A 54,864-nucleotide genomic window follows, 5' to 3' on the forward strand; every position below is an offset into this window, starting at 1 on the left:
TTTCAGGTACTAGCGAGTAACATCGTGGAGGTTCGAGTCCTCTCCTGGGCACCAAACACATAAAAAGCCGTTGCATTCGCAACGGCTTTTTTGTTTTCCAGGCCCGCGCACGCACACCCAAAAGAAAAAACGAGACCGCGCGCGATCTCGTTTTTCTGTCTGATGCCGTGGCGGCATGCGCACCGCAGTGCGCACACTCCCTGCGTTTCGTTTATTTGCGCAACAGCGTCTTGAGGACGTTCTGCAAACGGCGTGCGCTGGCCGCATCGCTGGGGCCTGCCAACACGCGCGCCACATCCTGCCCCCACGTCTGGGCTGGTGCGGGATCGTTGCGGCGTGTCAGCAGTTGCAGCTGCAGCATGCGCCGCGCAGCAATGTGCTCCGCCGGCGTTGGCGCCTCTGCCGCCATCTCCAGCCGCAACATGGCTTCTGCAGCATCACCCTTGGGCGCCGCAGACAACGCCTGGGTCCAGGCGCTGCGCACCGACGCAGTCACACCCGAGCCCAGTTCTTGCGCACCGGGCACCAGCGCTGCGTCGCGCTTTTCCCAGGCGGTCAGCAACTGGGTCAGCGCTTCCCCATGGGCCTGGGCCGCTAGTTTCTTCAGCGCCAGCTGCGCATGCTCCATCGCCTCGCGCTGGGCACGGAATGCCGTGTCGCCCAGGCGCGGACCACGATCCTCGAACGCAGGGCGATCACCAAAGCGGCCTCCCCGGTCACCACGATCCCCCATACGGCCATCCGCACGCGGGCCGCGGGCACCCTCACGGTCGCCCGGACGGCCATCGCGGCGATCACCGGGTCGAGCACTCCGGCCAGGAGCCGCCGGAGCGTCCTTCTTCATGCCGGGGCGGTCATCCCCGCGCACCGCCACCACGGGCCGCGCGGCAGGCTTGGGAGCTGCAGGCGTTGCGGGGGCCGCAGCCGCTGCATCGCCACCTTCTACCGCCTCCGTACCACCCTCGGCCGCGGCTGGCGCCGCAACCGACTGCGCTTCAGCCTGCGACTGAGCGTCCTTGTTGGCCGTGGCAACGGCTTCCGCCGCCTGGGCCTGGCCGCGCAACGCGGCTTCCAGCGCCTGCATGGCAGCGCGAATCTGCTGCGCATCACCGGTGGCATTGGCGGCCTCCAGGGCCTTGGACGCGTCCAGCACCACGCGGTCCCGCGCACTCAGTTCAGTGACAGCGCGCTCGCGGTCCGCGGACTTGCGGTTGAACGCCTCATCAATGGGCTTGCGGAAGGCATCCCACAACTTCTGTTCGTGCTTGCGATCCAGAGGCACCGTCTGGGCTTCTGCCTGCCAGCGCTGCTGCAGCGCCTTGACGGCATCGATGCGCAGCGAAGGCGCAGCGCCCAGTGCCGTGGCTTCTTCGATCATTGCGTGGCGACGTGCCAGGCTTTCTTTCTGCGCAGCCTCCAGCGGCGCTGCGGCCAGAGCGATCGCCTGCTTCCACAGGGGCTGGAGCTCGGCAAAGATTTTTTCACCCACATGGCCGCCTTCGCGCCAGCGGTCGCCGAACTGATACAGCGCGCGGTTGATGGCCTTCCAGTCGCCCGACGCAGCATGCTCCTGCGCCCAGGCCTTGACCTCTTCGATCAGCGCGAGGCGCTGGGCCTTGTGCTCAGCCGCTTCAGCACGGATCTTGTCCAGCCAGGCCTCGACCACCTTGTGCGCAGCATTGCAGGCCTCGTCAAATTTCTTCCACAGCGCGTGGTTGGGCGCACCGCCCTGGTCCGCCTGCTTCCATTGCTCACGGAGGCTGCGCAGAGTCTCCTGCATCTTGCGGCCACCCAAGGCCTGGCCTTCGGGGCGGTTGAGCAGCGCTTCGGCCTTGGCCACCAGCTCTTCACGCACCTGGTCGGCACTCCAGCGTTGCCAGCCTTCCAGCTCACCGGCAGCCACCAGAGCCGTGTGCACCTGTTGCTCCAGCGCGTTGTCAATGTGCTTGCCATGTACCTTGAGCACGGCGCGCAGCGCAGCGGCAGCGCCGGCACTGGCCTTGCCGTGGCCTTCGGCCGTTTCTTTCTCCAGCGTCGCCAAGGCATCGCGCACCAGTTGGTGGGCTTTTTCAATCACCTCCGGCGCCACCTTTGGCTTGGCAGCACGCGCGGGCTTGCCGGCAGCGGCAGAAGCGGCGGCCGCCTCAGAAGCCGCAGTGGGCAAGCCACGCGCAGTGCGCAGTTCGTCCGCCCACACCGGCACAGGTGGCAGGGGTGCAGCAGCATCCTCTGCGGCAGCGGCCGCTTGCGCCACGGCAGGCTGGAAAGCTTCCCACACCACCAGCAGCTGAGTGCGCGAGGCATCGAGCAACGGCGGAAACCGGGCCTCCACACTCGCCCAGCTGGCATCACCCGTAAGCTCCTGGGCCTGCTCCTGCCAGCGCGCGACATCGGCGCGCAGCAGTTCGAGCGCAGCCTGCGCATCGCGCCAGGGCTTGGTCGAGAGCACTTCGATGCGCTGCGCCAGCAGCACAGCCGCCTCGCGCTGCACCTGGACACGGTGCTGCAGGTCTTCGATGACCTTCACGCGGTCGGCCAGCTGTACCTTGAGCAGGGACAACGGCTCACGCGACAACGGGGCACCAGCCTTGGCGGCATCCCGCTGCCAAGCCAGGGCATCTGCAATATTGAGCTTGGGGGCCGCCAGCAGGGCCTGGGCTTTTTCAGCCCATTCGGCCGCAATGGCCTCCTGCCCCTTGGCGCGACGGATTTCGTCCAGGCGTTCGCGCACGGCGCGGGCCGCGCCCTTGTCACGTCCGCTCAACTCCTTGAACACCTCTTGCAGTTGCTCTGGCGATGGCTGAGTGGCCAGCCAGTCGCGGATGCGAGAGGCGCGCTCGCCCGATGTGGCGGCAGAAAAAGCGCCACCAGTCAGCGCATCGAGCGGATGCGGCTCATGGGTTTTGGCCGGGGCCGGATTCACTTCAGGTGCGTCGGACATTTTGCTGCGGGAAAAAAATGGAAACATGGATCCAATGGATTACGAAGGCATCCCGGGCGCAGAGCCCGGAGCCGTGCCCGAACGACCGCGCCAAGCGCGCGCCAGGGCAACAAAAGGGCTATTTTCACCGGATTGGGCCAGAGGCCGTAGCGGCTTGCCTCCTCCACACCTGCAGGGTGATCTGGAGCAAGGCCCGGCGAGGATGTCGCCCGGCAATCCGGGCGAAGGGTCGCCGCTCTAGGGAACAGCCCCCATTATCTATATATAAGACTGTGCCGCCCACCCACAAGGCGACACACCAATAAGAAAGCCCGACGAGCAGTGCCTGAAGGGCCTGCCCGCCGGGCTTGACGGCTGACACAACGGTCTTTGCCATCGGTCGCGATGCGGAGAGAAAGGTCCGCATGGCGCGGAGGCAAGGTATTGCCTCCAGGGGTTGCCATGGAAGCGGCATCTGCTGCACCTTGGCACTGAATGTCCTCGGAGGGAGACTTCGCTTCGTCTGGCGATGCCTGAAATCTACAGGCGCCTCCACCATATCAAACTCGCTTCGCCAACTCAAATCGGATTCTCAATGGCGGCGAAAAGCCCGATTGAATTTGACATGCGGATGTCAGCTGCAGCACGGCGGCTCCCAAAGAAAAACAGCGCTTGGCTCAGAAAAACTGTGATTTTTTACAGATTTTTCATAATTTTTATGTCTTAAATAGTTAATTGTTAGTATTGACTATGCATTTAGTGAGCTTCTAGAATCCGCCAGCCCCAAAAACGGGGCTAGTACAAACCCCAATCGCTGCCGAACCCGGCTAAGTCAATCCAGGGCGCCAAGCACTCCACAGACGTGCAGCCCGGACTTGATGGCGTACCAATCCAGGCGATCTGCCAGCAAAGCACCGTCCACCGCGACTGCCCCGCTCCGCCGGCCCGCCTCAGAAAGGAAGAGCTATGACAGCGTCAGGAAAAATAGTCTCCGGCGTGCGAACTTTCGCAGCCGACGTGACCGAAGGTTTTCTTGAAATCACCCACAACAGCTTTGCCCTCATCGGCCTGGCCGTTGCCTTTGTCGTCATTGCACTCACAGCACGGCCCGATCTGCGCCAGGCAGGTGAAGAGCAACTGATGAACTGGCTGCAAGCCCGCCAGGTAGAAATGCTGGGCATGCCCATCGAGCCCGAAGCCAGCGAGCGCGCTACGGCAGTGAACCCCAAAGACCTGCCCAAAGAGCAGGCTGCCGTGGCCTTCTGGCTCAGCAAGAAGTACCGTGTGGCGCCAGAGCCCCTCAGCGCCCTGGTCGCCGAGGCCTACGAGATTGGCACCCGCGCCAAGATCGACCCCACGCTGATCCTGGCCATCATGGCCATCGAATCGAGCTTCAACCCGTTTGCCGAAAGCGCTGTGGGCGCCCAAGGACTGATGCAGGTGATGACCCGCGTGCACACCGACAAGTACCAGAACTTTGGCGGCCACTTTGCTGCCTTTGACCCGGTGAGCAACCTGCGGGTCGGTGTGAAGGTGCTGCAAGAGTGCATCGCCCGCGCAGGATCGCTCGAAGGTGGCCTGCGCTTTTATGTGGGCGCGGGCAACATGGCCGACGACGGTGGCTACGCCGCCAAGGTGATGGCGGAACATTTCCGCCTGCGCCAGGTGGCCGGTGGTCGCGCAGTGCCCTTCAATCCCCCTCCCTCCCTGTCTACCCAGGCTCCTGTGCAGAGCATCCCTGCAGCAGCACCTCGCACCCCAGCACCGGCTGCGGTCAGCGACAAGGTGGCGTTGCTGACACCGGGCCTGTAACAGGCAGGCTCCCGGCGCCCAGGCAACGACCTTGGCCTCCGGCGGTTTCGGCGGTGTAGCAGCAGTGCCGTGTCGGCTACACTAACGGGGTACGCGACTGGCGATAGGCGCTGCATTCCGCCACTGGATGCAGCCGCTGACGTGGAAACCAGCAAGAACCTACTTCTTGTGAACCACTGGGAAGCGTGCCGCAGGGGCCCTACCCCATGCGTTCAGCCGTTCGCCTGGGCAGCCCTTGTTTCAAGGGACACAAGTTCATAGGACTGCCAATCATGTACGACCGCAAAATTCTTGTCGAACAAACCGACCCCGAGCTGTTTGCCGCCATCCAGGCCGAAAACGCCCGCCAAGAACACCACATCGAGCTGATCGCCAGCGAGAACTACGCCTCCCCCGCCGTGATGTGGGCGCAAGGCACCCAGCTCACCAACAAATACGCCGAAGGCTACCCCGGCAAGCGCTACTACGGTGGCTGCGAGCATGTGGACGTGGCCGAGCAGCTGGCCATCGACCGCGTGAAGAAGATCTTCGGCGCCGATGCTGCCAACGTGCAGCCCCACTGCGGCGCGTCGGCCAACGAGGCCGTGTTCCTAGCCTTCCTCAAGCCCGGCGACACCATCATGGGCATGAGCCTGGCCGAAGGCGGTCACCTGACCCATGGCATGCCGCTGAACATGTCGGGCAAGTGGTTCAATGTGGTCAGCTACGGTCTGGACAAGAACGAAGCCATCGACTACGACGCGATGGAAGCCAAGGCCCGCGAACACAAGCCCAAGCTGATCGTGGCCGGAGCCTCTGCCTACAGCCTGCACATCGATTTCGCCCGCTTTGCGAAGGTCGCCAAGGAAATCGGCGCGATCTTCATGGTGGACATGGCCCACTACGCCGGCCTGATCGCTGCGGGCGTGTACCCCAACCCCGTGCCCCATGCTGACGTGGTGACATCGACCACGCACAAGAGCCTGCGCGGCCCCCGTGGCGGCATCATCCTGATGAAGGCCGAACACGAGAAAGCCATCAACAGCGCCATCTTCCCCGGCCTGCAAGGCGGCCCGCTGATGCACGTGATCGCAGCCAAGGCCGTGGCCTTCAAGGAAGCGATGCAGCCCGAGTTCAAGGCCTACCAGGAGCAAGTGGCCAAGAACGCCAAGGTGGTGGCCGAGACGCTGACCGCACGCGGCCTGCGAATCGTGTCCGGCGGCACCCAAAGCCACGTGATGCTGGTGGACCTGCGCGCCAAGGGCATCACCGGCAAGGAGGCCGAGGCCGTGCTGGGCGCCGCCCACATGACCATCAACAAGAACGCCATCCCCAACGACCCTGAAAAGCCGATGGTGACCAGCGGCGTGCGCATTGGGACCCCCGCCATGACCACGCGCGGCTTCAAGGAAGAAGAAGCCCGCATCACGGCCAACCTGATCGCCGACGTGCTGGACAACCCCCGCGACGAAGCCAACATCGCCGCCGTGCGCGCCAAGGTCAACGCACTGACCGCACGTTTCCCGGTCTACCGCTAAACAAGCCGGTTCTCTGCGCCCATGAAGTGCCCCTTCTGCAGCCACCTCGAAACGCAAGTCGTTGAAACGCGGGTGTCTGAGGATGGAGTCTTCATCCGCCGCCGCCGCCAGTGCGGCGCGTGCGACAAGCGCTTCACCACCTACGAGCGGCCGGAAGTGAACTTCCCGGCCATCGTCAAGAAGGACGGCCGGCGCATTGAATACGACCGCAGCAAGCTGCTGGGCTCGTTCAACCTGGCATTGCGCAAGCGGCCCGTGAGCACCGACCAGATCGACAGCGCCATCGAACGCATCGAAGAAAAGCTGCTCAACCTGGGCCAGCGCGAGGTGATCTCCAGCCGCATCGGCGAGCTGGTGATGCGCGAGCTCAAGAAGCTCGACAAGGTGGCCTACATCCGCTTTGCCAGCGTGTACCGCAGCTTTGAAGACATCGACGACTTCCGCGCCATGGTCGATGAAGTGCGCAAGTAGCGCGCGCACGTTGGGCCAGCCCCTGCTGTAACGCCCGCCCTTTCCCGTCATGAGCCCCACGCGGCTAATTGGTCTGTGCGATGCGGTTCTGCAGCCACCGGTCCGCTGTGCATCCTCACCGCTTCGGCCGTAGCCTCTGCACAAGTCGCACAAGCTACTTTGTGAAAGCTATTAATTTCATAGCTATTACGGCATGATGCACTGGCGCTTCAGGCGATTTTTGCATCAAAACGGCTCTACCACACGCCAGCAAGCACCACGAAGCTACCTGACAATACGCGCGGTGAAAACCCGCCATTTCCTGCAGCTGGTGCTGCTGTCTGCCCTGTGGGGCGCTTCCTTTCTTTTCATTCGCGTCGCCAGTCCGGTGCTGGGCCCCAATGTGATGGCCGCCCTGCGCATTGGCCTGGCCACGCTCACGCTGATGGGCATCATGCGCTGGGCGGGTGAGCCCTGGCCCTGGCGCCACTGGCGAGAGCTGCTGGGGCTGGGCACGCTGACGGTGGCAGCGCCTTTTCTGCTGTACGCCTGGGCGGCCCTGCACCTGCCAGCGGGCTACAGCTCGCTGCTCAACACCATGGCCGTGCCGTTTGGAGTGATCGCTGCGGCGTGGATGAAGGAAGACACGCTGAGCGCACGCAAATGGGCCGGCTGCCTCTGCGGCTTTGCCGGGGTGGCGCTGATCGTGCAGTTGGGTCCCGTCGAGCCCAACTCAGCGGTACTGCTTGCGGCAGGCGCATGCGTGACCGCGGCAGCGTGCTACGGCCTGTCTCTCACCTGGATGAAGCGTGCGACGAAACGCATGTCGCCGTTGTCCATCGCAGCAGGCATCCACGCAGCGGCCCTGGTGCTGCTGCTGCCCGGTGCGGCGTGGACCTTGCCCACCGCACGCTTCACTCCAGAAGCGCTGGCCGCCGTGGCCGTGATGGGCATCGTGACCTCGGGCCTGGCGTATTGGCTCAACCTGCGGGTGCTGAAGCATGTCTCGCCCGTGGCCGCCATGAGTTCCGCTTTCATGATCCCGCTGTTTGGTGTGGCCTGGGGCCATATCTTTCTGGGTGAGGCCCTGGGGCCCGGCATGCTCTGGGGCGGCGCGCTGGTGCTGGTGGCGACCGGGCTGGTCACCGGCTTCAACCCGCTGCAATGGCTGGGCGCGCTGCGACGCACAGCCGACTAGTGTGGTGTTGCGCGCTGGATGGCACATTGAAAACCGATGGATTTTTGGTCAGGGCAAGGCGCAAACCGCAGCGATACCCGAAGGTATCGCGAGGATTTGCAACGCAGCCCTGGCCGAAAAGACGCGGTTTTTAAGTGCCAGATAGCGTGCAACACCACACTAGGCCCCTCCGGGCGATGGTGCCCGGTGGACACGGCTCAGCGCGCAGCGGGCGCAACACGGGTGATGCGGTTGGTAGCAGGCGGTGCCACCGGACTCTGCAGCCGGAAGTAGGCCTCCAGCGCATCCAGGTCCAGTTCGCCCACGCGCCGGTCCTGGCCCTGCGTCAGCACCGTGAAGTTGTCACCACCGCTGTCCAGAAAACTGCTCATGACCACGCGCACTGACTGCGTATCGGTCACCGGCGCACCATTCAGCACCATGTGGCTGATGCGCCCCCCGGCGGGCTGGCTCAGGTCGTAGCGGTAGCTGAAGCCGCTGGACACCGACAGCACCCGGGGCCGCTGCACCGTATTGCCGCCGCTGGCAAACTGCTGCTCCAGCACAGCGCGGATCTGCGCGCCCGTGAAGGTCTTGATCACCAGCTGGTTGCCAAAAGGTTGCACGGCATACAGCTGGCCGTAACGCACCAGCCCTTGTTCATCCGGCACCAGGTCCGCACGCAGGCCGCCCGGGTTCATGAACGACAACTGCGCGCCACCATCTTCGGGCGCCCGCGTGGCCAGCAGCTGTGCGTCTGCCACCAGATTGCCCAACACGCTCTCCAAAGCCGCATTGGGCTGGCGGCGCATGGCCCCCTGGGCCTGGCCCACCGGGCGCTGGGCCAGCGGAATGGCGGCGGCGCGGTAGGTATCGATGATCTTCTGCACGCCAGGGTCCGCAGGAAACGTCGGCACGGCAGTGGTCAGCGGCACAGGCCCCTGGGCGCCCGTGAAGGCCTCGCCTTGCACCACCACATTGCGCGCCGTTTTACGGACCACGCGGCGGGTCTGCGTGTCCACGCGCAGCTGAATGTCGGTGAGCAGCGTGCCGTACTGGCCTGCGCTGGTCAGCAAGAAGGGTTTGGCCGGGTTCACGCGGCTGTAGTCGCACACATAGGCCTGGTGCGTGTGGCCGGAGACCACCACATCTACGGCCGGGTCCAGGCGCTCCAGGATGGGCACGATGTCGCCCGACAGGCCTGCGCAGCTGGTCTCCTGCACGCCCGCTGTGGTGCCACCACCTTCATGGATGGCCACCACGATCACATCGGCGCCCTGGGCCTTGAGCTGCGGAATCAGCGCATTGGCCGTGGCCGCTTCGTCCTCAAACCGCAGCCCGGCCACGCCCGACGGGCTGACCATGGTGGGTGTGGCCTGCAGCGTGAGACCGATAAACCCCATGGTGACGGTGACACCGCCTTCTGTGAACCGCTTGAGCCCCGTGGCGGGCAACAGGGTACGGCCGTCCTCGCGCAGCGTGTTGGCGGCCAGCAGGCCGAACTTTGCACCCTCGAACGGTTTGCTGATGCGGCAGGGCTCGCGCGAGGTGAATTTTTCGCAGCCGCCGTTCTGCAGGCGCAACAGCTCACGCCAGCCCCGGTCAAACTCGTGGTTGCCGACCGCATTGAAGTCGATCTGCATGCGGTTGACCGCCTCGATGGTGGGTTCGTCCAGGAACAACGACGACACCAGCGGCGAGGCGCCCACCATGTCACCCGCAGACACGACCGCATGGTGCGGCGACTGGGCCTTGAGGGCGGCCATGGCGCTGGCAAAGTAGGCCATGCCCCCAGCAGGCGCCAGCACCGGGCCTTCCGGCCCTTGCACCCGGTGCGCCATGTGGGGCGGCTCCAGGTTGCCGTGGAGGTCGTTGAAGCCGATGAGGGTGATGTCGATGTGGGCCGGCGCGCTGCCCGCCGCAGGGGCGGTGGGCGAAATGGGTGTCATGCCACCACAGCCAGCCAGCCACAGCGGTACAACCAAGGCGGCCAACGCCCGGCAACGGAAGGCCCGGAACAAGCGGTTGCTCATACAGACGCACCGCCCCTGGGACGGTGGGAGTTGGTGTTACAGAAACGAGGCCTGGATCGGCGGCACAGGGGGCACCACGTCGCCACACTGGGCGCGGTGGCGCAGCGCGTGCTCCATCACCACCAGCGCCAGAAGCGCTTCGGCAATCGGCGCGGCCCGGATGCCCACACAGGGGTCGTGGCGGCCCTTGGTGATCACTTCGGTGCTCTTGCCATGGATGTCGATGGACTCGCGCGGGCTGATGATGGAGCTGGTGGGCTTGATGGCGATGCTCACCTCCAGGTCCTGGCCCGTGCTGATACCGCCGAGCACGCCACCGGCGTTGTTGGTGCGGAAGCCCTGTGGCGTCATGGAGTCGCCGTGCATGGTGCCCCGGTGGGCCACGCTGGCAAAGCCTGCACCAATCTCCACGCCCTTCACGGCATTCAAACCCATCATGGCGTGGGCAATGTCGGCGTCGAGCTTGTCGTACAGCGGCTCGCCCAGGCCCACCGGCACGCCCGTGGCCTGCACCCGGATACGCGCGCCGCACGAGTCACCGGCCTTGCGCAGGGCGTCCATGTAATCCTCGTACTGCTGCACGTCGGCCACGGGGGCGAAGAAGGGGTTGCTGCGCACATGGTCCCAGCTCTCGAACGGGATGGGCAATTCGCCCAGCTGGGTCATGCAGGCGCGGAACTCGGCGCCATATTGCTGCGCCAGCCACTTCTTGGCCACGGCGCCTGCGGCCACCGTGGGCGCCGTCAGGCGGGCGGAAGACCGGCCGCCGCCGCGCGGGTCGCGGATGCCGTACTTGTGCCAGTAGGTGTAATCAGCATGGCCCGGACGGAAGCTCTCGGCGATGTTGCTGTAGTCCTTGCTGCGCTGATCGGTGTTGCGGATCAGCAGGGCAATGGGGGTGCCGGTGGTCTTGCCCTCGTACACGCCCGACAGGATCTCCACCGCATCGGGCTCGTTGCGCTGCGTGACGTGGCGGCTGGTGCCAGGGCGGCGCCGGTCCAGGTCGGTCTGGATGTCGGCCTCGGTGAGGGGCATGCCGGGCGGGCAGCCGTCAATCACGCAGCCAATGGCCGGGCCGTGGGATTCACCAAAGTTGGTGACTGCGAATAGGGTACCGATGGTGTTGCCGCTCATGGGGCGGGATTATCCCAGAGCTCCCGGGGAGCCCCGAGCAGCAACACCGGTTTGCTGCGGCGCACCACCACGCACCACAGGCATATTCCGCTGCGCCAAGGTACGCAGGGGCCGAATATCGGGGGCGTGGCGCCGAGGCACGGGCATGACATATCTCGCTTGGCAGGCCCCTGAGCGCTTGTTAGCATGTAACCATCGATTTCTGGGATCTACATGCCCGCCCTCGCGCCCCCCTCTCCGGGTCCAACATCTCCGTCCCGCACCCTTTTGACTGCCACCCTGGCAGACGCGCCCCTTCGCCGGGCGCTGGATGCCAGCGACAACGCCGTGGTGATGACCAACAGTTCCAAGCGTGTGGTGTATGTCAACGAAGGGTTTACACGCCTGTTTGGCTACCAGCCCGCGGAGGTGCTGGGCAAGCTGTTGAGCGAGGTCTTGCTGGGCCCCCACTCTGACCCGGACCTGCTCGAAAGCATCCGGGGCAATGTGCTGGCGCAGGGCAGTTTTCATGGAGACACCCTGCTGTACAGCAAGGCGGGGCAACCCCGCTGGGTGTCGCTGGTCATCAATGCGTCCGACGAAAGCTCGGGCGGACCGGGGGGCAGCATCTCGATCCTGACCGACATCACGCTCACCAAAATGCACGAGGTGCTGCAGACGCATGTGCTGGAGGGCATGGTCAACGAGTTGCCCCTGCACGAGCTGATGGCCCTGGTCTGCCGCGAGGTGGAGCGCATTGCGCCCGAGGTCACCGCCACCATCCTGGCGGTGGATGCCCAGGGCCGACTGCACCCACTGGCAGCCCCCAGCCTGCCCGCCAGCATCAGCCGTGCGCTGGACGGACTGGCCATTGGCCCTACCGCAGGGTCATGTGGCACCGCAGCTTTCCGCAACGAGCCCGTAGTGGTCACCGACATGGCGACGGACCCGCTCTGGGACGACTACCGGGAACTGTTTGCCCCGAGCGGAATGCGCGCCTGCTGGTCCAGCCCGATCCGCGACCACCGGGGCCAGCCGATTGGCACCTTTGCGTTCTACTTCCGCGAGCCACGCGCGCCCGACGCGTTGCACCAGCGCCTGGTCGATGTGTGCCTGCACCTGTGCGCATTGGCCATTGAGCGCGACAGCACGCACCAGCGCATCCACCAGCTGGCGTTTTTTGATGTACTCACGGGCTTGCCCAACCGCGCCCTGTTTCGCACCAGCGCAGAGCGCGCGTTGGGTGACCTGCGCCGGGGCAACCACACAGGTGCCCTGCTGTTCCTGGACCTCGACCGGTTCAAACAGGTCAACGACACCCAGGGGCATGCCGCTGGCGATGCGCTGCTGAGCGAGGTGGCCCAGCGCCTCACGCAAGGCCTGCGCGCCCGCGACCTGATCGCCCGCCTGTCAGGCGACGAATTCGTGCTGCTGCTCTCCGAATGCACCACCGAACAGGCCGTGCAAAGTGCCCACCGTCTGCTGCACGACATTGCCCAGCCGCTGGACATTTTTGGGCAGACGCATGTGCCACACGCGAGCCTCGGCATTGCGATGTTTCCCAACGATGGGGACACCATCGACACCCTGCTGCGCCATGCCGACCAGGCCATGCACCAGGCGAAGAGCGACCACCGCCACAGCCTGCAGTTGTTCAGCGCCGAGATGAACCGCCGAGCCCAGGAGCGCGCCTCGCTGGAGCGCGCGCTGCAACAGGCGCTGTCAGACCGCAGCCTCATGCTGCACTACCAGCCGCAGGTGCTCAGCAGTTCTCCCGGCACGTTGCACGGGGTGGAGGCGTTGGCGCGCTGGAACCACCCGCAGTGGGGCATGGTGCCGCCGTCGCAGTTCATCCCTGTGGCGGAGGACGCCGGGCTGATCCATGAGCTGACCCTGTGGCTGCTGGACGAAGCCTGCCGCCAGCTGGCGGCCTGGCGCGCTGCGGGCCACGATGTGCCTTGTGTCGCCGTCAACCTCTCGGGCCGCAGCTTTCACCGGCCGGAGTTTGCGCAGGAGATCAGCGGCGCACTGCAACGCCACGGCCTGCGCGCCAGCGATGTGCTGCTGGAGATCACGGAGAGCGTGATGATGGATGCGCGGCCCGTCACGCTGCAGAACATCGAGGCCCTGCACCACCAGGGCTTCAAGCTGTCGCTCGATGACTTTGGCACCGGCTACTCCAGCCTGAGCTACCTGCACCGCCTGCCCATCAGCGAACTCAAGCTCGACATGGCTTTCGTTCAGGACCTCACCACCAGCGCCACCGCGCGCGCCCTCACGGTGTCGGTACTGAGCATCGCCCACAGCCTGGGCATGGTGGTGGTGGCCGAAGGGGTGGAGACCACCGGCCAGCAGCAGTGGCTGCAGGCGCACGGCTGCCCGGTGATGCAGGGTTACCTGTTTGGCAAACCGCTACCACCCGATGAGATCGAAGCCTGGCTCTGCGCACAGGCGCCGCGCCCCTATCGCTGATGTGGCTCGGAGCACATCGGTGGTGCCCCGTCAGGGCCTGGGCCTTGAGCATCAGGCCCTGGCCATGATCTCAGAAACTCAGGTGCGGGGTTCTTCTTCCGGCCAGTCGCGGATGTAGGCCTTGAGCATCTTGTTCTCAAAGTTCTGGCTGTCCACCACGGCCTTGGCCACGTCATAGAAGCTGATCACGCCCATCAACATGCGGCGGTCCATCACGGGCATGTAGCGCGCGTGGCGGTCCAGCATCATGCGGCGCACTTCGTCCATGTCGGTTTCGAGCGTGCAGGTCAGGGGCGCATCGTCCATGGCCGTGCGCACCAGCATCGTGCCCACGCTGCCGCCGTTCTTGACCAGCGCCTGGATCACTTCGCGGAAGGTGAGCATGCCCACCAAGTCACCATGCTCCATCACCACCAGCGAGCCGATGTCGCGCTCGGCCATCAAGCTCACGGCACCCGCCAGCGGCTCGTCCGGCGATGCGGTGTACAGGGTGTTGCCTTTGACGCGAAGGATGTCGCTGACTTTCATGGTGCGGAGTCTCCGGGGGATCGGGAAGAATCGGAAAGAGTAGGTGTGGGCCCGCAGCGACCAGCACACCGACTGGGGCTGCCCAGGTGCTGCAGGCTGTTTGTCAGCAAATATAGCCCACAATGCCCGCCTGCATTGACAACATGGGAGACACACAGATGCCCGGTTACTCCGACCCCGGCTTTGACACGCTGGCACTGCACGCAGGCGCCAGCCCCGACCCCGCCACCGGCGCGCGCGCCGTGCCGATCCACCTGACCACCTCGTTCGTCTTCGAGTCGAGCGACCACGCAGCGTCCCTCTTCAACCTGGAGCGCGGCGGCCATGTGTACAGCCGCATCAGCAACCCGACCAACGCGGTGCTGGAGCAGCGCGTGGCTGCCCTGGAAGGTGGCGTGGGCGCCATTGCCACCGCCAGCGGCCAGGCCGCACTGCACCTGGCGATTGCCACGCTGATGGGCGCGGGCAGCCACATCGTGGCGAGCACGGCGCTGTATGGCGGATCGCAGAATCTGCTGCACTACACGCTGTCGCGCTTCGGCATTGAGACCACCTTCGTCAAGCCCGGCGACATCGACGGCTGGCGCGCTGCGGTGCGCCCCAACACCAAGCTGTTCTTTGGCGAGACCGTGGGCAACCCCGGCCTGGATGTGCTGGACATCCCCACCGTCTCCGCCATCGCGCACGAGGCGGGCGTACCGCTGCTAGTGGACTCCACCCTCACCTCGCCCTGGCTCATCAAGCCGTTTGAACACGGCGCCGATCTGGTCTACCACTCGGCCACCAAGTTCCTCTCGGGCCACGGCACCGTCGTGGGCGGCATCGTGGTGGATGGCGGCAGCTTTGACTGGGACGGCCCCAAATCCGCCGGCAAGTTTGCCGAGCTGACCCAGCCCTACGATGGCTTTCACAACATGGTGTTCACTGAAGAGAGCACCGTGGGCGCCTTTCTGCTGCGCGCGCGGCGCGAGGGCCTACGCGACTTTGGCGCCTGCATGAGCCCGCACACCGCCTGGCTCATTCTGCAAGGCATCGAGACCCTGCCGCTGCGCATGGCGCAGCACATGCGCAACACCGAGAAGGTGGTGGATTTTCTGGCCGCGCAGCCCTTTGTATCGCGCGTAGGCCACCCCTTGCTCGACTCGCACCCCAGCCATGCACTAGCGCAAAAGCTGCTGCCACGCGGCGCGGGCTCGGTGTTCAGCTTTGACCTCAAGGGCAACCGCGAGCAGGGCAAGAAGTTCATCGAAACCCTCAAAGTCTTCAGCCACTTGGCCAATGTGGGCGACTGCCGCAGCCTGGTGATCCACCCGGCCAGCACCACGCACTTCCGCATGAGTGACGAAGCGCTGGCGGGCGCTGGCATCAGCCAGGGCACGATCCGCCTGTCCATCGGTCTGGAAGATGCCGACGACCTCATCGACGACCTCAAGCGCGCGCTGAAAGCGGCCGAGAAAGCGGGGGCCTGACCATGCATATCAACGTCAACGGTGCCGCCATCTACGCCTACACCGGCGGCAAGGCCTTCGATGCCGCCAAGCCTACCGTGGTGTTCATCCACGGCGTGCTCAACGACCACAGCGTGTGGGCCCTGCAAAGCCGCTACATGGCCAACCACGGCTGGAACGTGCTGGCCATCGACCTCCCCGGCCACTGCCGCAGTGGCGGCGATGCCCCTGCTACGGTGGAGCAAGGCGCGGACTTCATCGGCGCGCTGCTCGATGCTGCGGGCGTGCAGCGCGCGGCACTGGTGGGCCACAGCTGGGGTTCGCTCATTGCCATGGAAGCCGCCGCGCGCCTGAAGGACCGAATCAGCCACCTGGTGCTGGTGGGCACGGCGTTCCCCATGAAAGTGTCGCCCGCACTCATCGAGGCCTCGCAGGCCGACCCGGAGAAGGCGATGCGCATGGTCAACGTGTTCTCGCGCAGCACCCTGTCCGCGCCCCCCTCGGCCCTGGGCCCGGGCACCTGGGTGTTTGGTGCGGGCATGGCGCTGGGGCGCAAGGTGCTGCGCAGCAATACGGCAGTCAACGTGTTCCACCGGGGGTTTGTGGCCTGTGACAGCTATGCCGGTGGCGAAGCTGCCATGGCGCAACTGACCTGCCCCGTGCTGTTTGCGCTGGGCAGCCAGGACCAGATGACGGCGCCCAAGGCGGCACAAGGTCTCGTCAAGGCCGCCCAGGCGGCGGGCAAGCAGGTGCAGATCGCCCACCTGCCCGTGGGCCACAACCAGATGACCGAGGCGCCCGAAGAAACACTGGCCGCCATCCGCGACTTCCTGGCCAGTTGAGACCCCACACCCCGGCGCGCTGACAGTCCGCCGGGGTTTCAATCGCCGGTCCAGGGTGGCAGACCCGTTGGCGACAGCACACCCGCACTGCCCCGCTGGTGCGCGCTGGCGCTGCGGCGTATAACGCGGGCAGAGCCCCAACGCCGCCCGGAGACAACGCCATGACCACCCAGACTGCCGCCTCGCAACCCGCGCCCGCCACCGACCCTCGGGCCTTCAAAAGCTTTGCGGACTTCTACCCGTTCTACCTGAGCGAGCACAGCAACCGCACGTGCCGCCGCCTGCACTTTGTGGGTTCCACGCTCACCCTGGTCTGCCTGGCCATGCTGGTAGCCACAGGCAAGCCCCAGTATCTGCTGTACGGCCTGCTCTGCGGTTACGGCTTTGCCTGGGTGGGGCACTTCGGCTTTGAGAAGAACAAGCCCGCCAGCTTCAAGCGCCCGCTGTACAGCTTCATGGGCGACTGGGTGATGTACAAGGACATCTGGACGGGCAAAGTGCCCCTGTGAGCTGATTTGAAGACCCAGAGGCCGGAAGCGTTAGTGCAGCATGCCTAACTAGCTATTACTTATATAGCAAACGACTGCTGTTTGAAGGCGCCCACCCGCTCCGCTCAACGCGCCTGCAGCACATCCGCCATGCGCAAGGTTTCCAGCTTCGCGTTGGCCCACAGCGGGCCCAGGCTGTCCACCCGCTGCAGCAGCAAGCGCTGCACCAGGGGTGCCAGCAAGGTGCTTTCAGGGTCTGCCAGCAACACGTAGCGGGACTCGGGCACGTCGGCCGCACTCACGGCGGCATCGCTCACCTGCCCCACCCAGTCCAGCGCGGTCAGGGCTTCCAGCACCGGCTGCAGTTGCAATCCATCCACCCGCAACAGCTGGGCCAGCTGGCTGGGGCGCAGGCCTTTGGCGGGCTGCTGGCGCGCGCGGTGCAGCGCCTGCAGCACCTCCACCGCCAGCTGAAACGTCCAGCCCGCCACCGTACCGCGCCGCGCCACCCCAGCCAGCAGGCTGGGCAGGTAGGCAGTGACCACAGCCCCCAGCAGCACAATGACCCAGGCCACATAGATCCACACCAGCAAGATGGGCAGCGTGGCAAACGCGCCGTACACCACCGAATAGGTGGGCACCTTGCCCAGGTACACCGCCAGCACCTTCTTGGCCAGCTCAATGCACACCGCCACAAAAAAACCGCCCGTCCAGGCGTGCCGCCATTTCACCGGCGTGTTGGGCACATAGTGGTACAGCGACGCCATGCCGCCCGCCAGCACCACAAACTGGATCGAGTCGAACAGCAGCTGCACGCCATCCGGCAGGCGCTTGACCAGCCCGCCCGAGGCCGACATCACATACGAGGTAAGCGCCAGGCTCGCCCCCATCAGCAGCGGGCCCAGCGTGATGGCGGCCCAGTAGATCAGCACCCGCTGGCCCAGCGGGCGCAGGCGCTGCACGCGCCAGATGTCGTTGAGCGTGCGGTCGATGGTCAGGATCAACGCCAGCGCCGTGGCCAGCAGGATGCTGAACCCCGCCACCCCCAGGCTGCTGGCCTTGGCCGCAAACTGCGTGAGGTAGCCCAGCACCTGCCGCGAGATGCTGTCGGGCACCAGGCTGCTGACCAGCCAGCCCTGCAGCGCATCCTGCAGCTTGCCGAAGATGGGGAACGCAGTGAACACCGCCAGCGCCACGGTGAAAAACGGCACCAGCGCCAGGATGGTGGTGAAGGTCAGGCTGCTGGCCGTGAGGCCAAGGTGGTCCTCGCGGAAGCGCTCACGCAGCGTCTGGGCCGTGGTCTTCCAGGGGAAGTGCGACAGTTCATTGATCAGCGCCTCGGTGCGCGAGCCGACTGTCTGTAGGGAAAGAGGCATGGCCGATATGATGCCACCCCAATGACTGCCTCCCCCGCCATCCCTCTCCCGCCGTCCGACAGCGGCGTTGCCGCCACGCGCTGGCTTGCCACCGGCAGCCTGCTCGCCCTGATTGTTCTGTGCCTCGCCTGGGAGCTGGTGCTGGCCCCGGTCAGGCCGGGCGGCTCGTGGTTGGCCATCAAGGCGCTGCCGCTGTGCATCCCGCTGGCGGGCATCCTGAAGAACCGCATGTACACCTACCGCTGGGTCAGCCTGGTGATCTGGCTGTATTTCACCGAAGGCGTGGTGCGCGGCTGGGGCGACAAGCCACCATCGCAGTGGCTGGCCTGGGGCGAAGTGGCCCTGTGCCTCGTGCTGTTCACTGCCTGCACCCTGCATGTGCGCGTGCGCCAGCGCAACGCCAAGGCCGCCGCGGCGGCGGCAGAAGCCAGCTCGGCTGCACCCGCCCCCTGATACCACTGGCACAGTCCCCCGCAACCCGATCCACCCACTGAACACGCCGATTCACCCATGACCACCTTGCTCGACACCCTGCGCACCATCGTCGGCCCCGCCCATGTGCTCCACGAAGGCGACCTGACCGCCTGGGAACAGGACTGGCGCCGCCGCGTGCGCGGCAAAGCCCTGGCCGTGGTGCGCCCCGCCAACACGCAAGAAGTGGCCGCCGTGGTCAAGGCCTGTGCGGCAGCGGGCACCGCCATCGTTCCGCAGGGCGGCAACACCGGCCTGGCTGTGGGCTCGACGCCCGACGACAGCGGCACGCAGATCGTGCTGAGCCTCACGCGCATGAACGCGGTGCGCAGCGTGGACACCGACAACCTGACCATGACCGTGGAAGCGGGCTGCATCCTGCAGAACCTGCAGGATGAGGCGGAAAAAGCCGGCGTGCTCTTCCCCCTGAGCCTCGCGGCAGAAGGCAGTTGCACCATTGGCGGCAACCTGGGCACCAACGCAGGCGGCACGCAGGTGGTGCGCTACGGCAATGCGCGCGACCTGTGCCTGGGCCTCGAAGTGGTCACGCCGCAGGGCGAGGTGTGGGACGGCCTCAAGGGCCTGCGCAAGGACAACACCGGCTACGACCTGCGCGACCTGTTCATCGGCAGCGAAGGCACGCTGGGCATCATCACCGCCGCGACGATGAAGCTCTACCCCGAGCCCGCCGCACGCCTCACCGCCTGGGCCGCCGTGCCATCCATGGAGCACGCCGTGGCGCTGCTGGGCCTGGCACACAAGCAGCTGGGCGCAGGCCTCACGGGCTTTGAGGTGATGGGCCAGTTTGCGCTGAGCCTGGTGGGCAAACACATGCCGCAGCTGCGCGTGCCGTTTTTGGGCGACGACAACGCACCCTGGTGCGTGCTGCTCGAAAACTCCGACAGCGAATCCGAAGAACATGCGCGCGCACGGTTTGAATCGCTGCTGGAGACCGCGTTTGAAATGGGCTGCGTGACCGACGCCGTGGTGGCCGAGAACCTCACCCAGGCGCACCAGCTGTGGCACATCCGCGAGAGCATTCCGCTCGCCCAGGCCGAAGAGGGCCTGAACATCAAGCACGACATCTCGGTGCAGATATCGCGCATCCCCGCCTTTGTGGCCCACACCGACGCGGTGCTGCAGCGCGAGATCCCGGGCGTGCGCCTGGTCAACTTCGGCCACCTGGGCGACGGCAACCTGCACTACAACGTGCAGGCACCGGCAGAAGGCGACCCCAAGGCCTTCCTGCGCGAGCACGAGGCGCATGTGAACCACCTGGTGTACGAGGCCGTGGCCGAGTTTGGCGGCTCGTTCTCGGCCGAGCATGGCATCGGCGAACTCAAGGCCGACAAGCTCGCCAAGTACCAGTCGCCCGTGGCGCTTGGCATGATGCGCGCCATCAAGCAGGCGCTGGACCCGCAGGGCATCATGAACCCGAAGCGCGTGCTGCAGTAACCCCACAGAAAGCTGACCCATGACCGCTGCCGTGACTGTGCGCCCGGTTCAACCCGAAGACTACGCCGCCTGGCGACCGCTCTGGGATGGCTACAACGCGTTCTATGGCCGCTTTGGGGCCACCGCGCTGCCGGAGCACATCACGCAAGCCACCTGGCAGCGGTTTCATGACGCGGCAGAGCCCATGTTCTGCCTGGTGGCGCAAGACGATGCCAGCGGCGAGCTGCTGGGCCTCACGCACTATGTGTTTCATCGCAGCATGACGCGCATCGAACCCGTGTGCTACCTGAGCGACCTGTTCACCCGCGAGGCCGCGCGCGGCCGGGGTGTAGGGCGGGCGCTGATCGAAGCGGTGTACGACTCAGCGCGCGCCGCAAAGTCGTCGCGCGTGTACTGGCAAACCCATGAGAGCAACACCGCCGGGCGCCAGCTGTACGACAAGCTGGCCAAGCACCACGGCTTCATCGTGTACGCCCAAGAACTCTGACCGCTGCCCCAAGGACCTGCGATGACCCTGCCCGACCTGCACCGCGCCATTGCCGAACACACCGGCACCTTCCTCTGCGAGCGCATCAACAAGCCGCAAGAAACCAAAACGGTGAACTTCCAGCACCACATCCAGCCGCCTGCAGCGCTGGATGCGCCACTGCCCGACGTGGGCCAGTTGCCAGCGTTCTACGCCACGATGGGCGGCGTTTTGCTGTACCACGACGCCAACACCGGCGATGCGGCCCGCTACATCGCCCCGCCCGCTGAATGGCCCACATTGCAGGAGGCGTTTGAGGGCTGGACGGAACACCTGAGTGACGAAGAACGTGAAGAGATCCTGCCCGACTGGATTGCGCACTGCCTGGTGATTGGCGAAACGCCCCACTCGGGCAACTACATCCTGATGGCGACCGATGGCGAGTGCGCCGGCCAGGTGTTCGAGTTTGACCACGACGGTTTTGAGTTCACCCAGGTGGCCGACGACGTGGTGGACTATGTGCAGCGCCTGCTCCGCCTTGACAGCCCGACGCTCGCCAATATCGCCTCGCACATGCGCTTCATCGACAGGAACACAGGGGCTCAGTGGTGGATTCTGGAAATGAACGACAACCAGGGCCACCGGGTGCGTACCGACGTGTGAGGTGCGTCAGGGGCGCGTGCACCAATTGCTATTAAATTGAGAGCTACTAGCGCATACAGATTGAGCGCCAGAGGCTCTTTTCGCTATAAAAATCGCTAACTCGCCTGTGACCCGAGGGTTGACGCCACCGCAGACAAGGTGACGTCACAATCGCTTGCGCATGGGCTGCGCCTGCAGCCCGGCCCACGTTTGCACCACGCCATGCGGCACATAGCCGTGGCGACGGTAAAAAGGCTCTGCCGTGCGCGTGCTCTCCAGGTCCAGCGTGGTGAGCCCCACATAGCGGGCGTGGGCCTCAACGTGCTGCAGCAACGCACGCCCTACCCCCCGATGCAATGCCTCCGGCACCACGTAGCACAGCGCCAGCGTGGCCTGCGCCCGAAGCGCAAAGCCCACCATCGTTTCGCCCCGGTATGCGCCCCACGCCGCAGCACCCGGCGCGGCCATCCACGCGGCCAAGTTCTCGGGCGTCTTGTTGGCCAGCCACGCTTTCAGGATGGCGGCGTCATTGGCATGGTCGGGCACGCAGCAGTGGGTGATGGACTGGCGGGTGACCGCACAGGCAGCCTCGGCCGCATCTGCCCCCACAGGCATGACGCAAAGGGTTTCGGCGGCAGCGTCGGCGGGCGTCATGCCGATGCGGCCCGCGACAGACCAACCAGCAACACCGCCACCACGGCATAAAACGCTGATCCGGCCATGTACAACCCGGTCGCAGTCACCACGCGTTGACCATCGCGCCGAAACGACAACGCCCCGGCCGGAGCAAACATGCGGGCTTCCTTGTTGCGCGCATCTTCCGTGCGCCAGCGCCCCAGGCTGAGCGCACGCACCAGCAGTGCGCCGGTGGCTATCAGCAGCACATCCACTGCCGACCACAACACCGCAACCACAAGATCAGTCATGGGCATCCCCAGCGAATTGGCGATGTTTGATCGTAGACATGCCGCTCCCAGGGGTGCGGACACAAGCCCCATGTCAGTGCGGGTCTTGGGCTGCGGGATGTTGCTCGCTCCATGCGCGTGCAGCCGCCCAGCCCGGCGGCACGCAGCCCTGCTCCATCACACAAAGGCTGGCGCTGGCCAGCGCATGGCGTAGCGCCTGCCGGTAGGCATCGGCCGTCAGCCCGCCCACGAACTGCGCAAAACTGGCAACCCCGGCAGCCTGCGACTGCCGCAGCAAATGCGCCAGCAGCCCGGCCAGAAAGCTGTCGCCCGCGCCCACGGTGTCCACCACTAGCAGCGGCTGGGCCTCTTTGGCTAAACACTGCGCGCCGTTGCGGTGCAGCAGCCCGGCGCCTTCCGCGCCCAGCGTCAGTGCGAGCAGGTGGGCCTGCGGGTTGGCGGCGAGCAGGTGCTGGGCGCGGGCCAAGGCATCCACACCCGGCACGGCCAGGTGCTCCAGGTCTTCATCACTGGCTTTGATGATGTGGGCATGGGCCAGCGCTGCGTGCACCGTGGTGCGGTAGGCAGCAAGGTCGGGCATGACAGAGGGGCGCAGATTGGCATCGACCACCACGCAGCGGCCTGCAGCGCGCTGGGCGGCCAGCCACGGCAGGTAGATGGCCGTGTCGCGCGCGTCGAGTGCCAGCGCGCCGGTGCAGACCAGCTGCAGCGCGGGCAAGGCGGCGCAGCTACCGCCCAGGCCTGCGGCGGACACGGCACGGTCTGCCACGCCTTCACGGTAGAAGGCGTAGTCGGGGTGCCCATGTGCATCGAGGTTGACCACGGCCAGGGACGTGACCTGCTGCACAGGCTCGGGCTGGGCCAACACCACGCCGTCGGCCACCAACTGCGCCGCCAGCTCACGTCCAAAGCGGTCGCGCGACAAGGGGTTGAGGTACTGCGTGCCCACACCCTGCCGGGCCAGCGCGCGGCACAGGTTGTAGAGCGCGCCGCCCAGGCATGGCAGGTAGCTGCCATCAGGGCGGCGGATGAGGTCGATGAGGGCCTCGCCGGCGATGGCGGCGTGGATGGGCGTCGCAGCGGTAGAGGTGTTGGGTGCAGAAGTCATGGTGGCTTGTTAGGCAGCAGATCAGAACTGCGATTGCAGCGCGGGGTACAGCGCGACAAAGCGGGCATAGCGTTCGGCCAGCAGGGCTTGCTGCGCAGGCTGTGGCACGAAGGTGGCATCAGCGGGCAGGGGTTGGCACCAGTGGGCTTCATCACCACCGCAGGCCATCGCCGCCAGGCGCGCGGCGCCCAAGGCGGCGGCTGCGTGTGCACCCTGCGGGCGTTGCAGTGGAGTGCCCAGCGCACTGGCCAGCAGCTGTGCCCAGGGGTTGCTGCGGGCACCGCCACCAACCAGTGCCAGGGCTGCGCCAACATCACCCGATGCACTGCCCTGCCTGACCCCGGCGGCACGCATGGCATTGAGGCCATCCAGCAGGCCAAAGCCCACGCCCTCCATCACCCCATAGGCCAGGTCGGTAGCTTCGTGCTCAGCGCGCAGGCCCATGAAGACACCGGTAGCAGCCGCGTTGTTGTGCGGGGTGCGCTCGCCGCTCAGGTAGGGCAAAAACAGCGGCGCCTGCGCCTGGCGGGCGGTGCTGAGGGCGCCCACAGCGTCCGACAGTTGCGCCTCGCCGCTGCGCCCCGTGAGCCGCGTGACCCAGCCAAACGCACTGGCTGCGCTGAGCATGACCGACATGTGGTGCCAGCGCTGCGGCAGCGCATGGGCAAAGGCGTGCACGGCACGCTCGGTGGCGGGCGCAAAGGCATCCGTCACGCGAAAGACCACACCCGAGGTGCCCAGCGATACAAAGCCCTGCCCGGCGGTGCGGGCACCCACGCCCACGGCACTGGCGGCGTTGTCGCCCGCGCCAGCAGCCACGACGATATTGCCACCAAGCCCCCAGCGGCCTGCCACATCGCTGCGCAGCGTGCCCGTGGGAGCACTGCCCTCGGCCAGCGCGGGCATGTGCGATGTATCCAGCCCGCAGGCCTGCAGCATTGCCGGGCTCCAGGCGCGAGCCTGCACGTCCAGCCACAGCGTGCCCGATGCGTCAGACATGTCACTCACGGCATCACCGGTGAGCTGCAGGCGCAGCCAGTCCTTGGGTAGCAGCACGGTGCGGATCTGCGCAAACACGGCAGGCTCGTGGGTGCGCAGCCAGAGCAGCTTGGGCGCGGTGAAGCCGGGCATGGCGAGGTTGCCGGTGATCTGGCGTGATGTGGGCACGGCGCCTTCCAGCTGCGCACATTCGGCACTGGCGCGGCCGTCGTTCCACAGGATGGCCGCGCGCAGCACTTGACCCTGCGCGCCCAGCACCACGGCGCCATGCATGTGGCCCGAGAGGCCGATGCCCCGCACCTGCGCCCACGCAGCAGGCACCTGTACGCGCAGCTGCGCCACGGCAAACTCCACTGCCGCCCACCAGTCGGACGGGTGCTGCTCGCTCCAAGTGGGCTGGGGGCGGTGCTGGGGCACGGCCGCATCGGCCGTGGCGACCACGGCTTGCGCGTCGTCCAGCAGCAGGAGCTTGACACCCGAGGTGCCCAAATCGATTCCGAGGTACATGGAGGATGGACCGATGTCAGTGATTCACAGTGAAAGCGCAAGCCCTGCGCAGTGCGTCTGACGGGCTGCAGGCCGGGAGTCCACAAGCAGGGATGCCGCATCCATGAGGCCATCCCTGCTGGACTCAGGAGGTCTTGCCAAACCTTCCGGCGCCCTGCTTGCGGTACTCGCTGGGCGTCATGCCCTTGATGTCCAGAAAGCGGCGGTTGAAGTTGGCCATGTTGTTGAAGCCCACGTCGTACGCGATGTGCGTGATGTAGCGCTCGGTCTCCATCAGTAGCTGGCACGCGCGGTTCACGCGCACCAGGTTCACAAAGTCGGTGAAGGTGTTGCCCGTGGCCCGGCGGAAGAAGCGGGAGAAGCGGCTCTCCGTCATGCCCAGCTCCTGCGCCAGGTCGGCGGCCGACAGCGGCTCGGCCAGGTGGTCGGTGATGCGGCTCACGATGGCGTTGATCTGGTCGAGCTGCGTGTCGTCGTCCTCGCTTTGCAGCTGCGTGCTCGACAGCAGGCGAAAGTCGGTGCAGCGCGCCAGGTCGCTCAAGAACTCGCAGAACGCGCCAAACCGTGCGAGGCCCTGGCGCGCCTTGATGCGGTGCCAGTGCTCTTGCGCCTGCGCCTCCATGCCGAAGAACTCGATGCCGTGGCGTGCGCGCTCCAGCAGGGGCAACACCTCGCGCAGCTCAGGAATGCTTTCGCTGCTGGCGATCAGCGGCGCGTGCGAGAACTGGATCACCAGGTCGCGCAGCGGCACACCGCCTTCGGGCAGGTCCATGCTGATCCAGTTGTGCGGCAGGCGCGGACCGGTCAGCACCAGTTGACCGGGCTGGAACTGCCCGATCCAGTCGCCCACAAACACCTTGCCCGAGGTGGCGGTGATCAGGTGCAGCTCGTACTCGTCGTGGTAGTGCCAGCGCGCCAGCGGCGTGGGAAAACCGTGCGACAGACAACGAATAAACCCCGCCGTCTCGGGCGGCTCGTAGCCCAGCGCGGGCGAGCGCACATAGTCGTGCTCCAGCTCGGGCTTGGTCTGGCGCGGGGCAGTGGGCGTTTTCACGGTCATGGCAGTGGGTGGGCCGAAGTTACACCAGCATCAGGTGCCTGTCCGCTGCGCCACAAAGGCCAGCACGCGGGCATAGGCTTTGCGCAGGGTGTCCACCAGCTCGGGGCGGCTGGCCATCTCGCCCCACAGGGTCGTGTCGGCCGCGAAGGCAGCCACCGGGTCTGTGGCCTCGCAGATGGCGTGGGCCACGGCCGGGGCCATGGCCTGGTCCTGGTAGGTGTAGGGGATCTGCCCGGCATGCCAGCGCTGCAGATAGGCCAGGAACAGTGCGGGCAGCAGGGCCACGCTGTCAAACGACGCATTGCGCGCCAGCTTGTCGCGGATGGTGGGCGCAATCATGCCGGGGATCTTGGAGAACGCGTCCATGGCCACGCGCTGGTTGGTGTCGGCAATGGCTGGGTTGCCAAAGCGGTCCAGCACCACGTCGCGGTAGCGCTCCAGGTCGATGGGGCACGGCAGCAATACGGGAATCGCATCATCGGTCACGTAGTCGTAGGCCATCTGGCGGATGGCGGCGTCGTGCGTGCCTTCGTGGATGTACTGGTAGCCCGCCAGCGTGCCCGCCCAGGCGATGCAGCTGTGGGTGGCGTTGAGCAGGCGGATCTTGGCCTCTTCGTGCGCCTGCACCGACTGCACCATCTCGACGCCAACCTTTTGCCACGCGGGCCGCCCGGCGATGAAGTCGTCTTCGATCACCCACTGGATGAAGCTCTCGCCCATCAGAGCCGCCTTGTCGTCCCAGCCGGTCGCGGCCTTCACGCGCTCAGCCACATCGGACGTGGGGCGCGGCGTGATGCGGTCCACCATGGCGTTGGGACTCGTGGTGTTCTGCTCCACCCAGGTTTTCAGTGGCGCATCGCCCAGCGCGTCGATGAACTGCAGCAGCCCGCTGCGCGAGCGCTCGCCGTTGTGTCGCAGGTTGTCGCAGTTCATCAGCGTCACGGGGCCCGCACCCGCAGCCATGCGCGCGCGCAGGATGCTGACCAGGCCGCCGTAAATGGTGTGGCCCGCTTGGCCTGCCTTGACTGCCGCGAGGTCGGCGCGCAGGTCGGCAAAGGTGGGCCAGTCGAGCTGGTTTTTCGCGTCGAGGTAGTAGCCTGCCTCGGTCACCGTGAAGCTGATGATGCGTGTGGCGGGGTCGGCACCCATGGCAATCAGCGGGGCCAGATCGTTCTGGTAAGGAATCACGCGCTGAATGGACTCGATGACGGTGTAGCTGCTATCGCCCTGGGGCGTGACCGTCTCCAGCGTGTAGCGGCCACCCTGCGCCTGCAGGGCAGCGATGGTGTCGGCCATGTCGGGGCGCAGGTTGCCGCCCGCGATGGCCCACCCCGTGTCACCTTGCTGGCGCAGCTGGTGAACGTAGACGGCCTGGTGGGCACGGTGAAAGGAGCCCAGGCCCAGATGCAGGATGAAATTCATGGTGCGTGACAGCGGGTTTCTAAAGATCAAAATTCGTGGGCATCATCACGACGTCGCGGATGGTCATGCCGCGTGGGCGGGTGAGCATGAACAGCACCACCTCGGCCACTTCAGAGGCCTCGATCAGGCTGCCGCTGGCCTTGGCCTCGGCGAGCTTTTCTGCGGGCCAGTCGGCCAGCAGCGAGGTGATGACAGGCCCGGGCGAGATGGAGCCCACGCGGATGCCGTGCTTGAACACCTGGCGGCGCACGGTCTGCACAAAGCAGTTGACCGCCCACTTGGACGACGCATAGACGGGCTCCCACGGCGTGGGGAAATGCGCGGCCAGCGAGCTGGTCACGACGATGTCCCCCGCGCCGCGCTCGATCATGTGGGGCAGCACGTTGTGCACGTTCTTCATCACCACGTTGACATTGAGCTGCAGCATGCGGTCGATGGCGTCAGGGTCGGCATCGACGAGATCGCCGCCCACATACAGCCCCGCGTTGGCATGAAAGATGTCCAGCGGTCCTGCAATGGCCAACGTGCGCTGCAGCAGGCTGGCGCACTGCCGGGCATCCAGCAGATCGAGCACCAGCGGCGAAGCGCGTTCGCCAATGGCCGCGCAGGCCTTGGCCAGCGCGGCCTCGTCGCGGTCGATCAGCACCACGCGTGCGCCCGCATTGGCCATGGCCTGGGCGCTGGCAAAACCGATGCCAGAAGCCGCGCCAGTGATGGCCGCCACCTTGCCTTGGAGTGGGTATTGCAGGCTCATGACCATCATGCAGCCTGCCGGGCCACCACGCGGCCTTGGGGGTCGAACCAGTGGGCTTGTGAGGCATCGATGTCCAGGCTCACCGCATCGCCCGCGCGCAGGCCTGTGCGGTCGTTCTGGCGGGCCACAAACTGCGCTCCGCCGGGGGTGCTCACATAGATCAGGGTTTCGGCGCCCAGCGCTTCCACCAGGTCCACCTGGCCCGGCACCGGCGTTGCGCCGGTGTTGCGCACCGTGATGTTCTCCGGGCGCAGGCCAATGGCGCCGCCCATCGCGCCTTCCGGCGCCTGCTGCTGCACGGGCGGTGGCAGCTGCGGCAGGGGCACCACGTTCATCTGCGGCGTGCCGATGAACTGGGCCACGAACTGGTTGGCGGGCCGGTCGTACAGCTCTAGGGGCGTGCCCACCTGCTCGATAATGCCGTCGCGCAACACCACCACACGGTCGGCCAGCGTCATGGCCTCGACCTGGTCGTGGGTCACGTAGATGGTGGTGGCGCCCAGGTCGCGGTGCAGCTTGGCGATCTCCACCCGCGTCTGGCCGCGCAGGGCGGCGTCGAGGTTGGACAGCGGCTCGTCGAACAGGAACACCTTGGGCGCGCGCACGATGGCGCGGCCGATGGCTACACGCTGGCGCTGGCCGCCCGACAGCTCCTTGGGCGTGCGCTGCAGGTACTGCGTGAGGTTGAGGATGCGCGCGGCGTTCTGCACCTTCTCATCGATCACCTGTTTGTCCACCTTGGCCAGCTTGAGCGCGAAGCTCATGTTCTCGTACACGCTCATGTGCGGGTACAGCGCATAGCTTTGGAACACCATGGCCAGGTCGCGCTTGCTCGACGGCTGGTCGGTGATGTCGCGGCCGTCCAGCATGAGCGTGCCGCCGTCGATATTTTCGAGCCCTGCGATCAGCCGCAGCAGCGTGGACTTGCCGCAGCCCGAGGGGCCAACGAAGACGATGAACTCGCCCTTCTGGATGGAGAGGTCGATGCCCTTGATGGCGCGGTGTTCGCCAAAGAATTTCTCGATGCCGCGCAGTTGAAGGTAGGCCATGGAATCGGATTCCTGAATGCTTGAAGACAGTGGGATGGAGCGGCGGCTTACTTGACGGCGCCGAAGGTCAGGCCCTGCACGAGCTGCTTCTGGCTGAACCAGCCAAACACCACGATGGGCGCAATGGCCATGAGCGACGCGGCAGACAACTTGGCCCAGAACAGGCCCTCGGGGCTGGAGTACGAAGCGATGAGCGTGGCCAGCGTGCCCGCCTTGGCGGCGCTCAGGTTAAGGCTCCAGAAGGCCTCGTTCCATGACAGCACCAGGCACAAGAGGCCGGTGGACGCGAGCCCGCCCATGCCCAGCGGCAGCAGCACCAGGCGCACCTCTTGCCACAGCGTGGCACCGTCCATGCGCGCGGCCTCCAGGATCTCGCGCGGGATGTCCTTGAAGTGCGAGTACAGCATCCAGACCATGATGGGCAGGTTGGACAGCGCGAACACGATGATCAGCGCAAGCTGTGTGTCGAGCAGGTGGCTCTTTTGCGCCAGTACGTAGATGGGCACCAGCGCGCCCACGGCGGGCATCATCTTGGTGGAGAGCATCCACATCAGGATGTCCTTGGTGTACTTGCCCTTGAAGAAGGCCATAGCATACGCGGCAGGCGCGGCCAGCATGAGCCCCAGCACGGTGGACAGCACGCTGGTGATGACCGAGTTCTTGGCGTACAGCAGGTAGTCGCTGCGCTCTTGCACCTCGTGAAAGTTTTCGAGCGTGGGCGTGAAGACGAACAGTGGCGGCACGGCGATGGCCTGCAGCTCGGTCTTGAACGCGGTGAGAAACAGCCAGGCCAGCGGAAACACCAGCAGCAGGGCCACAGCCCAGGCCGCAGCGGTACGCAGGGCCAACATGCCGAGCGGAAATTGGGAACGGCGTCGTACGGTCATAAAAATGCAAGCCTTACTTGTCGAGGTTCTTGCCGACCATACGGATGAGGAATACGGCCGCAATGTTGGCCAGCACCACCGCAAACAGTGCTCCGGCCGAGGCCACGCCCGCATCAAAGTTGAGCAGCGCCTGCTTGAAGATCAAAAAGGTGACGTTGGTACTTGCATCGCCCGGTCCCCCACCCGTGGTGGTGTAGATCTCGGCAAAGATGCTGAGCAGGAAGATGAGTTCGATCATCACCACCACGGCCACCGAGCGCGCGAGGTGCGGCACGTACAGGTAGCGCAGCTGCTGCAGGTAGTTGGCGCCGTCCATGCGCGAGGCTTCGAGCTGTTCGTGGTTCATGCTCTGCAGCGAGGTCATGAAGATCAGCGTGGCAAAGGGCAGCCATTGCCATGACACCATCACGATGACGGAGAACAGCGGGTAGTCGGTGAGCCAATCGACCGGCTGCGCGCCGAAGAACATCCACACCTGCGCGAGCACGCCGTAGATGGGGTTCATCATCATGTTCTTCCACATCAGCGCGTTCACCGTGGGCATGACGAAGAACGGCGAGATCAGCAGCACCCGGACAATGCCCCGGCCCGCAAACGGCTCGTTGATCAGCAGTGCAATCGCAATGCCAGCCACCACCGTGATGAGGATCACGCTGCCCAGCAGCAGCAGCGTGTTGACCACTGCCGTGCCAAACGAAGGGTCGGTGACGAAATACTCAAAGTTCTCCAGCCCGGCAAAACCGGTCTGGTCCGGCTGCATCAGGTTGTAGCGGATGAGCGAGAAGTAGATCGTCATCACCAGCGGCACGATCATCCACAGGAAGAGCGTGGCCATGGCAGGCGTGAGCAGCAGGCGGGGGAGCAGGCGGCGATTCATGGGAATTCCGGTACAGACTTACATAGCACGACAGGGGCAAGCACTCAGTGGGCGTAGCGAGCGGCCCGAGGTGGGGGTGCTGTACCGCAGCCGTACTCCCGTACGGCGAGGAACACCGCCCCCAGATCGGGCCGCGCAGTAGCCCAATGGGTGCTTGACTACTTGTAGTAGCCGGCCTTCTTCATCTCACGGTCCGCCGTCACCTGGCTGGCCTTGAGCGCGGCGTCCACCGTTGTCTTGCCTGCCAGGGCTGCACTCATCTGCTGCCCCACCGCAATGCCGATGGCCTGGAACTCAGGAATCGCAGCGAACTGCACACCCACATACGGGCTCTTGGGCAAGGTCGAGTCGGTGGGATTGGCCGAGTCGATCGCGGTCTTCTCTGCAGCAGCGAATCGGGCGGCCTTCTGGAACTCGGGCGACGCGTAGGTGCTCTTGCGCGTGCCGGTGGGCACGTTGGCCCAGCCGTTGGTCTTGGCGACCAGCTGGATGTAGTCCTTGCTGGTGGACCAGGTGATGAACTTCTGCGCGGCTTCCACCTTCTTGGACCCTGCGGGGATCGCCAGATTCCACGACCACAGCCAGTTGGCGCCCTTGGGCGTGTTCATGGTGGGCGCCTGGGCAAAGGCCATCTGGTCCGCCACCTTGGACTGTTTGGGGTCTGCCACAAACGACGCGGCGATGGTCGCATCCACCCACATGCCGCACTTGCCCGAGTTGGTCAGCGCCAGAATTTCATTGAAGCTGTTGGCGGACGAGCCGGGAGGGCCGTAGTTCTTGAGCAGGTCGACGTAGAAGGTGATCGCATCCTTCCAGGGCTTGGATTCGAGCTGCGGCTTCCACTGCATGTCGAACCACTGGCCGCCAAAGGTGTTGACCAGCGTGGTCAAAAAGGCCATGTTGTCGCCCCAGCCCGGCTTGCCGCGCAGGCAGATGCCGTACACGCCGTTCTTGGGATCGTGGATCTTGGCGGCCAGGTCCTTGATCTGCGGCCAGGTGGGGCGCTCGGGCACCTGCACGCCGGCCTTGTCGGCCAGGTCCTTGCGGTACATCAGCATGGAGCTTTCGCCATAGAACGGCGCGGCAAACAGCTTGCCGTCGATGGACAGGCCATTGCGCACGGCGGGCAGCAGGTCGTCCACGTCGTAGGCGGCGTCGGTTTTCAGCTCCTGCAGCCAGCCCTTCTTGCCCCAGATGGGCGCCTCGTACATGCCGATCGTCATCACGTCGAACTGCCCGCCCTTGGTGGCGATGTCGGTCGTGACGCGCTGGCGCAGCACGCCCTCTTCCAGCGTCACCCACTTGAGCTTGATGTCGGGGTTGGCCTGCTCGAAGTTCTTGCTGAGCTTCTGCATCTCGATCATGTGGCCGTTGTTCACGGTGGCAATCACGAGTTCGGTCTGCGCATGCGCAGCGGCGCCGCACAGCGATGCCGCCAGGGCAGCAACGGCCAGGGCCAGGCGGGTGTGTGGACGGGTGGAACGGGGCATCGGAACGTCTCCTGCGTAGTTGGTATGGATCTGCCATTCAACGCCAGTCGGATCGCGGCATTGATGGACTGAACGATACCGATGCTCTGATGCTCAGTTGATACTTTGAAAAGGCATACACATACTAAATTTCGCCAGAATCTCAGGATTTATACCTAGATCCATCAATTGGGTATGTGCATTGCGGGCCCGGGCTGCCTGCCTTGGCTCTGAGTAGCCCAGAGCAAATTCCGCGCTGAGGCGCACTTCGTACGTGTCACTGTTCCCAAAACTGGAACAGTCAGTTTGCGACTGCGTAGTTTTTCTCCGAAGACCATCGGCGTACAGTTCAACCCATCGATGAGCCGAACCCGCAAGGCGACTCACCGAACCCGGTTCAGGAATGGCTTTTGACCCGGTTTTTTTGAGCCGCTTCTTTAACTTCAAGGATTTCCATCATGAACAACACCGCACGTTTCCTCTCCATCGCCGCTGTCGCTGCTTTCGCTTCTTTTGGTGCCCAGGCTGACGAAGCCGATGCTTCGCAATTCGCTACCAAGTTCGAAACCAACCGCACCCGCGCTGAAGTGCAAGCCGAAGCCGCTACCGTGGCTCAAACACGCAGCATCGAACCCGCTGGTTCGCGTGTGGTGACTTACAAGTCCACGGCTGACCGCGCTGCCGTGCGTGCCCAGGCTGCTGAAGCCGTGCGCACCGGCAAGATCCCATCGGGCGAAATCAGCGCGATGTAAGAACGCAGAGCTTCCCGGGTGGTGGCCTCGCACCGTTGCTAGACTGGACCCCGGACTCTGAAAGGGCTCCCACTTGGGAGCCCTTTTTGCGTGGGCAACCGGCTCAGGCCACCAGCGTCTTGAACATCACATGGGCATCGACATAGCCCAGCGTGTGGTGCCTGAAGGCCCCGGGCAGCGTGCCCACGATCGCAAAGCCCAGGTGCTGCCACAGCCGCACGGCGCGCACATTGCTGGCCACCACCAGGTTGAACTGCATGGCCCGAAAGCCCATGGCCACAGCCTGCTGCTGCGAGTGCTCGCACATCAACGACGCCACACCCTGCCCCTGCGCAACCGGCGCCACCACATAGCCGCAGTTGCACACATGGGCGCCCTGCCCAGGCTGATTCGGCTTGATGAAGTAGGTGCCCAGAATCTCCCTGCCCGCACCGAGGGCGACAAAGGTTGCTGCAGGCAGCTCTACCCAGGCTTTGTGGATCTCGGCCTCGGTGCTTTCAGGGGCGAAGGCATACGTGTCTCCCGCCTAGAAGGTCGTGCGCAGGATGGGCCATACGGCGGGCCAGTCGGCTGCTTGGAGGGGCCGGATGGTGACGGAAGTGGCAGAAGTTGTCATTGCTAAGACGGACGATGGAGGGTAAGCCCCGCATTCTCCCGCTCCGCATAAAATCCGCCGTCGGCAACGGCCACCCCTTGATGGCGCCGCCCCACCCTGAGTGATCCATCCCATGACCCAGCCTTCTGCCGCTCCGGCAGCCTTTGCCCTGCCTGCCCGCCCTGTGCGCTCCCAGTACGAAGACTTCATGCGCCATGTGTTCACGCACGGCGTGGACAAGTCGGACCGCACCGGCACCGGCACCAAGAGCGTTTTCGGCCACCAGATGCGGTTTGACCTGAAGGAAGGCTTTCCGCTGGTCACGACCAAGAAGGTGCACCTCAAGTCCATCATCCAGGAGCTGCTGTGGTTCCTGACCGGCTCCAGCAACAACAACTGGCTGAAAGAGCGCGGCGTGACCATCTGGGACGAATGGGCACGCGAGGACGGCGACCTGGGCCCCGTGTACGGCGTGCAGTGGCGCAGCTGGCCCACGCCAGACGGCGGGCACATCGACCAGATCAGCGACGTCATCAAGACATTGAAAACCAACCCCGACTCGCGCCGCATCATCGTGAGCGCCTGGAACGTGGCCGAGCTGCACAAGATGGCGCTGATGCCCTGCCACGCGTTCTTCCAGTTCTACGTGACCCCGGCGCAAGAGCCCGGTGGGCGCGGCACGCTCAGCTGCCAGCTGTACCAGCGCAGCGCCGACATCTTTCTATTTCCCGGCCAAAAAATTTCTGTCCAATCTATGGTGGACCAAGGCGCTCAGAGGGTTCTCCACTGACTAATACCCGGGTAATATTTGTTCAGTCGAACAAAAGGAAATGATGTACCCGGATGTCAAAACTGGTAGCAACCGAGCTGCTTGAAGACTTGGTAAGGAAGTCCAAGTTTGAGGTGTACCACCGCAGGACATCTCCCAAGGCTCCGGCAGAGCCCTCTGTCTACTATCGGACCAAGCATGCTAGTGTCAGGCCCATCACTGGGTCCCGGGTTCACTTCCCAAACTACCTTCTGCAGTGTTTCCCACCTGAAACCGTAGAGGCTCAGCTGTGATTCTTCATTTTTGGACGGATGGGGATATCGAGCAGCACACGTTCTTCGACGACCTGGAGCGCATTGTTGAACTACCGACTGCGTTCCTGAAATTAAAAGCAGGTCGGCTAGCAACGGCGTCCCGGCCGCTGTACGCGCGGCGCATTCGGGAGCTCTGTCAGTACCTCGAGCACCACCCCGTGTTTGGCCAGGTGCGCGTAGACGTGGCCATCGGGCAGCTCTCACTGTTCGTGATTGAAGACTTCTACCGAGACCTAGAGCGGCGTGGCCTGAGCAGCAGCACAGTGCGAGGGTATGAAATTACGGTGCGTGAGTTCTGCAAGTGGCTGGCCAGCAGTCATTCGGGGTACACACTGAAGCAGAACCTCTACGAAGGTCAAACCTTTCTCACCAAGAAGCCATCAACCCGACTGCCCAGCCTAACCGACGTTAACAGGGTCATCAAGCTCTTGAGGGCGATGAACTTCGAGGAGCACCGGCTTGTCGGCCACTTCATGTACGACACAGGCCTGCGCATCTCTGAGGTACCGAGAGTCATGAAATCGGATATCCCCGACCCGATGCTTTATCCGCGGGACGCCATGTATTTCCCGCTTTTCGTCTCGGGCTCGAAAGGGAGAGGTGACCAATTCAAGCCTCGGGCCACCATCATCACCAGAGCGATGCTCTCCCGGATTCACAAATACCATAACAGCAAGCAGTACTTGATGCACTACCGGCAACATGCTTGCCGCTCGCTCAACCAGCACACCAACGACTATCCAGCGTTCTTGAACACAGAGGGCAATCCCATCAACAAGGATGCAATCGAGAACTTCATACGCGACGCCTCCCTCCGGGGTGATGTGAAGGTCTCAGGCCACCTCTTGCGGCACGGCACGGCGTACTCTGTGCTTCGCTCTGAGCATGGCAAGTCGATGCTCGACAACCTCATCGTTGCCCAGAAGATTTTGGGGCACGCAGACCTTAGCACCACGGAAATCTACACGCGCGTGCCAGCAGCCGCGCTCGTCCGTAGCTCTATTGGAGCTAGCAACGACCCCGTCATCTTTCGCTTCGAAGAAGCTCAGCTCATCTTCGACGAGACCTATATGCCAAGCCACGCCCACAGAAGAAAGCGTCGCGGAATCGGAGACCCGCATGTCCGGAATCCTTACCCCTGAAAAATCGCTTCCTGTTGACCTCAGGGAACACTACAAGCTACCAGAGCCGACCAACCAGGCTCCCTTTGCGCAAGTAGAGTGGATTTTCGACCGTGTCAGGTCAACAAAGACCAAAAGGTCTACACAGCTCAATTACGTGAATGGGAAGAACTTCTTTATTGAGCATGTCAAGGCTCTTGGGTTCGAGGGTCCCTATTACTTGAAGAATGAGTGGGATGCTCTGGCACTGCTCCGATTCCGACAACAACTCGACAAGCGGATTGACGAAGGGGAGTTGCAGTACACCTCATTTAGCTTGGTCGGTCTCTTTAGTGCGCTGCGTTACGTCATGAATTACGCCTCAACGCGCGGCCTAGCCGGGTGTGACCGCATACTAGACGTCACATATGGGTCAGGCGTCCCAGAAACAAACGCACAAGTGGCATATAGCGACTCTGAGTTGACGCAAATACTTGATGCGGTCGGTGGCGAGCTGACGACGTCAAGAAGAATCTTAAGAGGATATGTCCCACAAAAAGCCGGCCAGGGACGAGACCCTCGCATCACACCACGCAAGGGAGAGCAGGAAGGTTTCGGATTCGCAGTGGAGGCCAACATGCGTTGGTACTTCGAACATGTGCTCAACTGTGTTCCAGCTATCTTCAACGAAGAGGGAAAGCGGCTGCACAAAAGATTTTTGAGCAATGCGACGAACGTGCACGGTGGCCTGGTCGAGCTTTACCGCCGTTGGGGGGTTTCGTCCTTTTTTGATTTTGATTTGTTGATGCCGCATGTCGTCAACTTGGCGTACTTAACCGGACTGAACCCGGGCTCTCTTGCGGCACTCGCAGTGGATGGCTATGGAGAGTCGCACCCGGCTACCGGTAGACCGTACCTTCGGTACATCAAAGACAAGGTACAAAAGGAACTGGAACTTTACCTTGACTTGCTGGACAAGGAAGGGGACGTTGCTTCCATTGATGACCGCATCCTGCAGGAAACGACCGAACGGTTCCTGCCACGAAAGCAAGCCACGCAGATTGCTCGAACTATTGAGCTCATCCTCAAAGCTACCGAACCATTGCGTAGTCAACTCCCGGATAAACACCCGCTGAAAACGCGGCTTTTCATCTACGGTTCGCGCGGACCACATACCTTCGGAAAACCGCTGGGCATTAACTCGAAAAAGACCAGCCGTTGGTGCGCGCAAATCGTCCAACGGTATGGTTTGTTGGATGAGTCAGGAGACTCATTGAGATTCAACATCGTGCGATTTCGGTCCACTAAGCTCACGGAACTTGCGCTTCAAGGTCGTGACCTGCTTGAAATTCAACTCGTCGCCGCGCATAAGAACGTACGTACCACTATAGGCTATCTCTCTCGCAAAAAGCTCGAGGTAGAAGCCCGTAAAGTAGTGCGCGATGCCCTGGTGACCATCCATAACAACCGCAAAGAATTCGCCTACCAAGACACCGGCTTAGGCGCCAAGGGCGCCACATCGGAGGAGCAACCTGTACTTCTATATCGCGGATTAGTCTCGGACTGCAAGAATCCGTTTGACCCGCCACAGCGCGTACGTGCCTCGTCGAGCTATGTGCCGGGCCGAGGGTGCAGCAGATTCAACATGTGTATTTTTTGCAAAAATGTCATTATCTTCCGTCGAAACCTGCCGACACTTGCGGCTTACCTCGACCAGATAAACGCAGCTTTGGAGAACAACGTTCATAGCCTTCCCAGCGCAGGATTCTATGAGGATACGAAGGCTGTCATCGAGAACATTTTAAACCCAGAAAATAGTGAATTTTCCAGGGAGGACATCCTCTGGGCAAAACAAGAAGCTGCGAATCTTAATCCGCTGGTGGATAACGCGGTCTATCGTGGAGTGGCTTGATGATGGAAAAGGCAAAAAAACAAATACTCTCCATTGAAAAAATCGCTCTCGACAATTTTCCACCCAGCGATTTGAGGATATCTGGCGCATCGCTCTATGGCGACATGACGTGGGATTTTCGGGATGGTGAAAAGGCCCGCTTACGTGGTCTGACCGATGCTAAGTTAATAATTGAATGGGATGCATATTTGGAAGGCCAAGCATTTGACAGGTATCGCCAACGCGATTTTTTTGTCAAGAGCCATCTGGACGCTCGTATTAGTAGAGGCGTCCTAGAGGATATCCGCACTCTTTGCTTTATGCAGTTGGAATTCCCCGGAGTTTTTAAGTCTCGTGGACGGCAGATTCAGCGAAGCAAGCCACAAACTGTGGTGAGAATGGCGAGAGCCCTGGTGGTCCTCGCATCTGTAATCGACGAGGTTCGTAAAAAGCGGATTTTAGCGGCGGCACCGAATATGCTCCTCCGCCCGCTCCAATCAATGTCAGAAGTTAATTTCCAAGACTTGAGCAACGCGGTTCTAGCCTATCCATTTGCCGACGGGACTGCTATTGAGCAGAGTCTCAAGTTGTTCGCCTCACCGGTTTTACGAGGAAAGTTCCATGGGGCATCAGTCCAGTGGACCCTTGGCGATATCGAAAATCTAGTATTCCCCCGACCAACTCCCCGCGATGAACAAAAAGTCATGCCGGACGCATTGTTCCGACTGTTGAGTAATAGCGCAAGTGAGGACGTTGCTTTTTTCGCTGATGCGTTGAAGTGGCAACGGTACGACAAGACCACTCCGGTAAATCCGTCTTCCATGCTTCCGGTTGGGATAAACCTGGCTCAAGCTTGGGAGGACTACGTGCAAATTCGATTGAGCGACCGCGAGTACGCTGCGCAGTTGGGCAAAAGAGCCTCAAAGGCGATTACCCGCCGAAAGGCATTCGTACGAGCCTACGGGGTGACCTCAAGTACCTTCTATTCGTACATCCAGCGGCTCCAACGCGCATGCATGACTCTTCTGGGTTTGTACACCGGCGGAAGGTTTTCGGACTTCACCTCGTTTGTCTCCGGATGCATTCAGGAAAAGTATGGAATGCCAATGCTTGTTGGCACGCAGGCAAAGCACCAAGCCTTAGGCGCACCTGAGAACAACGATATTTGGCCGGCAATTCCTGTCTTACGTGACGTCGTGAAGTGCTTGGACGAACTCTCCCGCGCTACACACAACCCTTATCTCATTTCCAGCAGCTATACAGTCCCCATTGGGGATATGCCTCAGCCCTTGACCCTCACAGGCTTCAGAGGTGCACTTAACGGGTTTCTTCGAATGGTCGATGTCGAGGAGCGTTGGAAGGACTGGCGCATCAACCCACACCAACTCCGCCACACGTTGGCGCACAAGTTGGCTCAAGCGGATGTCGGAGTTGTCTACCTCTCATATCAACTCAAGCATCTCTACACGGCCTTAGCAGCCTTACCCGCAGACACGACTCTGGGGTATGGAAACATTGCTGACCAGAAGATGGCACGGGCGATTGCGGTCAAGGACCTTTCTAGAGAAGCGGCGAACGCACTGTTCAATCCCGACTCCCCTATCGCGGGAGGCGGAGCGGAAGAGTTCCGCCAGCGACGCAAGGTCTACTTCGACGGCCGAGTCGCTGAGGGTTGGACGAGAGACGAAATCATCGACCAGTTGGCAGCCTGCGGGTCGCCCTTTGTGAACGTGGGCCCAGGATACTGTGGTGGCGTGCGGGAGGAAATTTTGGCGGACGGGAAGAAGCACCCACCTCCTTGCATTGGAAATCTGCAGTGCAATACCGGAGATTGCAACAACGCCGTTGTCACGCAGATTCACGCTTCACAGTGGAAAGACATCGTCGTGAAGAACAAGGAGCTTGCCTCGGACCCGCGGCTTACACATGCGACCGAGAACTTTGAGGCTGCTATCGCTACCGGCGAACGCGTGCTGCGAGACCTCGGCATAGACCCGGCCACGTTATGACTGATAGGTCACTTCCAGATGCGCTGGTGGAAAAGAACGCACGCGATTTTGACGCAATGACGCAGGCTATCGACGAAGCGCTCAGGAAAATCGAGCGTGACCGCCGCATCAAACCTTCCCAGGCAACATTGGCCAAGCTTGCTAACTGTACCCGCGGAACCCTCAATAATCGGGGTTGGCCGCTGGCCAGATTACTTGACATCAAACGAGAGAGAGAGCGGAATCGGGCGGCAGAGAAGTCAGTCGAGCCGAAGTCCTGCGCATCAAAAGTTGAATCGGAAATAGATAAGCTCAAGAACCAGTTGCAGCTCAGCCGAACTGAGAACTCCAGACTGCATGCGAAGAATGAACAGCTTGGAAAGGACCTCCAGCAGGCTAAGGACCTACTCGCCGAGGTGACCCGGCTCACCAGCAACACTCGACAGGACTCCACTCCATCACAGCCCAACCATTCACCGGCCACGGTGGTGCCGCTCCGGAAGAGAGTGGTGGCGAAGACGGATACGGGACCGCACCAAAAGTAGCGCTGGCAACGCGCGTCAGGACACCAAAGACATGCGCCCCCCGATGGACCGCATGTCACGAATAACCGGGCCTCGCATCAAACGGCGATAGGAGCCTTAATCCCTGGGTCAGGGTCATAACCTTCAATATGAAAATCCTCAAATCGGTAGTCGTAAATCGATTCTGGCTTGCGAACAATGCTAAGCCGAGGTAATTTTTTTGGCGACCGAGTGAGCTGTAGCTGGATTTGCTCCATATGGTTTGCGTAAGCGTGGAGGTCGCCAATGCTAACCACAATCTCGTGCGGTATCAAATCGCATTGTTGAGCCAACATGTGCGTCAAGAGCGCCAATGAGGCAATATTGTAGGGCAGGCCCAAAAAACTATCTGAACTTCTGATGTATAACTGAGAAGATAGTTTTCCGTTTGCGACGTAAAACTGGTACAAAAGGTGGCATGGCGGTAGAGCCATAAGACCATTTTTTGCATTCTGAACGGGACTCTTAGACTCATCAGGTAAGTATTCAGGATTCCAACCATGGAATAAAATCCGACGACTGTTTGGATTAGTCTTCAACGTGTTGACGACGTAGTCAATTTGATTGATGGTGTCGCCATTCTTGGTTGGCCATGCCGTCCACTGTTTTCCATAAACCGGGCCCAGTTCCCCTTCAGGCGTGGCCCATTCATCCCAGATGGAAACACCGTGCTCATTAAGCCATGCGATATTCGTGTTGCCACTGAGAAACCAAATCAGCTCATTCGCGATGCTTTTGAAATGGAGCTTTTTTGTCGTCAAAAGCGGAAATCCGCTCGCTAGGTTATGGCGAATTTGCCGACCAAAAACCGAAGTCGTTCCGGTTCCTGTGCGGTCACCTTTGACCTCACCATTTTGAAGAATATCTTTCAGCAACTCCAAGTATTGCTTCATACATACACCAATCTACGCAGTTATTGTGTCCTTCAGACGCCAAGCGCCGGGCCGGAGGCGTCTGAAGTTGAGGTGAGTCAGAGGTTATCCCTCAAGCCCCTCCAGGCGAGTCAATGCCCTGGGACCAAGGTGGTATTTTGCGGTACGAGCGCAGACGCCATGGGCACAGGGGCATCAAACAGAAGTAAAGGAAGCGCTTTTATCAAGCCAAACAAAGTCCTCGGCACGTCGGCATGGGTGTGCTGAGTAAGCGTTCAGTCTTGCGTGCTTGCCTCGCCCACGACTGTCGCGGGGGCGTTCATCCCGAACCGCGCAAGAGCTCTGCGCATGTAACCGTTACCCAGCTTTCCAGCCAGGTAGCCATCTTCCAACAAACCTCCCTTGATGTTTCCATCAGTGAACGCAGCGAGGTCACCGGCGTCGCCTTGCTGTCGCGCCAGCTCCACCAGAGACAAGTACTCTGCCTTCTCTTCCTTGCTCAACTTCTGGATGAGCGCCAAGCCTGCGTCTGCGGCCGGGGTAGACATCTGCATCCTGTCCATCATGTCTTCATACGTGACCAGCCCTCCCCCTCTGCAAGCCTTGCGTCGTTCGGCCTGCACGGCGTCATCCGCGTCGACAAGTTCCTGCAGGCGCGAGTTGCTGATGTACTGAAGCTTCAGCTCCACATCTGCGTCCACGGTAGTGCTCAACAGCCGTACAGCGCGCATCAGAGACCAGCCAGGCTTTGACGCCTCCTCAGCTTCGATGCGCCGCACAAGCTCTTCGAATCGGGCGCGCAGGACATCTCGCCCCAACGAAATTCCGGTTCCGTTGTAGTCGTCGATGAGATTGAACAGGCCCCCAGTGGGTGCAATCACAAAAGTCGTGCTTTCGAAGTACCGGTGGCACAACCTACCGAGGCCGCGACTTCGAGATTCATCAGCTTCGCTGTCATCTTCGATGTAATCGTGCGAATTGAGTTGCCGTACTAGTTCCATCCCGCGGTGGCTGTACTGACTGTCTACCCCGAGCGGCTCAACATCTGAAGTCTCCAGAACGACGTAACCGTACTTGGGTCCAAAAGAGAAGCGCTCCAAGGTGAGGCGCTTTGGCTTGACTACGGCAACAAAGGACTCGCTAAAGTACAGAGAAAGCATCTCGCCGCTTTCACAGGTTGAGACCCTTTCGACGGTGAGTCCCCCGCCATCCGCGAAAAACAGATGGTTCAGTCCTCGGCGCCGGGAGAGAAGGCCCAGCACGTTCGCAATCTCCGAAACGTCTGTCCATTCCACCCGGGCTGGACCGGCGACCCGGATGGCTTGGACCTCCGCAGCACCCCATTGCAGGGTGTTGGCTCGCTGGAAGTCGCTCTGAACCTCCATCACTTCCCTCAACGCATCTGCGAACTCCCTGGCCGTAGGTCGCGCAGCGGGAGCGGCACTCGTGGCGCGCTCAAGCAAAGTGTCGAGAGGCTCAACCACGAAATCTTTTGACTCAACGTGATGAATAAGTCCCTCGATACCATTCGGCTCATAGGGGCCACCAAACACCACTTTTTGATTCGCCAGGATGGCCCACACGGTCTTCGCGAAGCTGTAGACGTCGGCCAACTTGGCATCAGCACCCGAGGTGTTGCGCATCATCTCGGGAGCCATGTAGCCAGCCGGGCCCATTGGTTCGCTGTCCTCCGTGATACCCGACCGCTCCGGAAACGCAGCTATTCCGAAGTCGCCAAATCGGTAGGTGCCCTCCAGAAGAAACAGATTTTCAGGCTTGATATCCCGATGCGCGACCTCCTGCTCATGAAGCTCTGCAAGGCCCTCGGCAAGCTCCAAGAGCGCCTCAAGCCGAAAATCCCAATCCTGTCCTTTCAGGGCATCTCTGAGGGTGGAAGCACGCGGCATGACATACCAGGGGATATCCGAAGTCCCGATAGCATCAGGAAGGCTGTGCTCCAAGATAGGCACCACGCGAGGGGAATCCTTGAGGCGGCCAGTAACCACCAAAACTTCATCTTTGAAGCGTGTGTACCGCTTCGAATCGATGTTGAGGAGAAACTTCACAGCCACAGGTCCATGGTCGCTGCTCGTGCCACTCAGCACCCTTCCGTTACCGCCCTCTCCTAGTTGCTCCTTCCCGAACACTACGTTTGGGCATTCCCTTTGAAGGTCTTCCTTTTTCGCTGACCGCAACCCCATAACCTAGCTCCCTATCGGCTACACATCGTTGGATTTCTTACCTCACCCGCTCGCGTGCCCGGACTCAGACCGCTGGCAAGCGCGGCCGATAGGATACGCGCCCCGCCTACCTGTTGCCCGGCATGAAGCGCCACCACACCATAAGGCGGTCACTCTTGCCGTTAGCCGGGCTTCTGCGTATTGAAGGCACAGGTTGGAAGCAACCAGACGCCAGATGCTGCCAGCGCAGTCACCCCGCCATCGACCCATACGCTACCTGCTCAAGTGAGATGCCGGCGTACTGCAGAAACTCAAGAAAAAGCTTCTTGCCTTGGTTTGCCGAGGTGTTCAACTGGTCTGCGCTCAACTGTTGCAGCAAATCCAAGCGAGCCGCTCCGTCCATGCGGTCGTATGACGAAACGTACATGAACTTTGGCAGCCGGCAACTGGGCCACTTTGCCCCTCAGGGCCCAAAACACCGCTGATTTGCCCAACTTCGACAATGATTTGAGAACTGAAACGAGCTCACCCCCAACAAATCGAGAACTAGAGAACTAGGCTCTAACGGCAACGAGTTGCCTTCGCCCGTCCCCATCGCCGGCGACAGTCCCACCACGTTCATCCAGAAGCCACTTCTGCGCTGACTCCTTAAATAGCAACGCCCCCGTGTTGACCTCCTCTCCTTTGCCAGGAAGCCACACCTCGCTGACGTCCGTCAGTTCCCAGCCTCCGGCCTCGGGCGTGGGCCTCATCCACTGGAGACCAACGACGCTAGCGCCCTCCAGCCCTTCGAGCAGCCCACGCAGCGTGCTGGTCCACGACACTAACGTTGTCTGATAAATCGTGGACTTCTCTTGCTCATGGGCCGTTGTCAAAACAAACCAAGCCGCCCCAGTCGACAACGAGACTGCCTGAAGACAGGACCCACCTTTAGGCAACAGACTTTTCGGCACCGGCACTTCCATGTGCGGTGAAGTCATGAACATACGTGCTCCGCTTGAACGTTTAATACCCAATTGTGACTTAAAAGCGGCTGACTTAAAAGCGGCATCCTCAGAGACTTGGCACCCGTGTCCACCACGTCGCCGAAACCGCCAGCTCACCCGCACACCGCTCGCGCACTCCTTGCCGAGAACGTGGTGCGCCTGCGCGCTGAACGCGGAATAAGCCAGGAAGCGCTCGCACTCGAAGCGGGCCTACATCGCACCTTCGTCGCTCACGTTGAACGCCAAGCGCGAAACATCTCTCTCGACAATATCGAGCGCCTTGCCATAGCGCTCAACGTTTCTGTGGGCGAGCTTCTTCGTCTGCCGGGCCCGGCTCATTCCTGAGACGCTTCACCCTCGCAGCGGTCTTCTTCGAGCCGCGAGCAGCAACCTGCCCTTCCGATGCTTTTTTCAGTGCACGCCGGCGCGTCGCCTTCGCTAGTTCCGCGTTGTACGAGTCGACAGCGTCGTCAGATAAGTCAAGATTGACATGAACGGCCATGCGCTCTAGCAGACTCAGCACCATGCCCATCCGGACCGTGTCTTTGCCGTTTTCCAGGTCTGTCATGAACTGCTTGCTCACGCCAGCAATAAGAGCGAAGTCGTCGATGCGGATGCCCGCACGCTTACGCATCGTGCGAATCGCAACGCCTGCTTCTTGGACAGAAGAGATAGGTACGAGCATGAATATTCCTACGGATGCAGGAATATCACCTCAAGTTATTCAGTTCGTCAAGAAAATTCCTTGCTTCGTAGGAATTTCTATCCCATGGACCAACCCGCGTTTCAGATTTCCTATGATGCCAGGAACATACTTCACACCGGCTCCGCCAAAAGCTCCCGCCCAGCCCCTTGGAGCGGATAAGCCACGCTTGACTTAAACAACCAATGCCCTTCCGCCTCGCTCTCGCATCGACTCGTTCACACGTAGCCCTTCTCATTGCACTGACGCTGGCCGCCATCAGCCTTCCCTGCATCGCCTGGGCACGCGCCCCTCAGTTCGACAGCTCAGCACTACTAACGCCACAACCCACCAGTTTTGCGCAGTGCCCGCAGTTCTTTGCTAACGGCAAACCGCCAGCCATCGCACCCCGGCCACTGCTCCGAGAGCTCTGCTACGAAGCGTTTGCGGTGCTGCACAGTGGCACGAGCAAGACTCCAGTTTTTGTGGCGCAGCGGCTCAACCGCCAGAGCATCGAAGACGCTGACGAAAAACGGGCGAAGCGATTCTTTGCTGATGCCCGGCTTCCCCGCGGTGAACGAGCTGAGTTGGAAGACTACAAGAACTCTGGCTACAGCCGTGGCCATATGGCACCTGCAGGAGACATGTCCACACCAACAGCGATGGTCCAAAGCTTCAGTTTGGCCAACGTCGTACCTCAAAACGCGCAACACAACAGCGGTGCGTGGTCCAAAATTGAACAGGACACTCGACACTATGTGCGTCGTGCGAAGGGGGACGTGTTCGTCATAACAGGGCCTGTGTTCGCCGAGGACTCGCCTCAAATTGGCGCAAATCGGGTCAGAGTGCCGGCATATTTGTACAAGCTCGTTTACGACGCATCAACTCAACGGGCTTGGGCCCACTGGCAACAGAACCGAGAGGGTGAGATGGTGGGCCGCCCTATCAGCTACAGCGAGCTGGTAAAGCGAACCGGCGTGGAGTTTTTGTCAGGAATCTCCGTGCAGCACTGAGCGAACGACTGGGGACAAGTTGTCGCCTATGTCTCGCGCCTACGGCGCACTCTCGAGTGATGAAGTCCGAAAATTTCCGCTTGTGAAATTTTGTAAGCCGTTTTTATAATCGACACAGTCACGACGACTACCGGACGAGCTCTCTGCAGCTCTGATGGCTTAGCGAGTCAGTACTCGCAGCTCGACACTAATGTGCGTTCGAGCAAGCAGCAAATAGCTGCCTTCCGCCCCAGCGTGAAGAACCAGGCAACGTGTCCCATTGCGGCCGTTGGACAAGTGTGCCCACATCCTGTCTGGTTCTTTCACAAATCGCGCACAGCAAATCAACGGCATCCCTGCTAGTACCAGACCCGGCTGCTCTGCTGTACACCAACTCTGAAGCACGACGACCGTGCGAGTCAGGCCTGAATGTCGTCGGCTAGGCACGCGACTTTGCTGGGAGCTAGATGGCCGCGCAAGCGTGCCTCTCCCCGATAGCACCCTCATCCCTAGACAGGTCCGCTGACCTTGTGCTCGGGGCGCCTTTGCAAACACCACTTCAAATATCAACGTCCTGGATTGGCCCAGGCGCTTACGGCCGCTATGGCCAAAAGGAAAACAAAATGAATCCCAAAACTCATCACATCTCGAACACCAACTCGACCAAAGCACTTCAACTCGCAGCCACAGCGAAAAGCAATGCATTGATGTACGCCGTACTTGCCACGGCCATATCCCGCGATGAGGACGTCGAAGCCATGTGCCAAAGCGTTGGAATGCGATACGGACAGTTTCGTCTGCTTGCCGTAGGTGACCACGAAGCAGCGTCGCAGTTGCCAGAGTTCTACAGAGGTTGTGCTGCATACATAGGCTGTTCAGCACTCACGGCAGAAATCCTCGCAGGCGCTCTTCGCGTTGATGACGTGACAGACGGGGAGCCCGACAGCGAAGAGATTTGGCGGAAAGCTAGCAAGGCGGCGGACAAACTTGCAATCTGGGCTCTTCAGGTAATCGCAGAATCTGAGCCCTCGATGCAGACGTACCAAATAACCTTGGCTCTGTCACCTAATCGTGTTGGTGGCTAAGCTGCGGAGCCATGCGCCGTCGTGATATCCAGCGGTTTGTGGACGCTTTGAAAGCTCCCACGACGATTAGCTCAAGAGCTTGAGACCTGAAATTCCCGTAGCACCTTCTCGAGCTCGGGGGATGCGATTTGGTCCAATCTCCGAATGGCCCCCTCCAGGTACGCCATGTCCTTTTGAGACGCGCCGAAATTCTCGAAAAACGGCTTCCACGCACGAGCCACCAGCCACACCTCGTGCAGCGCCTTCAGCGCTTCCACCCGTCTCGAAAAGTACACAGCCCAGTGAGTCATCAGGTTGTCCAAGGTGGCTAGCCTGCCCCTTTCCCCAACCTCCAAGTGCAGCATCCGTTCCTGGGCGACAACGCTCATGGGGAGCACGTCATAGAGCGGGCTGAGGGTCCATCCTTTGGCTGCGACCTGGTACAGGAATCCGTGATTGCGCAAGTGGTCATCCGTGTTGGTGACGAAGATGTTGAGCGCCTGCCGCTTGAACAGCTCACGCAAGTCACGCGCGAGGTACCTGGGGAGCGCGCGGGCACGCATTTGCTCTGCCAGGGCCTTGTAGGAGCTACGTATTGCTTCATGCTCATCGACGCCCATGAGAGTGAGTGCCGAGCAAAAGCCTATGCGGCCCTCGATAGCCTGCAGGCCTCCAGGCCCCTCCAACGGCTCCCAACTTTCTTTGACGGGGTCCGGGACGACCCCAGGCTCTGCCCAGTAGCGGTCGAATCGCCGGATGAACAGCACCTTGACATCGCCTACCTGCTTGACCTCCACGGGAGGCACACGAAGCCCCGCGGCACGCGCAAGCTCCAATGCGCCCGCTTCGAGGACTGCGTTACAGGCGCGGTCTGACTTGGATGGGAACTTGGCGAGCCAGAGAACACCGTCATCGGTGCGCACGGACGCCTTAGGGCGCGCGCCGCCGGCGCTTCCAAGGCTTCCAAAGTAGACGGCGAGGTCCTCCCCGACGTGTTCCTCATTTTCGATGCGGTCCGCTGCCTCCATAAGGCGCGCCAGGTCCATCTCGGCGGACACCGGTGCCGTAGCCTCGGAGTCCCGCGCGAGGCGCACATCCAAGGCGCCCACCCGGTCGGAGCCCGCCTCCAGGAGATAGGCCACCTCCGGCAGCTTGTTGGTCGCCACCCTGAGCTTGTTCTCAATGACCCTACGCCCCCAGGCATCGGGGGCCGCGTCGCGGATACCCCCGAACTCCGTGAGTCCAGCCAAGACAAAGCGCTTGGCTCCACCTTCCTCATCCTTCAGTGGCAAGGCGACGGGGTCCACCTCGACGGCATAGGGGCGCTGCACGTAGCGCTTGCCGTAGACGAAAACAGGCTGCGCGGTGTTTGCGCCTTCCAGCGAACCCGCTGGCACGAAGTCAGTGCCATGCTCATCCGCCACATGTGCGAACACGAAAACGTCACTGGGTGGACGGGCATAGGGGTTCCAGTCAGAAGTCATAGGGGTCCTTTTCAGCCTTGCGCTTCGCGGTCATTTCGGTAGGTTGCCCAGCATCAGACCTGAAGGTCGCCTTGGACCCGCTTTTGACACCCAAAGTGGAGCCCTCGACCTTGCGTCCAGCGCTTGCATTTGACTTGTAGACGCGCTGGACGCGGGGGGCTTCATTGAAGACACGCACGGCGGCCGACTTGCCTGTCAGCAAGCCAGCCAAGGTCAGCTCGGGCTCCACGGCATGCAAGTAGCGCAGGACCTGCGAGAGCGTGCGGCTTTCGTCCCCCTGCTCCAGCAGTACCGCAGTGGACCGAGAAACACCTGCGCGCGCTGCCGCCTCACTCTGGGTCATGCCGCGCGCAATGCGCAGTGTGCGGAGCTGGGTGCCAATCTGCTCTGCCTCTTTCTGGCGGACTTCAGGCGTGCGGAGTGATTCGTCATACTTCATGGACTTCCCGTAGAGATGGAACCCGTTGCTGCAAGGCGGCAGTAACCGGCGGGACTGTGACGTGGCGCAGCTGGCTGCGTCTGCAATCGCAGTCCTTGTCGTGCATAAGGACTGCGATTACGGTCATTTTCTCACTGAATCCAGTGGCAGTCAAGGCGGGTCCAGTGCCTGCGATGTCGCTAATCACAGTCACTGCACCTGGCAAAGACTGCGATTGGCGACGTAACGTCCATTGCCTACAGGGTTCCACTCAAGGCCACCAACACCATTAGGTGACAGAGCTAATACCTTTCGGCACCGCTCCACTCGCACGTCAATCTTGAGCTTTTCGGCTTGGCAGCTGAGTTGTTACCATCTGCCAAGTCTGGTGGCAAAACACCCACAGATGTTTGATAAAGGGGCGCATCGTGAACTTCCACACCTTCACCAGCCGCGAATTCAATCAAGACGTGTCTGCTGCAAAGAAGGCCGCGCTGGACGGGGGCAAGCCGGTCCATGTGCTGCTGAGCATTGACGAGTATCTGCGCCTGACCAACAAGGGCGCTTCAATCGTTGAGCTGCTGAGCATGCCTGCGGCGGCTGCCATCGAGTTCGAGCCGCCCAAGGCCAGCTTGAGGTCCAAGCCGGCGGACTTTTGCTGATGTGCATTCTCGGCACCAACGTCGCCAGTGAGCTGCACAATCCATGTACTTAGCAACGCCGGAATAAAGAGTAGCCATAGAGATAGGCGCTCAAAGCGATTTCCGCCAGGCCACGACCAACCCGGTTTAGTCGCGGCCGGAAAAGGGAAAGTCCCGCCTTTTGAGCAAGGCTCAGTCCTCTGACCTGCGTGAGGCCTCTCGTTTTCAATACGTTTCGGTGACAGCGCCTAATTCTTTTGGATGAAATTTGATTGAAAAACTTGAACGCTTGATTGAGCGGTCGTTCGACCTTCACGAGTCAATTTATGGACATGTAGAGTCGCTGGAGCCAGCCCCACTCCCGCGGGCTGACATCGCGTTCGATGCAGGGCTGTTAGCGCTTGAGCATGCGACCGCCGCACTTGAACTGATTGACAGTGGGCGTGTCAGTTCCGCGTTTGCTTTGATGCGACCTCAATTTGAAAGCTTGGTTCGAGGCATATGGCTGGCACATGCTGCAAGCGATTTGTGGGTAGAAAAGCTCTCGCAGCCATTAACGCTTGCTGCTCAGCGCCAAGCGAATGAAGGACCGATGCTCGCTGAAATGCTGAAGCAACTTGAGACTTGCCCCGATGCGCCAGCTCACATCGTCGGACAGCTCAAAGAGTACCGTGACGTGTCTTGGAAGGTACTGAACAGCTTCAATCACGGCGGTATTCACCCATTGAGCAGGAGTATCAGCGGATACCCGCCCAAGCTGCTCTACGACGCATTGAGAAATTCAAATGCAGTGCTCGCCCTGACAACGCAACTCTTGTCCATCATGTCGGGAGACGAAACCAAAATGGAACCGGTAAGACGCATCCATTTAGAGTTCGTGGACTGCTTGCCCATCATTCACGGCTCCTCCCGTTAACACGCTGCGCGAACACTATCCAAAGCGAGCCATGTTGGGCTGTGCTGCGGTACGAAAGCTCACTCAAGGCGCGTTTGCAGAAGGTCTTTCATGACTTCGGCTCGACCACAGCGCGGGCAACCTCCCTACCAACGTTGGTACCTCGCGCTTCTCACGGCGAAGAGCCGCTACGTTTTTCCGCGCCCCTTTTTCATCCCGCTGTCGTGCTCCTGTCGTGGCCGGTCCGCAGCCGTCAAAAGAAACTTCAGCCATCAACAACCGATGGAGAATGCTTTATGCCCTACGCCCTACTTCTGCTTGCCTCTACAGCGCGGACGCCAACCACGACAGGAAAACATGCGGGCCAAGCTCAGGAGTTTCAATCAGTTGAATTGAGAAGAGTGCCGGCCTGGGTCAGCCTGCTTTTCAACCCTTGGTGCACCGCTGAAGCGGTATGGATTATTTCTTGGGACGGACCACTTGCAGGTGCTTCTCGGGCAGAGCTAGACGCCTTCGTCAGTTGCCGAAGGATATTCGGCACGAGGTTCACGGCTGATTGTGGGTCACCCTTGCGACGGGTTTTCAAACTTCGCCGCTTCCAGGCGGACTCTGCGCTCATCAAGCAGTTCGCCATCGAACATCCAATAATCAGACCCGCTAACCGATGTTGACTTGTAGCCCATTTCCTGCAGCGCCTTCAAAGCGGCTGCCGAGAGGCTAAGCGTCTCACCCCTATAGTTGACCTTCCCACCATCTAGAACGGTCACGGTGACGGTTTCGTCTCGCGATAAAACCAGGACGTCCCCGACATAAATCCCCAACGCGGAGAGATTGATGCGTGAGCGCCGCTGCTCTTTGGCCTTCTCCATTGCTTTAGCTTCGACTGGGTCAACATCGACTTTGCCTGGAGTCACTTCCTTGAAGTTACCTAAGCTCAACGCTAGAACTGCCTTCTCCGGTTCAATTTTGAAGAATTCCCGTTTGGGGTTGATGCGGTACTCAGCAAAGAGTTGGTGCAGTGTCTTCTCTACCTTTTCCAAGCTGATGTGTTCGGGTACCTCTGCTGCGAAATGGCATTCGAACGGCAGAGGTATGCCGGATGTCGCGCTGAGGCTAGTCACACGGGATTCAACGCTGTCAGTGGTAAGGCCGATTTTCACGAGTCCAGGCATAGCCTCATTAGTTAGTACGTAGATAATTTTCGGCATAGATTTTTTACTAACCACTGTCTTGCTCATTTCGCTCAAGAGCAACAGAAGTGCAAGAGCAATGCGCGGAGCGCCTTTGTGTCCGTCCATACTTTCGTGCTGCCACACTGACGCCATAGCGACCATTGCTCGGTAGGCAGGACTGTCACCAGAGAAAATTTCTGACTCAACGGCATCTAGGTCTAAAACAAGTTTTGATAGGCCCTGGCGACGTAACTCAGCGAAGCGGTCAGAGGCTTCAGTCCAGTATGGGTCTTCGCACCAGTGGTTAACCATGAGCGCTTCCCTTTTCGTTTCTCAGAGGTGCGTGCAGACGCGACTTGCGAGGAATCCTGGACGAGTCACGAAGCGGTCCAGTCATCAGACAGAACTTCGGCCTGCTTCATGACCAGGTCAACCGCCGCATGCGCTTTGTCTGGCGGGTACTTGTGGTTGGCAAGGATATGGCGCACCTTAACCACCATGGCCGCCCGGACGCTGTCTCGCTTGGACCAGTCCACCGTAGCACTGGCCTTGAGCTTGCGCGTCAGTTCCTGCGCAATCTCCTTCAACACAGCGTCGCCCAACTCCCGCACTGAGGCTTCGTTCATCGCCAACGCGTCGTAGAAGGCCAGCTCGTCCCTGTTTAGCCCGAGTTCTTGGCCTCGTTTGGCCTCTCTCTCGAACTCCTTGGCCATTGCTATCAGCTCTTCGATGATTTGCGCGGTTTCGATGGCGCGAGCCTTGTAGCGGTTGAGCGCCGCCTCCAGCAGGTCAGAAAACTTATTTTTCTTGACCACGTTGGTACGGAACTTCGCCTTGATTTCATTCTTGAGCAGGCGTTCTAGCAGCTCCACCGCCAGGTTACGGTGTTCCATGTGCCGCACGTCTTCCAGGAACTCGTCCGACAGGATGCTGATGTCAGGCTTCTTCAGCCCGGCCACCTCGAAGATGTCCACCACGTCCTCGGACACCAAAGCGCCCGAGATGATTTGGCGCATGGCATGCTCTTTGGCCTCATCACTCAAGGCCTTCTTCGGGTCGGCCTTGGTCAGCACGGCTTTGATGGCCTGGAAGAGGGCCAGCTCTTCGCGATGCTCGCCGGCACCGTCCAAGGTGCAGCACAGGGCGAAAGCCTTGCTGGCTGCCAGTACGTGGTCGGCAAAGATGCGTCGGCCTTCCTTTGACTTGTCCTTGTGCGTTTGCTTGAGCACGTGGTTGACCGCCTTTGGCAAGACCACCAAGGCCTTGGTGCGGAAGTCGGCGTAATCGCAGCCGTGCAGGAGGGCGCGCAGGATGTCCATTTCATCGAGAAAGACAACCAGCGCTTCGGAAGCGTCAATCGTTGGGCGCCCCTTGCCCTTGCTGGCCGTGTACTCGTACAAGGCCGACTTCAGCTCATTGGCAATGCCGATGTAGTCGACCACAAGCCCGCCAGGCTTGTCTTTGAAAACCCGGTTGGCCCGCGCGATGGCTTGCATCAGGTTGTGGCCACGCATCGGCTTATCCACGTACAGCGTGTTTACCACCGGGGCATCAAAGCCGGTCAGCCACATATCGCGGACGATGACGATTTTGAGCTCGTCGCCTGGGTCCTTGAACCGCTTCTCGATATTCTTGCGGATGTCCTTGGGGTAGACGTGAGCACGCAGGTGCTGCTTGTCGCTTGAGGTGCCCGTCATCATGATTTTGATGGCGCCCTTGTTCGGGTCCTCATCGTGCCAAGAAGGGCGAATTTTGATGATTTCCTCGTAGAGGTGCACACAGGCCTCCCGGCTCATGGCGACTACCATGGCCTTGCCGTCCTGCACCTTCTGGCGCTCCTCAAAGTGCTCTACCAAGTCCTCAGCCACTTGAGCCAACCGCGGCTGCGCGGCGACGATTTTTTCCAGCGCGGCCCACTTGCGGTAACGGGCGGAAGTCGCTGACTCCTCCTCGTCTTCGCTGAGCTCTTCGGCTTGCTCATCGATGTGCGGCGTCTCCTCGGGCTTGAGGTCTAGCTTGACCAAGCGGCTCTCGTAGTACACCGGCACCGTTGCGCCGTCAGACACGGCCTGCTCGATGTCGTAGATGTGCACGTATTCCCCGAAGACGGCGCGAGTGTCCCTGTCTATGCTGCTGACCGGGGTGCCGGTGAAGGCGACGAACGTGGCCAACGGCAGCGCATCGCGCATGTGCTTGGCGTAGCCGTACTTGATGGAGCCATCTTTCTGTTCGATTTGGGCTGTGAAACCGTATTGGCTGCGGTGCGCCTCATCGCAGATGACAACGATGTTCTCGCGCTTGGTCAACGCGGGGAAAACCGTTTCACCAGGCTCCAGCCCAAATTTTTGGATGGTGGTGAAGATGACACCGCCCGATGGCCGGCTGTCCAACAACCTGCGCAGCTCTTCGCGGCTGTCGGCCTGAACGGGCATCTCCCGAATCAAGTCCGAGTTCTTGCAAAAGGTCTCGAACAACTGACCGTCCAAGTCATTCCGGTCCGTGACGATGACGATGGTGGGATTCTGCAGTTCCGGTGCCATCAACAGCACCGAGGTGCTGCAGACCATCTCAATGGACTTGCCCGCGCCTTGGGTGTGCCAAACAACGCCACCCTTGCGACTGCCGCCGGGCGCTGATGCCCGAATGACGCTCTCGGCAACAGCCAGCACCGCATGGAACTGGTGGTAGCCAGCAATCTTCTTGACCAGGACGCCCTCTTCCTCAAACAGGATGAAGTTGCGTAGGTACTTCAGAAAAAGGTCTTTTCTGAACATCCCGCGAATCAGGGTTTCAAGCTCCTGGTGGTTCCCCAGAGGGTCGATTTCGACGCCATCAATGGTCCTCCACCCCAGGAACCGCTCCTTGTTGGCAGTCAACGACCCGAACCGGGCGTTGGAGAAATCGGAGATGACGTTGAAAGCGTTGTGGTGGAACAGCGCCTTGATGTCAGTCTTGTAGTTCTGAATCTGGTCAAACGCCATCCAGATGTCGGCGTTTTCGTCGGCAGGGTTCTTGAGCTCAAAGACGACCAGGGGCAGGCCATTGAGGAACACCACCACGTCTGGTCGGCAGTTGTGCTTCGGGCCCTGGACGGTGAACTGGTTGACGACCTGCCACTCGTTGTTTTCTGCTTTGTCAAAGTCCACCACTTTGACGATGGTGGCCTGCTGTTCACCGCCAGCATGTTGATTTCCACGCAGAAGTGACCCACTAACCCCCGGGATTTCCATCCAAACCT

Annotated in this window: 46 protein-coding genes, 2 pseudogenes and 1 riboswitch; of the genes and pseudogenes, 23 read left to right on the top strand and 25 right to left on the bottom strand. The window is 61.8% G+C overall.

Translation table 11 applies throughout. From position 1 onward, the window contains the following. Nucleotides 1-211 precede the first annotated feature (211 nt). The gene (locus tag ACODSM_RS21610) at nt 212-2,968 is read right to left on the bottom strand and encodes a DUF349 domain-containing protein (RefSeq protein WP_488806859.1); all 2,757 of its coding nucleotides are present in this window, start codon (nt 2,966-2,968) and stop codon (nt 212-214) included. A 918-nt stretch (nt 2,969-3,886) separates the two neighbouring features. Here ACODSM_RS21610 and ACODSM_RS21615 point away from each other — a divergent pair. The 4 genes from ACODSM_RS21615 to ACODSM_RS21630 all read left to right on the top strand — a co-directional run bounded on the left by ACODSM_RS21615 (nt 3,887) and on the right by ACODSM_RS21630 (nt 7,897). Continuing rightward, nucleotides 3,887-4,732 carry a lytic transglycosylase domain-containing protein gene (locus ACODSM_RS21615; RefSeq protein WP_060987343.1) on the top strand — a complete coding sequence of 282 codons (846 nt, stop codon included), beginning with the start codon at nt 3,887-3,889 and terminating at the stop codon, nt 4,730-4,732. Between the two features lie 83 nt (nt 4,733-4,815). Continuing rightward, a riboswitch (ZMP/ZTP riboswitch) is annotated at nt 4,816-4,969 on the top strand. Nucleotides 4,970-5,004: 35 nt separating this feature from the next. Continuing rightward, nucleotides 5,005-6,249 carry a serine hydroxymethyltransferase gene (gene glyA / locus ACODSM_RS21620; RefSeq protein ID WP_110959082.1) on the top strand — a complete coding sequence of 415 codons (1,245 nt, stop codon included), beginning with the start codon at nt 5,005-5,007 and terminating at the stop codon, nt 6,247-6,249. A 21-nt stretch (nt 6,250-6,270) separates the two neighbouring features. Beyond that, nucleotides 6,271-6,720, top strand: coding sequence for a transcriptional regulator NrdR (nrdR, locus tag ACODSM_RS21625; RefSeq protein ID WP_015013541.1), 450 nt, complete (start codon nt 6,271-6,273; stop codon nt 6,718-6,720). Nucleotides 6,721-6,994: 274 nt separating this feature from the next. Beyond that, nucleotides 6,995-7,897 carry a DMT family transporter gene (locus ACODSM_RS21630; protein ID WP_291445784.1) on the top strand — a complete coding sequence of 301 codons (903 nt, stop codon included), beginning with the start codon at nt 6,995-6,997 and terminating at the stop codon, nt 7,895-7,897. A 197-nt stretch (nt 7,898-8,094) separates the two neighbouring features. Here ACODSM_RS21630 and ACODSM_RS21635 read toward each other — a convergent pair whose 3' ends face one another. Together ACODSM_RS21635 and aroC are read right to left on the bottom strand one after the other, a co-directional pair. Next, entirely contained in the window at nt 8,095-9,909 is a 1,815-nt protein-coding gene (locus tag ACODSM_RS21635) for a bifunctional metallophosphatase/5'-nucleotidase (protein ID WP_488806860.1), read from the bottom strand. A 36-nt stretch (nt 9,910-9,945) separates the two neighbouring features. Further along, nucleotides 9,946-11,043, bottom strand: coding sequence for a chorismate synthase (gene aroC / locus ACODSM_RS21640; RefSeq protein ID WP_209820360.1), 1,098 nt, complete (start codon nt 11,041-11,043; stop codon nt 9,946-9,948). A 267-nt stretch (nt 11,044-11,310) separates the two neighbouring features. Here aroC and ACODSM_RS21645 point away from each other — a divergent pair, with 267 nt between their 5' ends. Beyond that, the gene (locus ACODSM_RS21645; protein WP_488806861.1) at nt 11,311-13,494 is read left to right on the top strand and encodes a sensor domain-containing protein; all 2,184 of its coding nucleotides are present in this window, start codon (nt 11,311-11,313) and stop codon (nt 13,492-13,494) included. 78 nt (nt 13,495-13,572) lie between these two features. On the opposite strand, the gene ACODSM_RS21650 is transcribed toward ACODSM_RS21645, so the two are convergent. Further along, nucleotides 13,573-14,022: a CBS domain-containing protein gene (locus ACODSM_RS21650; RefSeq protein ID WP_015013536.1), complete on the bottom strand. Its 450-nt coding sequence runs from the start codon at nt 14,020-14,022 to the stop codon at nt 13,573-13,575. A 158-nt stretch (nt 14,023-14,180) separates the two neighbouring features. Here ACODSM_RS21650 and ACODSM_RS21655 point away from each other — a divergent pair, with 158 nt between their 5' ends. From ACODSM_RS21655 to ACODSM_RS21665, 3 genes are all read left to right on the top strand, one after another. Further along, complete coding sequence (locus tag ACODSM_RS21655; protein ID WP_488806862.1) at nt 14,181-15,491, top strand: O-acetylhomoserine aminocarboxypropyltransferase; 1,311 nt, start codon at nt 14,181-14,183, stop codon at nt 15,489-15,491. Between the two features lie 2 nt (nt 15,492-15,493). After that, nucleotides 15,494-16,312: an alpha/beta fold hydrolase gene (locus ACODSM_RS21660; protein WP_488806863.1), complete on the top strand. Its 819-nt coding sequence runs from the start codon at nt 15,494-15,496 to the stop codon at nt 16,310-16,312. 161 nt (nt 16,313-16,473) lie between these two features. Next, nucleotides 16,474-16,821 carry an Mpo1-like protein gene (locus ACODSM_RS21665; protein ID WP_060987349.1) on the top strand — a complete coding sequence of 116 codons (348 nt, stop codon included), beginning with the start codon at nt 16,474-16,476 and terminating at the stop codon, nt 16,819-16,821. 104 nt (nt 16,822-16,925) lie between these two features. Here the strand turns inward: ACODSM_RS21665 and ACODSM_RS21670 are convergent, their stop codons facing one another. Continuing rightward, entirely contained in the window at nt 16,926-18,176 is a 1,251-nt protein-coding gene (locus tag ACODSM_RS21670; protein ID WP_488806864.1) for a YihY family inner membrane protein, read from the bottom strand. 21 nt (nt 18,177-18,197) lie between these two features. Here ACODSM_RS21670 and ACODSM_RS21675 point away from each other — a divergent pair, with 21 nt between their 5' ends. The 4 genes from ACODSM_RS21675 to ACODSM_RS21690 are packed head-to-tail and all read left to right on the top strand — an operon-like array spanning nt 18,198 to nt 21,231. Then, nucleotides 18,198-18,629, top strand: coding sequence for a DUF2069 domain-containing protein (locus tag ACODSM_RS21675; protein WP_488806865.1), 432 nt, complete (start codon nt 18,198-18,200; stop codon nt 18,627-18,629). A 57-nt stretch (nt 18,630-18,686) separates the two neighbouring features. Next, complete coding sequence (locus ACODSM_RS21680; protein WP_488806866.1) at nt 18,687-20,102, top strand: FAD-binding oxidoreductase; 1,416 nt, start codon at nt 18,687-18,689, stop codon at nt 20,100-20,102. 19 nt (nt 20,103-20,121) lie between these two features. Beyond that, nucleotides 20,122-20,589: a GNAT family N-acetyltransferase gene (locus ACODSM_RS21685; protein ID WP_488806867.1), complete on the top strand. Its 468-nt coding sequence runs from the start codon at nt 20,122-20,124 to the stop codon at nt 20,587-20,589. A gap of 21 nt (nt 20,590-20,610) precedes the next feature. Further along, entirely contained in the window at nt 20,611-21,231 is a 621-nt protein-coding gene (locus tag ACODSM_RS21690; protein ID WP_488806868.1) for an SMI1/KNR4 family protein, read from the top strand. Nucleotides 21,232-21,375: 144 nt separating this feature from the next. Here the strand turns inward: ACODSM_RS21690 and ACODSM_RS21695 are convergent, their stop codons facing one another. From ACODSM_RS21695 to ACODSM_RS21745, 11 genes are all read right to left on the bottom strand, one after another. After that, nucleotides 21,376-21,864 (bottom strand): GNAT family N-acetyltransferase, encoded by a 489-nt coding sequence (locus tag ACODSM_RS21695; protein ID WP_488806869.1) that lies wholly within the window; start codon nt 21,862-21,864, stop codon nt 21,376-21,378. Then, nucleotides 21,861-22,136 (bottom strand): hypothetical protein, encoded by a 276-nt coding sequence (locus ACODSM_RS21700; RefSeq protein WP_488806870.1) that lies wholly within the window; start codon nt 22,134-22,136, stop codon nt 21,861-21,863. The genes ACODSM_RS21695 and ACODSM_RS21700 overlap by 4 nt, the downstream gene beginning before the upstream one ends. 73 nt (nt 22,137-22,209) lie before the next feature. Beyond that, on the bottom strand, nt 22,210-23,244 hold the full coding sequence (locus ACODSM_RS21705) for a PfkB family carbohydrate kinase (protein WP_488806871.1): 1,035 nt from the start codon (nt 23,242-23,244) through the stop codon (nt 22,210-22,212). Between the two features lie 21 nt (nt 23,245-23,265). Beyond that, nucleotides 23,266-24,750, bottom strand: a complete 1,485-nt coding sequence (xylB, locus tag ACODSM_RS21710) for a xylulokinase (protein ID WP_488806872.1) — start codon at nt 24,748-24,750, stop codon at nt 23,266-23,268. A 124-nt stretch (nt 24,751-24,874) separates the two neighbouring features. Then, nucleotides 24,875-25,810 (bottom strand): AraC family transcriptional regulator, encoded by a 936-nt coding sequence (locus tag ACODSM_RS21715; protein ID WP_488806873.1) that lies wholly within the window; start codon nt 25,808-25,810, stop codon nt 24,875-24,877. A gap of 30 nt (nt 25,811-25,840) precedes the next feature. Further along, nucleotides 25,841-27,232 carry a D-arabinitol 4-dehydrogenase gene (dalD, locus tag ACODSM_RS21720; RefSeq protein WP_488806874.1) on the bottom strand — a complete coding sequence of 464 codons (1,392 nt, stop codon included), beginning with the start codon at nt 27,230-27,232 and terminating at the stop codon, nt 25,841-25,843. 19 nt (nt 27,233-27,251) lie between these two features. Continuing rightward, the gene (locus tag ACODSM_RS21725) at nt 27,252-27,986 is read right to left on the bottom strand and encodes an SDR family oxidoreductase (RefSeq protein WP_488806875.1); all 735 of its coding nucleotides are present in this window, start codon (nt 27,984-27,986) and stop codon (nt 27,252-27,254) included. A 5-nt stretch (nt 27,987-27,991) separates the two neighbouring features. After that, the gene (locus tag ACODSM_RS21730) at nt 27,992-29,035 is read right to left on the bottom strand and encodes an ABC transporter ATP-binding protein (protein ID WP_309823308.1); all 1,044 of its coding nucleotides are present in this window, start codon (nt 29,033-29,035) and stop codon (nt 27,992-27,994) included. Nucleotides 29,036-29,082: 47 nt separating this feature from the next. Beyond that, a complete protein-coding gene (locus ACODSM_RS21735; protein WP_291445819.1) occupies nt 29,083-29,922 on the bottom strand; it encodes a carbohydrate ABC transporter permease in 840 nt (279 codons plus the stop codon). A gap of 13 nt (nt 29,923-29,935) precedes the next feature. Beyond that, nucleotides 29,936-30,799, bottom strand: a complete 864-nt coding sequence (locus ACODSM_RS21740; RefSeq protein WP_110959103.1) for a carbohydrate ABC transporter permease — start codon at nt 30,797-30,799, stop codon at nt 29,936-29,938. 158 nt (nt 30,800-30,957) lie between these two features. After that, nucleotides 30,958-32,289, bottom strand: a complete 1,332-nt coding sequence (locus ACODSM_RS21745) for an ABC transporter substrate-binding protein (protein ID WP_209820341.1) — start codon at nt 32,287-32,289, stop codon at nt 30,958-30,960. 437 nt (nt 32,290-32,726) lie between these two features. On the opposite strand from ACODSM_RS21745, the gene ACODSM_RS21750 reads away from it, so the two are divergent. Further along, nucleotides 32,727-33,020 (top strand): DUF4148 domain-containing protein, encoded by a 294-nt coding sequence (locus ACODSM_RS21750; RefSeq protein ID WP_309823299.1) that lies wholly within the window; start codon nt 32,727-32,729, stop codon nt 33,018-33,020. Nucleotides 33,021-33,123: 103 nt separating this feature from the next. Here ACODSM_RS21750 and ACODSM_RS21755 read toward each other — a convergent pair. Beyond that, nucleotides 33,124-33,636 (bottom strand): annotated as a pseudogene (locus ACODSM_RS21755) (GNAT family N-acetyltransferase). 112 nt (nt 33,637-33,748) lie between these two features. On the opposite strand from ACODSM_RS21755, the pseudogene thyA reads away from it, so the two are divergent. The 5 genes and pseudogenes from thyA to ACODSM_RS21780 form a co-directional block, all read left to right on the top strand. After that, nucleotides 33,749-34,339 (top strand): annotated as a pseudogene (gene thyA / locus ACODSM_RS21760) (thymidylate synthase); the annotation flags it as partial. 334 nt (nt 34,340-34,673) lie between these two features. Next, a complete protein-coding gene (locus tag ACODSM_RS21765) occupies nt 34,674-35,840 on the top strand; it encodes a tyrosine-type recombinase/integrase (RefSeq protein WP_488806876.1) in 1,167 nt (388 codons plus the stop codon). Next, a complete protein-coding gene (locus tag ACODSM_RS21770; RefSeq protein WP_488806877.1) occupies nt 35,818-37,710 on the top strand; it encodes a site-specific integrase in 1,893 nt (630 codons plus the stop codon). Before ACODSM_RS21765 ends, ACODSM_RS21770 begins: the two co-directional genes overlap by 23 nt. Then, the gene (locus ACODSM_RS21775) at nt 37,710-39,698 is read left to right on the top strand and encodes a hypothetical protein (RefSeq protein ID WP_488806878.1); all 1,989 of its coding nucleotides are present in this window, start codon (nt 37,710-37,712) and stop codon (nt 39,696-39,698) included. The genes ACODSM_RS21770 and ACODSM_RS21775 overlap by 1 nt, the downstream gene beginning before the upstream one ends. 26 nt (nt 39,699-39,724) lie before the next feature. Then, entirely contained in the window at nt 39,725-40,222 is a 498-nt protein-coding gene (locus tag ACODSM_RS21780) for a hypothetical protein (RefSeq protein ID WP_488806879.1), read from the top strand. A 77-nt stretch (nt 40,223-40,299) separates the two neighbouring features. On the opposite strand, the gene ACODSM_RS21785 is transcribed toward ACODSM_RS21780, so the two are convergent. The 3 genes from ACODSM_RS21785 to ACODSM_RS21795 all read right to left on the bottom strand — a co-directional run bounded on the left by ACODSM_RS21785 (nt 40,300) and on the right by ACODSM_RS21795 (nt 43,677). Continuing rightward, entirely contained in the window at nt 40,300-41,133 is an 834-nt protein-coding gene (locus ACODSM_RS21785) for a thymidylate synthase (protein WP_488806880.1), read from the bottom strand. Between the two features lie 254 nt (nt 41,134-41,387). Beyond that, complete coding sequence (locus ACODSM_RS21790) at nt 41,388-43,313, bottom strand: serine/threonine protein kinase (protein WP_488806881.1); 1,926 nt, start codon at nt 43,311-43,313, stop codon at nt 41,388-41,390. Between the two features lie 229 nt (nt 43,314-43,542). Then, complete coding sequence (locus tag ACODSM_RS21795) at nt 43,543-43,677, bottom strand: hypothetical protein (protein ID WP_488806882.1); 135 nt, start codon at nt 43,675-43,677, stop codon at nt 43,543-43,545. 754 nt (nt 43,678-44,431) lie between these two features. Here ACODSM_RS21795 and ACODSM_RS21800 point away from each other — a divergent pair. Continuing rightward, a complete protein-coding gene (locus tag ACODSM_RS21800; RefSeq protein WP_488806892.1) occupies nt 44,432-44,623 on the top strand; it encodes a helix-turn-helix domain-containing protein in 192 nt (63 codons plus the stop codon). Here the strand turns inward: ACODSM_RS21800 and ACODSM_RS21805 are convergent. Next, a complete protein-coding gene (locus ACODSM_RS21805) occupies nt 44,571-44,963 on the bottom strand; it encodes a helix-turn-helix domain-containing protein (RefSeq protein WP_488806883.1) in 393 nt (130 codons plus the stop codon). The two genes, ACODSM_RS21800 and ACODSM_RS21805, sit on opposite strands and share 53 nt — an antisense overlap. Nucleotides 44,964-45,166: 203 nt before the next feature. On the opposite strand from ACODSM_RS21805, the gene ACODSM_RS21810 reads away from it, so the two are divergent. Continuing rightward, nucleotides 45,167-45,973, top strand: a complete 807-nt coding sequence (locus ACODSM_RS21810) for a DNA/RNA non-specific endonuclease (RefSeq protein ID WP_488806884.1) — start codon at nt 45,167-45,169, stop codon at nt 45,971-45,973. 602 nt (nt 45,974-46,575) lie between these two features. Beyond that, nucleotides 46,576-47,037, top strand: coding sequence for a hypothetical protein (locus ACODSM_RS21815; protein WP_488806885.1), 462 nt, complete (start codon nt 46,576-46,578; stop codon nt 47,035-47,037). A gap of 71 nt (nt 47,038-47,108) precedes the next feature. Here ACODSM_RS21815 and ACODSM_RS21820 read toward each other — a convergent pair whose 3' ends face one another. Then, nucleotides 47,109-48,500, bottom strand: a complete 1,392-nt coding sequence (locus ACODSM_RS21820; protein ID WP_488806886.1) for a type II toxin-antitoxin system HipA family toxin — start codon at nt 48,498-48,500, stop codon at nt 47,109-47,111. Beyond that, nucleotides 48,490-48,939 carry a helix-turn-helix transcriptional regulator gene (locus tag ACODSM_RS21825; protein WP_488806887.1) on the bottom strand — a complete coding sequence of 150 codons (450 nt, stop codon included), beginning with the start codon at nt 48,937-48,939 and terminating at the stop codon, nt 48,490-48,492. The genes ACODSM_RS21820 and ACODSM_RS21825 overlap by 11 nt, the downstream gene beginning before the upstream one ends. Before the next feature lie 407 nt (nt 48,940-49,346). Between ACODSM_RS21825 and ACODSM_RS21830 the strand changes: the two genes are divergently transcribed. Further along, nucleotides 49,347-49,580, top strand: coding sequence for a type II toxin-antitoxin system Phd/YefM family antitoxin (locus tag ACODSM_RS21830; protein WP_488806888.1), 234 nt, complete (start codon nt 49,347-49,349; stop codon nt 49,578-49,580). 247 nt (nt 49,581-49,827) lie between these two features. Beyond that, nucleotides 49,828-50,475 carry a DUF6988 family protein gene (locus ACODSM_RS21835; protein ID WP_488806889.1) on the top strand — a complete coding sequence of 216 codons (648 nt, stop codon included), beginning with the start codon at nt 49,828-49,830 and terminating at the stop codon, nt 50,473-50,475. Nucleotides 50,476-51,017: 542 nt separating this feature from the next. Here ACODSM_RS21835 and ACODSM_RS21840 read toward each other — a convergent pair. Further along, nucleotides 51,018-51,938 carry a GIY-YIG nuclease family protein gene (locus ACODSM_RS21840; RefSeq protein ID WP_488806890.1) on the bottom strand — a complete coding sequence of 307 codons (921 nt, stop codon included), beginning with the start codon at nt 51,936-51,938 and terminating at the stop codon, nt 51,018-51,020. Between the two features lie 65 nt (nt 51,939-52,003). Next, nucleotides 52,004-54,864, bottom strand: a 2,861-nt coding sequence (locus ACODSM_RS21845; protein ID WP_488806891.1) for a type I restriction endonuclease subunit R, incomplete at its 5' end; no start/stop codon positions are given.

Source organism: Acidovorax sp. FG42 (assembly GCF_057809195.1).

Coding starts and splice junctions, on each gene's coding strand:
- ACODSM_RS21740 (WP_110959103.1), bottom strand. CDS start 30,799: ATGAATCGCCGCCTGCTCCCCCGCCTGCTGCTCACGCCTGCCATGGCC.
- ACODSM_RS21610 (WP_488806859.1), bottom strand. CDS start 2,968: ATGTTTCCATTTTTTTCCCGCAGCAAAATGTCCGACGCACCTGAAGTG.
- dalD (WP_488806874.1), bottom strand. CDS start 27,232: ATGAATTTCATCCTGCATCTGGGCCTGGGCTCCTTTCACCGTGCCCAC.
- nrdR (WP_015013541.1), top strand. CDS start 6,271: ATGAAGTGCCCCTTCTGCAGCCACCTCGAAACGCAAGTCGTTGAAACG.
- ACODSM_RS21810 (WP_488806884.1), top strand. CDS start 45,167: ATGCCCTTCCGCCTCGCTCTCGCATCGACTCGTTCACACGTAGCCCTT.
- ACODSM_RS21655 (WP_488806862.1), top strand. CDS start 14,181: ATGCCCGGTTACTCCGACCCCGGCTTTGACACGCTGGCACTGCACGCA.
- ACODSM_RS21745 (WP_209820341.1), bottom strand. CDS start 32,289: ATGCCCCGTTCCACCCGTCCACACACCCGCCTGGCCCTGGCCGTTGCT.
- ACODSM_RS21735 (WP_291445819.1), bottom strand. CDS start 29,922: ATGACCGTACGACGCCGTTCCCAATTTCCGCTCGGCATGTTGGCCCTG.
- glyA (WP_110959082.1), top strand. CDS start 5,005: ATGTACGACCGCAAAATTCTTGTCGAACAAACCGACCCCGAGCTGTTT.
- xylB (WP_488806872.1), bottom strand. CDS start 24,750: ATGTACCTCGGAATCGATTTGGGCACCTCGGGTGTCAAGCTCCTGCTG.
- ACODSM_RS21775 (WP_488806878.1), top strand. CDS start 37,710: ATGATGGAAAAGGCAAAAAAACAAATACTCTCCATTGAAAAAATCGCT.
- ACODSM_RS21685 (WP_488806867.1), top strand. CDS start 20,122: ATGACCGCTGCCGTGACTGTGCGCCCGGTTCAACCCGAAGACTACGCC.
- ACODSM_RS21665 (WP_060987349.1), top strand. CDS start 16,474: ATGACCACCCAGACTGCCGCCTCGCAACCCGCGCCCGCCACCGACCCT.
- ACODSM_RS21660 (WP_488806863.1), top strand. CDS start 15,494: ATGCATATCAACGTCAACGGTGCCGCCATCTACGCCTACACCGGCGGC.
- ACODSM_RS21805 (WP_488806883.1), bottom strand. CDS start 44,963: ATGCTCGTACCTATCTCTTCTGTCCAAGAAGCAGGCGTTGCGATTCGC.
- ACODSM_RS21635 (WP_488806860.1), bottom strand. CDS start 9,909: ATGAGCAACCGCTTGTTCCGGGCCTTCCGTTGCCGGGCGTTGGCCGCC.
- ACODSM_RS21690 (WP_488806868.1), top strand. CDS start 20,611: ATGACCCTGCCCGACCTGCACCGCGCCATTGCCGAACACACCGGCACC.
- ACODSM_RS21675 (WP_488806865.1), top strand. CDS start 18,198: ATGACTGCCTCCCCCGCCATCCCTCTCCCGCCGTCCGACAGCGGCGTT.
- ACODSM_RS21815 (WP_488806885.1), top strand. CDS start 46,576: ATGAATCCCAAAACTCATCACATCTCGAACACCAACTCGACCAAAGCA.
- ACODSM_RS21705 (WP_488806871.1), bottom strand. CDS start 23,244: ATGACTTCTGCACCCAACACCTCTACCGCTGCGACGCCCATCCACGCC.
- ACODSM_RS21770 (WP_488806877.1), top strand. CDS start 35,818: ATGTCCGGAATCCTTACCCCTGAAAAATCGCTTCCTGTTGACCTCAGG.
- aroC (WP_209820360.1), bottom strand. CDS start 11,043: ATGAGCGGCAACACCATCGGTACCCTATTCGCAGTCACCAACTTTGGT.
- ACODSM_RS21725 (WP_488806875.1), bottom strand. CDS start 27,986: ATGAGCCTGCAATACCCACTCCAAGGCAAGGTGGCGGCCATCACTGGC.
- ACODSM_RS21790 (WP_488806881.1), bottom strand. CDS start 43,313: ATGGGGTTGCGGTCAGCGAAAAAGGAAGACCTTCAAAGGGAATGCCCA.
- ACODSM_RS21615 (WP_060987343.1), top strand. CDS start 3,887: ATGACAGCGTCAGGAAAAATAGTCTCCGGCGTGCGAACTTTCGCAGCC.
- ACODSM_RS21825 (WP_488806887.1), bottom strand. CDS start 48,939: ATGAAGTATGACGAATCACTCCGCACGCCTGAAGTCCGCCAGAAAGAG.
- ACODSM_RS21730 (WP_309823308.1), bottom strand. CDS start 29,035: ATGGCCTACCTTCAACTGCGCGGCATCGAGAAATTCTTTGGCGAACAC.
- ACODSM_RS21680 (WP_488806866.1), top strand. CDS start 18,687: ATGACCACCTTGCTCGACACCCTGCGCACCATCGTCGGCCCCGCCCAT.
- ACODSM_RS21785 (WP_488806880.1), bottom strand. CDS start 41,133: ATGAAGCAATACTTGGAGTTGCTGAAAGATATTCTTCAAAATGGTGAG.
- ACODSM_RS21695 (WP_488806869.1), bottom strand. CDS start 21,864: ATGACGCCCGCCGACGCTGCCGCCGAAACCCTTTGCGTCATGCCTGTG.
- ACODSM_RS21840 (WP_488806890.1), bottom strand. CDS start 51,938: ATGGTTAACCACTGGTGCGAAGACCCATACTGGACTGAAGCCTCTGAC.
- ACODSM_RS21650 (WP_015013536.1), bottom strand. CDS start 14,022: ATGAAAGTCAGCGACATCCTTCGCGTCAAAGGCAACACCCTGTACACC.
- ACODSM_RS21715 (WP_488806873.1), bottom strand. CDS start 25,810: ATGACCGTGAAAACGCCCACTGCCCCGCGCCAGACCAAGCCCGAGCTG.
- ACODSM_RS21670 (WP_488806864.1), bottom strand. CDS start 18,176: ATGCCTCTTTCCCTACAGACAGTCGGCTCGCGCACCGAGGCGCTGATC.
- ACODSM_RS21700 (WP_488806870.1), bottom strand. CDS start 22,136: ATGACTGATCTTGTGGTTGCGGTGTTGTGGTCGGCAGTGGATGTGCTG.
- ACODSM_RS21750 (WP_309823299.1), top strand. CDS start 32,727: ATGAACAACACCGCACGTTTCCTCTCCATCGCCGCTGTCGCTGCTTTC.
- ACODSM_RS21820 (WP_488806886.1), bottom strand. CDS start 48,500: ATGACTTCTGACTGGAACCCCTATGCCCGTCCACCCAGTGACGTTTTC.